Here is a 41,737-nt window from a genome sequence, read left to right as displayed (position 1 = left end):
TCCAGTAGATCCAGTAGGTCCAGTAGGTCCAGTAGATCCAGTAGGTCCAGTAGGTCCAGTAGATCCAGTAGGTCCAGTAGGTCCAGTAGATCCAGTAGACCCAGTAGGTCCAGTAGATCCAGTAGGTCCAGTAGATCCAGTAGGTCCAGTAGGTCCAGTAGGTCCAGTAGGTCCAGTAGATCCAGTAGGTCCAGTAGGTCCAGTAGGTCCAGTAGATCCAGTAGATCCAGTAGGTCCAGTAGATCCGGTTAGTCCAGTTGCCCCAGTAGATCCAGTTGCTCCTGGAATCCCTTGTAATCCTGTTGCTCCCGTAGGTCCTGTAATTCCTTGATCTCCTGGAATAGGAACTGGAAATGCGCAAGGCATATTACAAGGGTTGAAGTGTTTTCTATAATTGGATGACATAAATAAACAACCACCCCCCTTTACTTATCATATTTATTACATATAATGCAAAGTGAGCTTTTTTTCTTGTATGTTTATCCCTACTTATTCAATAAATAGTCAGGACATACACCATATTCATAAAAAGTTAACATGATACCAACACAACTGTGCGAATTCAAGAAAAATTAAACCACCTATCCCCTAAAGAATATAGGGAACAGATGGTTTAGGTGTTGTGATATGCGCCTCGCTTTCGAAGGTCACTTCAAGTTCTATTAGAGGTTTTAAAACGCCTTTATTGCAGAACTTGATTGTTGCCATACTCATCCGATGTTAACTGCCCCAATTGGTATACAAATAGAGATGGGTGCAGCAAATAAAACATTAATAATTTTTGAAGATTGGATAAATTAACTCCATTAAATACTAAAAGACTGATTAACCTAAACATGGATTAATCAGTTTTTTTAATATCCGAATTTGCTTAGCGTGGTTTTTTTCCAAAATGCTGGCGGTACCCCATCGTTATCAAGCTAAGAAAAGCGAATACCCCAGAACGATGGTTTTAATTAAACCGCGCAAACTCTTTATTTTAGCGTAACTCTACATTTTTCCTTAACCGAGACATAATGATATATTAGAAGAAAGAAAAACTCTTACGTGGAATTAAACTTATATAAGCTTAGCTTGATGGGTATTGGGTGGTACCCCTTTTAGCAAAAACGGAGTGGAAATGATGAGTATAAACAGTTTTGTGGGATTGATAAAGGACGAATTATTAAAAGAGGTAAGCATAAGAAGTGAGGATGAATTCGAGCCTGTAGTAGTTAAAGATATTCCTAGACTTTGGAAGTGTTTAGGGCTAGGTAATTATGCTGCAGTATTTATGCATAAAGAATACAAAGATTGGGTAGTGAAAGTTTACGCACGAGAAGGGGAAGGAATTGAAAAAGAGTCAGAAGTATACCGAAGAATCGGAAATCATCCTTCTTATTCAAAGCTTATATATAAAGGAGAAAATTTCATAGTATTGAAACGTTTAAAAGAAATTACCTTATACGATGCTATTCATAAGGGGATTAAAATTCCTAAGCAGGTAATCTTTGATATCAATGAAGCATTAGAGTATGCAAGAGAACAAGGATTAACTCCTTGTGACGTTCACGGGAAAAATGTGATGATGGAAAACGGAAGAGGATATGTAGTCGATGTATCTGATTTCTTAAAAACAAAAGAAGATAGTAAGTGGAGAGACCTAGAAAAGGCATATTTTATATTTTATTTACCTTTCATTTATAAATTTCCTTTCCCTATTAAAATACCGTATTTTATGTTAAACATTGTTAGACATTCGTATAGAAAATATAAGAAGTTTAAAAAGAATTTCAAATGGTAAAAGGATCACATACTTAACTTTAGGTTATATAAGTAAACCACTAGTAAACGAAAGGACCGTACATTTTAGATATGTCTAATATGTACGGTCCTAATTTGATTACTTCATGAAGTAATCAGTAAGCTTTACATTTTCTTTTTCACGCAATTACTTATTTTCTTCCTCAAACCCTTTATTCTTTTTCTTGTTTATTTCGCAAAAATTGATGCGTCCTTTGAGCTCTGTATGGTTATACAGCGGGCTTTACTCACTCAGGCTTCTTTCTGTCACACTCTTGAAGTTAATTATATTTTTCTACGTACGAAATAAAAAGATAAGGACCCCATAATAACAGGTGCAACGAAATCAAAGAAATGGGATGAATTAAAAGGAAAAAGAAAAAGAAATGGTATAAGTGCATAGATAACTGCTTGTCCTATAAATACAGGAATCCCAAATTGAAATTCTCTACATCGTTTGATTTTCCTGTATAACACTTCCCCAATTAGACAAGCTACAAGAGCCGGTATACTACCATAAGTGACGATCGTTTTAATGAATTCTAATACAACGTTCGGGTGAATAAAGCTAGGATGAGAAATATATGAAATCAAGAACCACCCAAAAATAAAAGCAAACAGACTTGCAGCATAACTAATTACAAATTTTATCAACGTAATCATCCTCACAGTTTTCTAATAGTAACTCCATTGTATGACATAACGCATCATTAACAGTAGTCAATGATACATATAATTTTCGTTTTTGTGGAATTTGCTTTTTCTTAACATGATAACGAGGGGGGAGCCATAAATTGTGGAAAATCTCCATACTTCTATTAACTCGTTAGTTGAAGAAGAATTTGTTCCACAACTCTTAAGGTATTATAATATGAAAAAATTAAATTCACATTCTGCAATTCATTCAAATTGGTCAATCTTCGCATCTTTTGAATGGCCTGAAAGTGCTAAATTTAAGCAAAATAATTAACCATCCTATGCAAGAAAGTTTAGATAACTATAAGCATATGTTTTATGGAAGGGATGTGATTGACTATGGAACGGCCGAATTGGGGAATTGGAGGATTAGTATTTGTTGGCTGCATGTTTCTTGGCGGAGGAGTGGGATCTATATTAGGTGACACCCATGCTGGATGGCTAATAGGGATGGGTGCTGGATTTATTGGGATGGCTTTAACGAGACTAATTAGAAAGTAATATAACGGGATTCTGCTTCCAGTAAATAAGGAAATATGTATGTAATTCATGGCATAATAGCTTTATAAATTATAGTTAGAAACTGTTGTTTTCTAAATTTTTCCATACATAGATATGATTTTCAAGTTGGAGGAAGGCACCTTAGGGTGTTTTTTTTATGCCTCTAAAAATGCCTTACCATATAATAGACTTCGTTAGATTCCGATAATCTTTTTTGTAACAGAATAGATTCATTACCGTTTCAGACCTAAGTATTCATTCATAACCTAATAGTAAAAGGGGGGATGATTCAAGGTATGGCGTGTAATGATGAATTAATTTGTCAACAGTTTGCAAGGATTATCGGTGGCCAAGAAGGATTCGCCGGTGGAAAATGTGTGGCAACAATAAATCGGGATGAAATACAAGCAACTATTTTAGGAAAACGTTTTAGAGTAACAACTTCCTTCTCATTCGAATCACGAGATAATAAAACTGGACGAGCATTATGTCTAGGCCGGGTAGCGCTATTGCAAAAAGAAGTCAATGGATTTGTTGCTACAATTATTAAACAAGGAATAATCGTTTCGTCTATACACAATGAGTGGTTATGTGATGATCCGAATTTAATTTACGTTAATATCGAGGACGTTGATGATCCGCTAAGTTTCGCAAGGAAAGTTAGACGTGCGTTATGCAATTAACCAATTTATTTAGTTAAATGAGTGAGTATGTTGGTTAGAATATTTCAGATTGTTGAATGGTTTTATAAAGTGAAAGAAGACGTTCCATATTTGGAATGTCTTTTCTTGATGTTTTTATAATTTGAAAAACGAGGAAACGAACTTGGAGGGAGTATGTTTGAGAAGATTAAAAGGAAATGGTTTTTAATTCTTGGCTATGGATCTATCCTCCCGTTCTAATTAACTAAAAGAAGAACTTCCCCATACCGATTAGACTACTAAGCATTCCGATTCCATTCATGGTGCCTTTTCCTGCTGTCAGTAAGTTTCCAAGCATTCCTGGCTGACCGTTATTCCCCCATCCCATAGGACTTCCTTGTCCGCCCCATCCTGGAGGATTTCCAAAAATACCCCAGTTATTATTGGTATTAAAATGAAAAGGCTTGGCTGGCGACGATAGTAAAGCGGCAAGATGGCCTTGTGCGAACATCCCTGTATGATTGAATGGTTGAGCCCAGGGTAAGGGAGGTTTTTGAAAATTAAAACCTGCATGGCCTTGTAATGGAGTCCAATTAGTGGGATGTCCTTGGGGCATCGTCCCTGCATAATGGATTGGCTGACCTAAAGGGAAGGGAGGGGGATCGGGATTGAAACCTGTATAATTGACTGGTGAATCCCAACCAAATGGATAGACTCGAAAACTCCAATTCTCAGGAATCTTCAAATCATTCATTCCCTCAGCTTTAGCTATTTGGGGATGTAAATATAATGATGACATTGCAATTTGGTTATTATATTGCTCACCGTTGCCCTCTGAATTCAAATACCAACATTGGTGCATAAGCTTATTCCCCTCACTTTAAAAATGTAATGTTAGACTTAGCCTATGAAATATTCCTTTTTATGGATGGTTACATAACTAGATTTACAAGCCTGTATTTAAAGGAATGGGTGTGTGTTCTTGTTGATTTATCCGGCTATTTGTGGGTAACAAAACACCTCTACCTCAAAATTCAGCGAAAGCAAAGAATTTAGATAGGGGGCTGCTTGTAAAAGTCCGACTGATTCAAGTTTCACTTTATTTTAGAAGGGGATTTTCAGTTGCTCCTTTTGTTTAATTCAGCCTAATTTAATTTCGGTTAACAAACTTGTTTATAGGGTTTAAGCAATAAAAAAGATTTAAACATGTTATGTTGAGCAAGTAGAATTGCAAAAAAGAGAATATCCATTCGAAGAGTTTGGCAAAATACTGCAAGGATAATGTATTCTTGTACAGATATGCAAACGATTTAAACGAATTAATGGAATTTATAATGAAGGGGCAAATGAATATATGAGTGAAACATTACATAAAAGAAAACCACCATATTTAATGCTTGTGATCCTTTTTATTGGAGCATTTGTTTCATTTCTAAATAACTCGCTTTTAAATGTAGCCTTGCCATCAATAATGAAGGATTTAGACATTAAAGATTATTCAACGATTCAGTGGCTTTCTACAGGGTATATGCTTGTAAGTGGCGTATTAATTCCGGCGTCAGCATTTTTAATAACCCGCTTCTCCAATAGGAGCTTATTTATTACATCTATGTTAATTTTTATTCTTGGTACGGCCTTAGCGGCTTTAGCACCGAACTTTAGTTTATTACTTACTGGTCGGATGGTTCAAGCAGCAGGTTCTTCAGTCATGGGGCCTTTGTTAATGAATATTATGCTAGTAAGCTTTCCGAGAGAAAAAAGGGGAACAGCGATGGGGATTTTTGGATTAGTTATGATTACAGCCCCAGCAATTGGACCGACACTATCGGGTTATATTGTAGAGTATTATGACTGGCGTTTGCTTTTTGAAATGATTTTACCGTTAGCAATCATTAGCTTATTGTTAGGGATTTGGAAATCGGAGAAAGTCATGAGGCAAAATAAAAATGCAAAACTTGATTATCTCTCATTACTATTATCTTCTGTCGGTTTTGGCGGTTTGTTATATGGATTCAGCTCTGCAAGTTCCGATGGTTGGACGAATAAAATTGTTTTAACAACTTTATTCATAGGCGCTATTGCCTTAATTGCTTTCATTATCCGCCAATTAAAAATGAATGAACCGTTATTGGATTTACGTGTTTATAAGTACCCAATGTTTGCACTTGCTTCTGTAATTGCGATTGTTAACGCAGTGGCCATGTTTTCGGGTATGATTTTAACACCAGCTTATGTACAAAATGTCCGCGGTATTTCGCCGCTGAGCTCAGGACTAATGATGCTTCCAGGTGCGGTAATAATGGGGATTATGTCACCAATTACAGGTAAACTATTCGATAAATATGGCCCTCGTATTCTTGGTATAGTAGGACTTTCCATTACAGCCGTTTCAACTTATATGCTAGCAAATCTGCAACTCGACTCTAGTCACACACATATTATTCTTATTTACACACTGCGGATGTTTGGGATGGCAATGGTGATGATGCCACTTATGACAAATGGCCTTAATCAATTGCCAACTCGCTTAAATCCGCACGGTACAGCTGTTAATAATACAGCTCAACAAGTGTCCGGTTCGATTGGTACTGCTATTCTTGTTACGATTATGAATTCTGTAACAAAAACAAAAGCTGAAAGTCTAATGGCTGATGTAGATCCAACAACCTTCACAGAAGCTACGAAGGTAATAGTAACTCAGAAGGCTTTATTATCCGGAATTCAATATTCATTCTATGTAGCGCTTGGTATGAATGTTGTTGCACTACTATTAGTTTTTTTCGTTAAACGTGTAGATACAAGCGCGGAAGCTGTCGAGAGGTTAAATCGGTAGAGTAAAATAAAACTTTAGATCATGATTCCTATAAGTTTTTACTGTTTAGTTAGACTATGAAGAAATGCAAATTTCTGCTGCTAAGGTGCTGGTATTTAAATCTGGAAAAGAATCAGTGAAATAATTATATATAGTAAAAAGGATCTGATATTCATATCAGATCTTTTTTTATTAGTAACACAGTATACTTGCTTATCGTATTTGTTTGAATTGACATGAGAAACTACTGTTTTTCCCAATACTACAATCTTTTGCTCTCAATTTCGGATTAACATTATAATAATACGCTTCATTTTAATTTAGTATTTTCTCTGCAAGTTATAAAACTAATTGCCAACAAACAAATTAAATTACCAGCCTTATACGCAATATCATAATCAGGAATAGTTAGGGAAAAGATAAAATAAGGTAATCAATTACATATCTTTATCCCAGGCGATTCATTGCTATCTTCTTTTTTATTGAATGGGATATTTTATTTCATGCTTTTTTGAAAGGGTGTTTTTAATGGATAAAAAAGTATCTGCCATTCCTCAACCGAAAACATATGGACCGCTGGGTAATCTCCCATTAATCGATAAAGATAAACCGACCTTATCGTTTATCAAGCTGGCGGAAGAGTATGGTCCCATTTTTCGAATTCAAACTTTAAGTGATACCATCATTGTCGTTTCTGGACACGAATTGGTAGCAGAAGTCTGTGACGAAACAAGATTTGATAAAAGTATAGAGGGTGCTTTAGCGAAAGTTCGCGCCTTTGCTGGAGACGGATTATTTACAAGCGAGACTCACGAGCCTAACTGGAAAAAAGCTCATAATATTTTGATGCCTACATTCAGCCAACGAGCAATGAAAGATTATCATGCTATGATGGTCGATATTGCCGTACAACTCGTTCAAAAATGGGCACGGCTTAATCCGAATGAAAACGTAGATGTTCCGGAGGATATGACTCGCCTTACATTGGATACAATTGGTCTATGTGGTTTTAATTATCGATTTAATAGCTTTTATCGTGAGACCTCTCATCCTTTTATTACTAGCATGAGCCGTGCTCTAGATGAGGCGATGCACCAATTACAGCGGCTGGATATAGAAGATAAACTCATGTGGAGAACGAAACGTCAATTTCAGCATGATATTCAATCTATGTTTTCTTTAGTAGATAATATTATTGCTGAACGTAAAAGTAGTGGAAGTCAGGAAGAAAATGATTTACTTTCCCGTATGTTAAATGTGCAGGATCCGGAAACTGGTGAAAAATTAGATGATGAAAATATTCGTTTCCAAATTATCACTTTTTTAATAGCTGGGCATGAAACAACAAGTGGATTATTATCTTTTGCAATCTATTTTTTATTAAAGAATCCAGATAAATTGAAAAAAGCCTATGAAGAAGTAGATCGGGTTTTAACAGATCCCACTCCAACATACCAACAAGTTATGAAACTAAAGTATATCCGGATGATTTTAAATGAATCGCTACGTCTATGGCCTACTGCTCCAGCATTCAGTCTCTATGCAAAAGAAGATACAGTGATTGGTGGGAAATATCCAATTAAGAAAGGAGAAGATCGTATTTCTGTTCTTATTCCACAGCTACATAGGGATAAAGACGCATGGGGAGACAATGTGGAAGAATTCCAACCTGAACGATTTGAAGAGCTGGATAAGGTTCCTCATCATGCTTATAAGCCATTTGGAAATGGTCAACGGGCTTGTATCGGTATGCAGTTTGCACTTCATGAAGCCACAATCGTAATGGGAATGCTTCTTCAACATTTTGAATTCATTGATTATCAAGACTATCAGCTGGACGTAAAACAAACATTAACGCTAAAGCCTGGTGATTTTAAAATTAGGATTCTACCCCGAAATCAAACTATTAGCCATACTACTGTTCTTGCGCCTATAGAGGAAAAACTGAAAAACCATGAAATTAAGCAGCCAGTTCAGAAGACTCCTTCTATTATTGGAGCCGATAATCTTTCGCTTCTTGTTCTGTATGGATCGGATACAGGGGTAGCAGAAGGTATTGCAAGAGAACTAGCAGATACAGCTAGTTTAGAAGGTGTTCAAACGGAAGTGGTTGCTCTTAACGATCGAATTGGAAGTCTGCCAAAAGAAGGGGCGGTTCTTATTGTAACTTCTTCTTATAATGGAAAACCACCAAGTAATGCAGGGCAGTTTGTGCAATGGTTGGAGGAATTAAAACCGGACGAGCTAAAAGGTGTTCAATACGCAGTTTTTGGTTGTGGAGATCATAATTGGGCTAGTACTTATCAGCGAATTCCAAGATACATTGATGAGCAAATGGCTCAAAAAGGAGCAACAAGATTTTCTACACGTGGAGAAGCGGATGCAAGTGGTGATTTCGAGGAACAGCTCGAGCAATGGAAACAAAGTATGTGGTCTGATGCGATGAAGGCATTTGGATTGGAACTTAACAAAAACATTGAGAAAGAACGCAGTACATTAAGTTTACAATTTGTTAGTCGTCTTGGAGGATCTCCTCTTGCGCGAACATATGAAGCAGTTTATGCATCTATACTAGAAAATCGTGAACTTCAATCATCTAGCAGTGAAAGAAGCACGCGACATATTGAGATATCCTTGCCAGAAGGCGCTACGTATCAAGAAGGTGACCACCTTGGGGTGCTACCAATTAATAGTGAGAAAAATGTCAACCGAATTTTAAAACGCTTTGGATTAAATGGGAAGGATCAAGTCATATTGAGTGCAAGTGGACGAAGTGTAAATCACATACCTTTAGACAGTCCTGTTAGTTTATTTGACCTTCTTAGTTATAGTGTAGAAGTTCAAGAAGCGGCCACTCGAGCACAAATACGGGAAATGGTGACATTTACAGCATGCCCTCCTCATAAAAAGGAATTGGAATCATTATTGGAAGAGGGAGTTTATCATGAACAAATATTAAAGAAACGTATGTCAATGTTGGATCTTCTTGAAAAGTATGAGGCTTGTGAACTCCGATTTGAACGTTTTTTAGAACTTCTTCCTGCGCTCAAACCGCGTTACTATTCTATTTCAAGCTCTCCACTCGTTGCACAGGATCGTCTGAGCATTACGGTTGGTGTTGTTCATGCACCTGCATGGAGTGGGGTAGGGACATATGAAGGAGTCGCTTCTAATTATTTAGCTCAGCGTCATAATAAAGATGAGATTATTTGTTTCATTCGAACGCCACAATCAAACTTTCAATTACCTGAAAATCCAGAAACACCAATTATCATGGTTGGACCAGGTACTGGAATTGCACCATTCCGTGGATTCTTGCAAGCGCGTCGTGTTCAAAAACAAAAAGGTATGAACTTAGGACAAGCACATCTATATTTTGGTTGTCGTCATCCTGAAAAGGATTATCTCTATCGTACAGAACTAGAAAATGATGAAAGAGATGGATTAATCTCTTTACACACAGCTTTTTCTCGCCTAGAAGGATATCCTAAAACATATGTACAGCATTTAATAAAACAAGATAGAATCAATTTAATTTCGTTATTAGATAATGGGGCTCATCTTTATATATGTGGTGATGGAAGTAAAATGGCTCCTGACGTAGAAGACACCCTTTGTCAAGCATATCAAGAAATTCATGAAGTCAGTGAACAAGAAGCAAGGAATTGGTTGGATCGTGTGCAAGATGAAGGGCGATATGGAAAAGATGTTTGGGCTGGAATCTAAATTCTTCTTAATTAGATAAGTAATATTTAATTCACGAACTTCTTTCGACTAAGTATAACTTTAAACAAAATAAACTGCTTTATAAAAACCCTGTATTTTTTATCGAATATGGGGTTTTCTTATTTTTAAATAAAAGGGGCGTATATGTTGATTCAAAATCCAATAATCTTTATGCTTTATATACACAACATGGTAGATTTGACTTAATAAAAAGGGGAAACATCAGGGAGAAGTAGACTTTAATTTAAACTCAACAAAATGCGTAATTGTTGTTACTCATTCACGAGAAGTTGCAAAAATAATCAAATCAAGCATTTTATTTAAGTAAAATGAATTTAGTAGTAAACGAAATTAAGAATAGTTAAGAAAAAGCTATTTTCGCCCTCAATTAACATAATTTTCAAAAATATAAAAATGTTAATATTTGTTATATGATATATTTATCAAAGTACTATTCCTGTAGTTTCTATGATGAATCTGTAAGATAGTTTGTTTGTCCCATATATTCAACTTACACTAAAAAGAACTTGCAGAGATTCCTACAAGTTCTTTTTAGTGTAAGGGTTGAATGTGGATTTGAAATAAAGAAACGATTTTTTGAGAGGAGAAAAGTAAATGTTTATAAGAGCAGAAAGATTATTAATACGAAATTTTGAGTTCAAAGATTGGCAAGCTGTCCATGAGTATACATCAGATAGCAATGTTATGAAATACATACCCGAAGGGGTTTGTACTGAAGAAGATACAAGAAACTTTGTAAATAGAAATATGGGTGGAAATGCAGAGAACTTTCCTGTGATACTGGTAGATGAAAATATTCTGATTGGTCATATTGTTTTTCATAAATATTTTGGTGAGCATACTTACGAGATTGGGTGGGTATTCAACCCTAAATATTTCAATAAAGGATATGCTTCTGAAGCAGCACAAGCTACATTAAAATATGGATTTAAGGAAATGAAATTACATAGAATTATAGCTACATGTCAGCCACAAAATACTCCATCATATCGATTGATGGAGAAAATTGGAATGAGAAGAGAAGGATATTTCAGGAAGTGTATACCCCATGGAAATGAATGGTGGGATGAATATTATTACGCTATTTTAGAAGAAGAGTAGTGTCTCAGAACGCATTGTTTAAATCAAAATCATAATTTAAATTGTGCTATCCTTTTTTGAGAATTGCTTGGTCTATAAAATAATTAAAATGTGGGCGGTGCTCTATGCCCATCAATCTTACATTACATAAGTTTAATTTCATGTAAGATTTTTTCTTTTAATTAAAATAAAGGTTAATTTTCTTAATACGGTATAGTATCTACAGCAGATTATTCAGCAAACGGGCAGGAGTGTGAACGTATTGAGTTTGAGATATCTTCCTAAAAAACATTACTATAATAAAAGGATGATAAAATTTTTATGGTTAGTATGATGATTTGGAAACAGAAGTCAGCTTAATCTATGAACACCTTGTCAGAGGAGTGATGTAAGTGAAACAAAATGTTTACGATAATCCGAATTTCTTCAAAAACTATACAGCGTTGCGTGAAAGTGGAATAAACGCTAATGACTTCATAGAACAGCCAGCAATCAAATCATTAATTCTATGTTTGAAAGGGAAATCGGTATTAGACTTGGGTTGCGGTGATGGTCATTTTTCAAAGTATTGTATAGAAAATGGTGCAAAAAACGTAATAGGTGTAGATATATCCAAAAATATGATTGAACGTGCTAAAAAGTTAAATCAGGATGATAACATAGAATTTATGTGTCTTCCTATGGAGGATATGGGACTAACCAATCAAAAGTTCGACCTGATTATAAGTTCCCTCTCTATACATTACATTGAAGATTACTCGGCAATGATTCAAAAGATTAATGAATTATTAAAAAGCGGTGGTGAATTTATCTTTTCAACCGAACACCCAATAGCAACAGCTCGCAAAGGAAGCAACCATTGGATAAAAACTGAGGATGGTAATAAATCACACTGGGCATTAGATGATTATCAAGAAGAAGGAATTAGAGTACACAACTGGTTTGTTGACGATAGTGTGGTTATTTTTCATAGAACTGTTGCCACATTAATAAATACTTTAATTGAACACGGGCTTTCGCTGGATAAAATAATCGAACCACAATCAACTTTGGCAGGGATAGAGAAAATGCCAGATTTAATAAACGAATCGCGAAGTCCATCTTTTATTATAATCAAGTCAAAAAAACAAGATAATATTTAAAAATATCTACCGCAATCTGGGAGCCTTTATTGAATTACGAAAACAGCCGTTCCACTAAGGAATGGCTGTTTTTTTTTAACATAACCTAAAGCCGTTAAACTGTATGCGTTCAAGTCACTATCATTTTGTAATTATTTTATCCCGCATTAACGGGCAGTAAGATTCCTACCTCAAAATTCGGCGAATGCGAGGGAGTTAGGTGGGAAATAAACTGCCCGTAAAAGCCCGATTGGTGAAAGCTAATAATCAGTGGGGGGTGTAAAAATACAGGTGAAATTTCAAATGAATGCAGGAATAATAGCAGCAATCATTTAAGGTATTACCTGCATTCGAATTGAAAAATATTGAAAATAGGGGTGAGTGAAAAATGGCATATTTATTACAAGTTGATTTCCCGTTTGAAGGTCCTTTTGGTGAAGAAATGGAAAAAGTATTTTGGGATTTAGCAAAAAGTATTAATGACGAAGAAGGATTCCATTGGAAAATATGGACGGAGAATCAAGAAACGAAAGAAGCTGGAGGCATCTATGTATTTGAAGAAAAACAAGATGCTGAAAAGTATGGAGAAATGCACAAAAACAGACTTCAAGCATTTGGTGTTAAAGATATTAGAGTAAGAATTTTTCACATTAATGAAAAGTTAACGAAACTGAATCGTGGTTATAGTAAATAATAAGGGACACGTAATTCAAAAAAAGAAGGGGATAATCCCTTCTTTTTTTTGAATTGATGCTATAGAAAGAATAGCGTATTTTTTTATTTTAGGGACATCTACAATTCAACTTATGTATGCTCCATTCATATGAAGTTAACATAACGTCCTATTAGCAGTAGCAAGGACAAGGAGGAATCTTCCCCTTACAAGGGAATCTCCTTTCTTTTTCTATCGACCTATGCATTTTTTATACATTCCTATCCTGGTACGGTTTTAGGTTTCTTTTTTTGTTGAATCAACAAAAAACTTTATTAAATCTTGCATGCTCCTAGGGATCACTATATATGAACACTACGTATTTGACTTTCTCAATGACCAACATTACTTAACGTGGTAAAATAGTATTAGGATGGGAATCCAATGTTATTAAAATTAAAGTGGTTATCAAGTCGGAGGAAGGCACCTTAGGGTGTCTTTTCTTTTTAAAATATATAAGCACACCATTCCTTTCCTAATAGAGGCCTTCCCTCATGCCTCCTGACAGGGAGAATGATAAGGCTTTTTTACTTATCCAATTATCGAGCTCTCAAATGTTTTAAAAGTTACAATACATGTATTGCTTCAATAACATATGATCATTCTTAAGAATGTCATTGAAATGTACCAATAGATGTTAGTGCAGCAAAATAAATTGTGTTATGATGTGAGCAAATATAAAGCTATCTAACGGAGGGATTCACATGCCGCATGTTGTGTTTCGTGGAATTACTACTGAACAATTAAAACACATAAGCAAGCCATTAGTAGAAGAGCTCGCAGATATCTGTGAGTGTGGTACGGATAATTTCACCTTGGAACTACCAAGTTCTACGTTTGTATTCAATGGAGAAGAAATAGAAGCGTTTCCTCTTATTGAAGTGAAATGGTTCGAGCGTGGACAGGAAATTCGCGATCGATTTGCCAAGGCCATTACTACATATGTAATGGATTTTGGACTTCCAGAAGTAGAGGTTGTATTTACGGTTTTCACAGAATCAGCGTATTATATTAACGGGAAGCATTGTGCAAGTTAGAGCTATTTGAAAGATTTTTATAACCTTTATAAGGGGTAGAACCACAGTGCAATCAAGCTAAGTAAAGCAAATATCCAAAAACAAAAAAATGAACTCAATTCTCATAGACAACTAACTTTGAAGAGATAAAATTTTTGTTTTTGGGGACATCAAAATATTAGCTTGATGGGTATGGGGTACCGCCACATACCCATCAACTTAAGAATGGAAACAAAGTGTACTTTTATTTTGTGGGGTAAAGCATTCCTAAAATAGAAGCATACTCTTAATAATACGCATACCAAATAAACCCTATCGTTTTATTAAAAGTCAAGGCAATAGTAATGAAATCCTATATTTATACGATTGAATATAATGTCACACATTTTATAAGGTAAAAAGGAAAGGATAGATGAACAGGGGAGTATACCTGTTTACATCTATCCTTTTTTACAACAATATGACCACATTTACTACTATAACAAGGATTTTTACCACAACAAATTTTCATATAGTTATTGAACTATTTTTTGAATAACTAAATTAACCTCTTCGTTAACTTTAATTACGAATAAATGGTCCCCTTCACCTTCAATTGGATCAATTATATCTTCATTAAAAGATTTAGCATGTTGTCTACCATATCTAAGGTACCCAAAAGTCCACTGGATTCCCGAGGCTACCATCCATATTTGTGTCTCTGAAAAGACATTTTGTGCCAATAGACGTAACTGTAGATTCCTGAACAAGCCAAATCATGAAAATACACACAAAGATAGATTATCATCCATTACATTACTGTTTTGCTTCGTTTGAATAGAAAAACTCGGAAGAACGCCACTTGTTCGATATCTCCTCAATGTGATAAGGGGTCGTTTTGCAGCATCCACCTATTAAACGTGCACCTGCTTGGTACCATTTTTCAGATTGAATATCCAACGCGTTACATTGTTCATGACCATGCCATGTTTTTGTTTCTGGATTATAAGTTTCACCAGAGTTTGGATAAATAATAATCGGTTTTTTGGTGTTTTCCCTCAACGCTTGGATTGCACCAGTCACAACGGTTACTGGCGCACAATTGATGCCTATCGCTACAATTTGTTCACTTTTCTCAAAAGCTCGTGCACACTCCACGAGTTTCATACCTTCACTAATCTCTTTCTCATTTTTTAGCGAAAAGGAAAGCCACGCATATGTTTCTGGAAACTCACGCAATAATCTATCTAATACTCTTGCTTCTTGCAGGGAAGGGATTGTTTCAAATGCCAATAGATCTGCACCTGCTTCGATTAACGCTGACATTCTCGAACGGTGAAAGTCTGCTAATGTTTTATCTGTCACACCATAGTTGCCTACATACTCTGAACCATCTGCAAGATAAGCCCCGTACGGCCCAACTGATGCAACAACCAATGGTTTAGGCCTATTCGTTTGCGTATTTTCCTTCCAAAAATCATCTCTTGCCCTTCTTGCAAGTAACACCGTTTTCTTAATTAATTCCAAAGCTTCCTGTTCTTGTATTCCACGCGCGGAAAAACCACTAATAGTAGCTTGATAGCTTGCTGTTATGGCACAGTCTGCTCCAGCACGAAAATAGTCCGAATGAACCTGATAAATTAGTTCCGGATTTTCTAGTAACACACGTGCCGACCAAAGGGGATCGTCCAAATTACATCCATGCGCCTCCAATTCTGTAGCTAATGCTCCGTCAAGAAGCATAATGGAATGTTGGGATAAAATAGCATCAATTGGGTTGATTTTGTTCGACATAATCTACGCCCCTCTTTTTTAGATTTTTTGTTAGATAATAACTTCCATAGCAAAACAAAATAAACGGTATGCCGCAATATAAGGCAATTCTCTGTGTTGGATCGAATGCAATTCCAATACACGATGCCAGACAAAGGATAAAAGAAGCAATTGGTACTAATGGATATAGTGGTGTACGATAAATCAGGTCCTTTTCAGAATTTCCTTCTTTCAAAAATTGTCTGCGAAATAGGAACTGGGAAGCACTAATACTCATCCAAACTACAACTACTGCTAGACCAGAAATGGAAACAAGTACGATATAGACAGTATCTGGTGCCACAATACTTGAGAGCAAAGCCAAAGCTCCACCCGCCATGCTGAAAATGACGGCGTTGATTGGAACACCTTGCTTTGTCATTTTTCCAAAAATCGGGGATATCGTATTCTTATTAGCAAGCGACCAAAGCATTCTAGAAGAGGCATAAAGGCCTGAGTTTGCTGCAGATAAAATGGCTGTTAAGATAACGAAATTCATTATGTCAGCTGAATATGGCACCCCAATTCGTTCTAGAACTGCAACAAAAGGGCTCTCTAATACCCCTGCATCGGAAATAGGCAATAACGCAGATAACACAACAATCGTTCCTACAAAAAAGATGATCAATCTCCACAGAGTAATTCGAATGGCCTTCGGTATCATTTTTTCCGGGTTCGCTGTTTCTCCAGCTGCAATGCCTATTAATTCTGTTCCCGAAAAAGCAAAATTAACCGCAAGCATGGTCATTATAATGGCGGTAGCACCATGAGGAAATAAATCTCCACTTGTAAAATTAGAAAAGAATGGTGCTGCTTTTGAATGAGTCATCGGAAGAAAACCTAGCATTGCCGCTACTCCTAAAACAATAAAAATCACAATAGCTATAACCTTTATCGATGAAAACCAAAATTCGGATTCGGCGAAAAATTTAACAGTCAGGACATTTAATAAAAAGATCAAAATGGCAAAAAGAGCACTCCATACCCAAACATTAATCGATGGAAACCATCGCTTCATAAGTAATCCTGCGGCTGTAAATTCAGAACCTAAAGCAACAGTCCAAGTTAACCAATACAACCAGGCTACTGTATACCCTGTACCCGGTCCAATGTATTTAACTGCATAACTATGAAATGCGCCCGTTTCAGGCATATGTACGGAAAGCTCTCCTAAACATAGCATAACTAGATAAACCACTAGCGCACCAATTAGATAGGATAGAATTGTTCCAAACGGGCCAGCTTGTTGAATAGTGTAACCCGAGCTTAAGAATAAGCCAGTTCCAATCACCCCACCAAGTGATAGCATGACTAAATGACGTGCTTGCATTTTCCTTTGAAATTCTTGCCCATTTTTGTTCTCCATTTCTACTCTCCTTTAGTTACTATCCAGAAAAAACAAAAACGCACTCTAAAAAAGAGGGCGCTACTGACAAATAAAAACGGAAGCTCTCATCTATCAGGATTATCACCCGCTGGAATTAGCACAGTGTCTACTTAAGCAGACCTGTTGCTGAGGTTTCATAAGGCCAGTCCCTCCACCTCTCTGGATAAGAAATATTTTTTTATAACCTTATCAATCCATTCAATAACTGTCAAGATAATTCTGTTTTTTTTTAAAAATTATCTATTATAGAAATACAAAAAATAGAGTATTTCTATAACTGCAACCCACTCCTTCTTGGGTATTATTTAAAAATCGAACATATAAAACTTCATTTATTTATGATACGGTTCACAAGCACTTCCTCAAAATTTTATGCACTTCTAAATATCTTCTTATTTCTTTGGCTATGGGGTCACCATACATAACCAGCAACTCAGGAGATTTTAATACCCTCAAATATCAAAAAACGTTATCTTTTCTAAACAAGCTAAATTAGAAAGGATGATGTTTTCTTATGAATCTCTCGATTCAAGATGAATTACTACCATTTGCAGAAGAATTACAACGATATGTTAAACCTGTATTCTTAGAAGAACTTGCAAGAGAAATAGGATTTATAAAGTGAAAACGTAAGTTTTCTGGATCAGACTTAGCTGCTATTTGCATTTGGATTAGTCAACGGGTGGCAGTGATTCCTTGGTTCGATTATGTAGTAGGCTTCATGCAGCGATAGGCACTTTATTTAGCCCTGAGGGCTTAATATACGTTTAAATGCTATAGCAGTTTTGTTTTTAAAACATATTTTTTTACTGTTAGAACAAAAGATATGTGAACAAACACAAATTTCTAACCACCTTTTCTCTTATTTTCAACGAGTCCGTATCCTAGATGCCACCGTATTTCAAGTGCCAAATGCTTTAGAGAATGTATATCTAGGCTCAGGAGGGTGTGCCCAAACAGCTGGAATCAAAATTCAATTAGAATATGATCTGCACAGTGGAGAATTTCTTAACTTTCAAGTTGGACCAGGGAAAAAAATAAAAGAGCCTACATCTCCAATTACTTAGTAATTGGAGATGTAGGCTTTATTTTTCAATGTCTATTTATAGTTATTTATATTTAACGTTCCGGGTAAAGTTATGGTTTAAATTGTGGCAGATGTATGCTACAAATCACATTTATAGAAAGACGTGAAAATAGTAATTAATTTTATAGTGTTAGGGGTCTTGTCACACATCCTTAAGTTGATGGATATGTGACAAGACCCCATGACCATCAAGATAAGTTCCTATAATACCCTAAAAACGAAAAATTTATCTCTCCACAGTCATTCTTCTTTTTTTCAACGCTAATTAATTATTGAAAATTATACTTAAAGTGTGGATGTTAAAAAATTTAATGACTATCAATACTTCATAAAAGTAATTGTAAATTTTGTAAATGAATGTTTTTGGCTTTCTACTTTAATAAATCCGTGATGAGCTTCGATAATTGATTTTGCTAGTGCTAAGCCAATTCCAATAGATCCTTCTTTTTTAGAATTTTTTGCTTTGTAAAATCTATCGAATATATATGGCAAATCTTCTGATGCAATACCTTCACCAAAATCTCGAATTATAATTTCAGTATGAATAGGAGAGTTTGTGACTTCAATATAAATAGAACTATTATCATTTGAATGTTCAATGGAATTCTTTAAAATATTTAATAAAGCTTCTTGCATCCAAATACTGTCATGGAAAAGTGATATTTTTTCATTGGTTTTTAAATGTATGTTCATATTTTTTTTATTTAATTTACTGTTCAAACTAGCAATGACCTCATAAATTGTATCAATAATATCAGAATTTTCTTTTTCAAATAGTATTGCCCTAGCATCTATTTTTGAAACTTTTAATAAATTATGTATTAAAAAGCTGATTCTTGAAATTTGAACTTCATTATTGTGTAAAAAATGATATTGCTGTTCATTTAATTTACCTTGTAATAAGATATCGTTGTTCACTGTTAGTGTTGAGAGTGGTGTTTTTAGTTGATGAGAAATATCTTGTAAAGTTTGAATTAAAAATTGTTTCTCTTCCAATAAATTATGCATACTTTTTCTAATAACATTTTTCAGTTTAAGAAAAGAATTAGCGAGTTTTGCTAGATCTCCTTCTCTATTTTCCTTTATATCAATGGTGTAATCACCTTCAATAATTTTATTCGCTGCAGCTGTTACATTTCTAATTTTTAAGAAAAAAGATTTATATTGTAAGTAATTTAGAAAAATTAGGATTAAGCTGAACCCTATTGCTCCAAGGAACATGTATATATTGTTTTGGGATATATGTTTATTTAGATAAGGAAAAAGTCTTGAATCCAATTCAGCAGATAGACCATATTGATTTAATAGCATTTCTCCATCGCTGGCATAATCTTTTTTATTCGCTGTATCATTTGTAAGTGCTTGTATTATTTCGTATTCATTTTCTGGGTTTTGTGTAATTAGTTTTCCGGTAATTTCACTCCAAATAGTAATATAATCATTTTTTAAATGGTCATATAGAATATGAACTGTGATAACTTGATATATAATAAATAAAAAAGAGATTAATGCTAATGTAAGTATATTAATTTTTATTTCTCTATTTATCATTAAATTACTCCTTACTGACGTCTTTATTCCAGAAATATCCGACACCTCTTTGTGTAATTATACAGTTAGGATTTTGTGGAGTATCCTCAATTTTACTTCTTAATCTTTTTACATAAACAGAAAGAGTATTTTCATCGAAAAACACTTCACTTTCATCTACTATTTTTTTCAATATCTCATTTCTTTGTAACACTTTATGAGGATTAAGCATTAGCGTTAATAAAAGTTTGTATTCTAAATGTGTTAAATTTATACTTTTCTCATGCTTAAAAGCTCTGGCCGCCTCAACTTCAAGCTGTATATTTCCAGACCTCAATATAGTATTAGAAGCTGTTTTAATTTTTTTTCTTAATTGTACCTTTACTCTAGATAATAGCTCTTTTACCCTAAAGGGTTTTGTTATATAATCATCTCCACCAATTTCAAGGCCCATTACTACATTTGCCTCCTCATCTAGTGCTGTGAGAAAAATAATAGGTATATCACCTTTTCTTTTAAGATAGGTACATAAATCATACCCATTTCCATCTGGGAGTCCAACATCTAATATGGCTAAGTCAAATTTATTATTTTCGTATTGGTCTTTTGCATCTTGTACAGTAGAAACTCTTATAACCTCAAGTCCTTCTCCTTTTAGAGTAAACTCAATAGCCATTCCTAGATCGTTATCGTCTTCAACGAATAATACTCTATCCACAGTATCTCTCCTCATTTGTCTTTGATTATGGCAGTATTTTAGATTATGACAGTTATTTTACACGTTGATTGGCTAATTTAAAATAGTTTAGTATGGAAATGGACTTTTAGAGGCTTTTCTGAGTATAAGCATAATACCCAAATCGGCTTTCAGCTTTTCAACACATAATGAGATACAACAATTATTTAAAGCGGAATATTTACATAATTCATACATGTTCTTGCTTATATTATGAAAAACCTTGTAATAGAATCTTGTTGAAATTGTCCGTTTTTATAAAATCAGTAATGTTTTATTTAAGTTAACTTAACTTATACAAAAATGTTAAATGAAAATTGGATTCGCATTAATTATGTAAATGAATTTTAAAAACATCTCATTGAGAATAAGAGCTGAATGGGAGCGGATTTTCGAGAATTTGAAAAGTATGTGTGTACTTAAATAAGTGCATAAAAGCCATTTAAGTGTACAATTTTAAAATATATCTTGAGCAGAGTTACGAGTATATAAAAAGTTAGATTTAGTAATCTTACTAAACTGTAAGATTAAAGTATATATAGTAAGACAAGAGTTATTCAATTAGCAATTAAAGACGTCTATACTGGAGGTAATCATTCTTTATTAAGACTTGTAGCATTTTAGTCACTGTTTTATTTAAAGAAGAAAACCACTGTTTTAATCCCAAATTAAACATAGTATATGAGGAGGAAGAAAATGAAAAAGGTAATAGGATTTCTAGCAGTAACAGCAATTTTTATAGGTATAGGGTTTGCTGTAAATCGTTATATAAATGGTCCCTCACAACCGGTAAACGGTATCATGGTATCTGGAACGAAAGAAAATATATCTGCTGTTAAAAATCTGTATAAAGATCAAAACGTACGAACAGCAGATTATAGTTATAAATTGGTCACAGAAATAATAAAACAAGAACTCACTACCGAACAGAAAGAAGATATTAAGAAAGAATGGAAAGAAAAAGGAGAAAATATGACTGAAGAAGAGATGGACAAAGAACTTGATAAATCATCTCTTAGAAAGAAACAATACGCGGTTATTACAAAATCTACAGCAGAAAAATTCTTGAAAAAAGGAATTGTAAGAACACCCTTATCTAAAGAAGATAGTTCAATAACTTCAACCCCGGTAAAAGAAATAAAAGAATTAGCGAGTGAAAAAAATTTATTTTATAGAAAAAAAGCGGAAGATGAGGAAGTTAAGGATGGAAATTTAAATTTAAATGGACAAATGATACCTGTTCAACATATTGAACAAAATAATTGGATTGGCTATTTTTCATCACCGATAGTAATTGTTAATGAGGACACATATAAACAATTAAAAGAAAAAGAAGTAAACCTTTCGTTAATTCAGTTTGCAAAAGAAAATTTTGATTATAAAAATAAAAACAAGGTAAATAAGGTGATCGAAAACATTTCAAAAGTGTATGAAGTGAAAGACGAGAATAGTGAATACGATAGGGATAAAATCTATTTTGTAGAGATTCAAAATTAATCTGTGAAAAGGATGAGTTGTATGGAGGTTGTTAGATTAGAAAATGTAGAAAAAACATATGGAGAGGGAGAAACGCGAGTACAGGCGTTAAAAGGAATTAATCTTTCCATTCATAGGGGAGAATTCGTCACCATAGTTGGAGCGTCAGGTTCTGGTAAAAGTACGTTATTACATATTTTAGGAGGGTTGGATCGTCCGAGTTCAGGAAATGTGTTTATAGGTGGTGAAAATATCTATAATTATAAAGATAATGAACTTTCTATTTTTCGCCGAAGAAAAGTTGGCTTTATATTTCAGTTTTTTAATTTGATACCTGTCTTGAATGTACAAGAAAATATTGCTTTGCCAGCTCTACTGGACGAGGAACAGGTAGATGATCATTACCTGGATGAAATTATACGAACTCTAGGGTTAAATGAAAGACGAGATCATTTGCCTTCTGAATTATCGGGTGGTCAACAACAAAGGGTATCTATTGGTAGATCTCTTATAAATAAACCCGATATTATCTTAGCAGATGAACCAACCGGAAATCTAGATACAAAAAATACAAAAGAAGTTCTGAATTTATTAAAAGTAACAGCTAAAAAATATAATCAGACGGTGATTTTAATTACCCATGACCCTGCTATCGCATCAAACTCTGATCGAATTATAACCATTGCAGATGGCATGATTATTTCAGATAAACAATTAGTGCAAAATCAAGCAAAATGTGGAGGGGAGGAGTATTGATTCGTAGTTACAAACAGTTAAGTCAAAAATATCTCAGAAGTAATATAAAACGTACTCTGCTAACATTAACAGGCATTATTTTAGCATTGGCGCTAATAACAACGATTGGTTTGTTTTTTAATAGCGGATACACTTCGGGAATTGAAAATGCTAAAAAAGGTTCTATGGGTTCCGCAAATATTTCAGTTGAAAATTATAATCAAAAGCTTTTCAATATGATAAAAAGTAATCCGAATATATCTTCTTATGGCATCATAGCTCCAGGAGAGACGCTCAATGTTGATGAAATAGCTGTCTCTTATATGTATGCAGACCAACAAGCATTAAAGCTGTTAAATTCTAGTATACCTGTACAAGGTAAGCTACCTTCAAATGAAAACGAGGCTGTTTTGGAAAAATGGATGCTACCTTACTTCGGACCCAATCTTAAATTAGGCGGTATGTTTACTATTCATGATAAAAAATATAAACTTGTTGGTTTGCTAAATAAGTCTAATAGTACTCAGGAAAATAAAAAAGGTCAATTATTGACATATAAAAATAAGTTTAAAGTTGGAGAAGGTAGCGTATTGATTGAATTGCATAAGTACGCAAACTTTGATGAAGTTGAAAATCAATTTAAATTATTAACGAATAAAGAAAATATAAGAGTGAATGACGGATTAAAGAGAGCCTTAAAGCCTAGTGTGGAGATAATGATGGCAGCAGCTATTAGTATTGGGATTGTTGTGATTTCTACGATTGTTATTATTTACAATGCATTTCAAATTAGTATAGTAGAGCGAATGAAACAGTTTGGGCTATTGAGGAGTATAGGAGCTACAAAAAAACAAATCAGAAAAATTGTGATAAGGGAAGCAACATTTCTTTCAATTATTGCTATCTTTTTTGGGATTATGTGCAGTATATTAGTAGTCTTTTTACTTAATCAAGTACTGATAAACGTACTTAAAAATTCTATGGGATATACAATTAAATTAGATTGGTTAATTATATGTGTAAGTTCTCTAATTACATTGATAACTGTCTATATTTCAAGCTATTTTCCTGCTTTTTTTGCAGGTAGAATTTCACCGTTACTGGCCGTAAGTAGCCGATTAGCTATAAAAAAAGAAAAAATAAAGAAAAAAAAGAGAACAAAGTTAAAGAAACCACTATCTTTTCCCTTAAGTATGGCATTAAAAAATATCCAAAGGAATCCCAATAGATATACAGTTACAATCTTGTCTATTATTATAAGTAGTGTACTGTATATTACGTTTACGTTTCTCATAGATACTGTCATTCAGCGTAAACAACCGGAAATTCAAGCTCTAAAATCGGACATATCAGTTACGCTTAATTCAAATTTAGACAAGCCTAGCATAGATCGTATGAGTCGAAATATTTATAAAGTCAATAATGTAGAGAAGCTGTACAAGCAATATCAGGCAAATGATTTTTATACGAAAGTACCAAAAAATAAACAAATTAAAGAATTACAAGGAAATGAATCGCTGTATCAAAAAGTAAAATATAATAATCAAACTGTAGAAATTATGAAAACACAAATAAAAGCATACGATGAGAATAGTTTAAAGAAACTAGCTGAAAATGTAACTAGTGGAAGAATTGATATTTCAAAATTAAATCGTGAAAAAGAGGTTATTTTAGTAAAACAAGCTGCAACGAATGATATGAATACAAGTAAAAAATATATAGGTTCTCTAAGCACTTTTCAGGTAGGGGATGAAATCCAAATAACAAGTCAGCAGGAAAGAAAATCTACAGAGGAAATCTCCTACAATGAAGAAAAACTGGAAACTTTAAAAATAGCTGCAATTGTAGAATTGGATATTTTTAATATGAGCAGAGTGATGGATACCATAACTTTTATTACTAGTGAACAAATAGCTGAATATATTACACCATCTCCACAAAAATTATCAGGTTTTGAAATTGATTTAGAGAATCAATCTCAGGCTGATGCTACAATTTTAGATATACAAAAGAAACTGGGTGGAGATGCATCTATAGATGTACAAAATAATATTGTTCAAAGTAATTTTCATACAGACAATGTACTTTATATAAAAATATTAGGGTACGGATTTATAGCTGTTATTACACTGATTGGTTGTGTGAATATTTTAAATACCATTACAGTCAGCATCATTATGAGAAGAAAAGAACTAGCTGCTTTAAAATCGATTGGTATGTCGCAAAAGGATTTAAAAAAGATGATTACTTATGAAGGGCTCCTGTACGGTCTCTTTGGAAGTATACAAGGAATCTTTTTCGGCTGTATGCTTTCATATATTCTTTATATAGCGCTTTCGAATATGGTGTCTTTTGAATTGATTATTCCTTATCAATCTATCTTTACCACATTTATAACTGCACTGTTGATTAGTTATGTAGCGGTACTAATACCACTTGGGAAAATTCAAAAGGATAATGTTATAGATGTAATTAGAGAAGAATAACAGTAGTCATAACAATATATTGTTCGTGAAATACAATGCCTGTAATTTTTAGAGTGGAATATAAAGGGTTTGTAAAAGAAGGTTAGACAAAGTTAAAGCTTTATCAAGGGAAGGTAATTTCTTCTTTTGGTAAGCTTTTTTTTGAGATAAGGGATAGTTTTAAAATGTATAAAATAGAAAAAGCTTCAGAAAAAGATAAAGAATAGTTAAATGAAATCAAAAGAATTAGAACTAAATGAAAGGTGAAAGTGGACACATTGTTAATGTTAGTTCATAAAAGGGTATCACCACATGTTTATCAAGCTAATATTTTAAAGAGTCTCCGAAAGAAATAGAACAGTATCTTGTAAAATAAATGCTCCTTTCAAGTGGCTTTTTTTATAGGGGAAATATAAAATTTCACGTATCATAATGTTTAATAAAAAACTAAATACCTAATTAATAGTCTACATATAATCTTATGTTGAATTAATCCGCTAAATAGATACTGTATTGTTTGTTTTGAGAAGATTAGCAAATAATTTAGTACGAGATGCTGAATTATAGGGTAAAAAAGAAAAAGGACGCTTAGCTTTAAAGGTCTAAACGCCAAAATGAATAGATAAAATATAAGTACATAGAGGGGAGAGTGATTCCCCGACTCATTATGAGTATATCATAGAAATAGATTATAAAGAAAAATAAATAATAATTAGACTTGTTAAGTGGTGGGGGGATTTTGAAGAAACTTACAAATGAAAAAATTGTACTGCTAAAGGTAAATATAGGGGTACTGCCAAGATACATGTAATTTTGAGTCATAGGCTTACTTTTATTTTGAAACATAATCAAATCGGGGTTTTTTCTATAATTTTTAAACTTATTATAATACACCCTAATCATACAATTAAAACAAAGTATTTTCAGTAGCTAACTAATGAATGATTAAGGTTGCTTGTGCTTTATTTGGATAGATACTAAATTTATATGCTTTATTGATCATCATTCCTTTCACACCCATTTTGATATGTACCTATTATACAACAAACGTACATTCGAATGATATTGAAGTAACAATGTAAGTATGTCGAACAATTAAGATGACTTCCTGCCATCCCTTGTCCGAAGCCAATTCATCTCCCACCTACTCATTTCACGTTCCTTGAGGAAGGAGTCTTCTTGGCTAAAATGATAAAAACTACGATACCTTTTCTGTGGAATCCTAGGAAAAGATGACGCTATTATCTCCCAATAACTTAAAAACTTAAGCTATAAGAGAAAAAAGAATGAAGTATTCTGATGGTAGTAAATGACTTAGCGGTGTCAATGTATATATGACAAATCCGCCTATAGCTATTTACTTTCTTGAATTTTACATAATATTAATTTTTTGTGAATTATTACTCTGTAATTAATTAGATTTAATGTATTATTCACACGAAATGACAACCTTTGTGTAATTTATTTGATTTGTAAGACAGTTAGGAATACTAGATTAAAACATAAATACACGTTTTTGATAGATATTTTATAAAGTTGTATTTATATGTGTCATAAAATAACATCTAAATATAATTATAAACAGAGTAAAGGGAGGGCTATGTAAAAAGTAATAAATACAAGTTCATGAACTATTTTTGCACGTAAACACATGCTAAAGAAATGAAAACTTTTAAATTTATCAAGGAAATGAGAGGGAGATACTATGGGGAATAAATCAAAGCATAAAACCAAAAGAATACTTGTAGCTACTGCAACATTAACTATACTTGCTTCTGGAATGGCTTCTTCACCAGATGTCTTTGCAGAGGAAATGCAGCAACCAAAAAAATTATCAGCATCACTGCAAGGTGAGAATTCAGTTAAATCAGAAAATAGAACGTATACAGTCCCAGGGAAAGGGGATGTCGAGGGACTGAAACAACAGGAAAGAAAAAATATGGCATTTAGCCCATATGAACCCACTGGTTTATATGCAAAACCAAATGAACAAATAACGATTAATGTAGAAGGTAATCAAGATATTCAGGTATATATTGGAACGTATTCGTATGATGCTTCCTGGAGAGAAGATTCTAAAATAAAATCATTTACATTAAAACCTGGTATAAACACGATTCAATCTCCAAATGGGGGGATGATTTATTTTTATAATAAACAACAAGGTGGCACCATTCGAACAACAGTCACAACAGGTGGAACGACTATGCCTTTCTTTGAATTAGGAAAGCATACGAAACAAGATCTAATAAACATGCTGGACCAATATCCTAATGCACATGCAGTGGAGTTAAAAGGAGAACGTGTATTAATTACAGCCAGTCCTGCACGTGTTAAGAAATATTTGTTGGGTTCTAATACAGATCCTGTACAACTCTTAAAAAAGATGGATGAAGCTACTCGAATTCAAGACAAAGTAGATGGATTATCCGAAGAACAAGTAGATAAACATTATGTTCATTACGTAGAGGAAAATCATTCTCCGGATTATTATATGTATGCAACTTCTTATCGAACTGCATATGTAGAAGATGCAATTCAATACGTGTTAGATATTGATAAATTTGTAAAAGATGGCTGGGGTCCATGGCACGAGGCAGGACATTTGAGACAACAATCGCCCTGGAAGTTTTATAATATGACAGAAGTACAAAATAATATATACAGCCTTTCTGTAGAAAAAGCATTTAATCAACCATCCAATTTAGAGAAAAGTGGAATTTATCCAAAAGCGTTTCAATATCTAGAACAAACGAATAAAAATTATGATGAAATTAGTGATGTTTTTGTTAAGCTTGTTATGCTTTGGCAACTACAGTTAGCATATGGAGAGGATTTCTATCCTAAATTGCATCAATTGTATAGAGACATGCCTTCAAATGAAATTCCACAAACTGATGAAAATAAAAAACAATTATTTATGATTTCAGCATCAAAAGTAGCCAAACAAAATTTGATTCCTTTCTTTGAGAAGTGGGGATTACGTCCAAATAATGATACCATCCAAAAAGTGGCTGCATTAGGATATCCAATTTTAACAACAGAAATTTGGAAGGGTACGGATTCTAATCCAATTAAACCAGATATGCCTAATGGAAATAATATTTTAGAAGGAAAACAGTTTGCATGGTCACTAAAAGGAATTAGCGATTTTGAGTTTGCTAAAATCAATTTCAATAAGTCGACAGAAGAAATGCAAATCGACTTAAAAGCAGGCATACCGCATCATTATTTTAATGAAACATACTCGAGTATTAAAGTACAAAATGCATCAGGAAAAGTAGTATATAAGAAAGATATTTATGGAAACAAACAGCAAAATGCTGAATCACAAACGGTACCAGTCAAAATAGGAGGTTATATCGAGTTAACACATTTAGAAGGTGTGCATAGAGCTACTTTTATGAATGTCGATAATAGTAAACAAGAGAGCTTTGGGAAAAAAGCCATATACGAAGTTACAAAGGATGGCCTGAAGAAAGTAAACCAAATTGTTAATCCGAAACCAGATACAGAAGCTCCCACACAGCCACAAGGATTATCCGCAAGCAATGTAACTGCTAACAGTGTAGAGCTAAAATGGAATCCTTCTACAGATAATGTAGGTGTAAAAGAATATCAGGTATTACGTGATGGACAACTAATTCAGACGGTACAAGGAACGACGTTTACTGATCAAAACTTAACAGTTAATAAGGAATATAAATATGCAGTGAAGGCTGTAGATGCAGCTGGAAATACATCAATTCAAAGTAACATTCTGCCGGTAAAAACAAAAGATCAAAATGCATCTTATGAGAAATGGGATCCAAAGAAGGCGTATACAAAGGGAGACAAAGTAGAACATCAAGGGAAAGTATATGAAGCTGTTCAAAATCATCAAGGAAATGGTGACCAAAATTGGATATTTGCATTATCGTTATGGAAACCACTTACAATCAAGTAATATGTAAGAATCAGATGTGAAGATAGAACAACATAAATTGGGGCAGTATTTTAAAGAATTACTGGATGTTGCTTGAATTTTGATAGATTTATCTACTAAGTTATTATTCAATAATAAAAATTAGAAAAGGAAGTAGATTAGTGTGATTAGTCAGAAAACTAAGGGAAGTTTTAATAAAGTTATTATAATTACCGCAGCATGTAGCATGTTTTCTATGTTTGGAACGTCTATTTCGCACTCTAGAGCCGAAACACATTCAGCTGCTCCAGCAGTTTATGTGAGTCCCCAAAATATACCTGCCTCAGATATTATTAGTATAGACTGGTCACCAGTTCAGACTGCACCTTATACGTATTGGGCTGTACACAACTGGAATGCAGGTGGTGAAGCTGGAGGATATGCTGGTTTTCAACAACAAAGTGGGTATGATGAAAATGGAAAACGTACATTACATTTTGCCTTATGGGATCCAATTTCCTCTAAAGAAGCAATAAAGGCCGAATACTTATCTCCGAATTCACAAGCTGGACCCTTTGAAGGAGAAGGAACAGGAATGAAGATTCAAACAACTTATGGTTGGAAAGACTACAATTGGTACAGAATGACAATGCGTTCATGGCAAGAAGATGGTCATACTAAATTTGGACAATGGATGAAAGATGTAACAAAGAATAAATGGCACCTAATTGCAATTATGGACTTTCCGGTTGCTAATGTTGCATTTAATCATGGATTAGGAATGTTTCAGGAAGACTGGGCTGATAGTGGACAGAATGTTCGAGAAGCGCGCCTAAAAAATGGTTATAGCCGAAAGTTAGTAGATAGACAATGGAGTTCTTGGAATAATCAAAGTATTTCTGGAACGCATGATAATGCTTATCAATATGATGGAGGAGCTACTTCAGAATATGTATGGGTCAAAGCAGGAGGTAATACGCAGTCTACCATTGGATCAGGAAAAACATTCACGCTAAATCAACCTACTCAACCTGAAATAGGAAAAATAGATTTTGATATCCAATCTATATATTATGAAAATGAAAAATTAAATGTATCTTGGAAACTAAAAGAAAATAGTACACCGCAATTTAAGGGGAAAATTGAAATTTATAACAATGAAAATATGACGGGCCAACCTATTAACGTAATTGATGATATTAAATCTTATCAAAATGGAATCAATCAATCTATATTATTACCAACAAATGCTTATGCAAAAATTGTATTAACGGATTTATTTGATCAAACTGTTGAGAAAAAGGTACAAATCAAAAATGAATCTCCAAACATTTTTGAAGGTAACGAATTTGCATGGTCGCTGAAAGGGATTGGAGATTTTGAATTTGCGAAAGTAAATTTAAATAAATCAACAGAAGAAATGCAAGTGGACTTAAAAGCAGGTATACCACATAACTACTTTGATAGTACATACGCAAGTATTAAAGTGCAAAACACATCAGGTAAAGTGACCTATAACAAAGAGATTTATGGAAATAAGCAACAAAATGCTGAATCACAAAAGGTACCAGTCAAAGTAGGAGATTATATCGAGCTAACACATTTAGAAGGTGTGCATAGAGCTAATTTTACGAATGTCGATAATAGTAAACAAGAAAGCTTTGGAAAAAAAGCCATATACGAAGTTACCAAAGAAGGTCTGAAGAAAGTAGAAAAAATGCCGGAAGCAACAATTTTAGATGGAAATCAATTTGCATGGTCATTAAAAGGATATAGTGATAGAGAAATTGCAAAAGTAGATTATGATAAAACGGCAGAACAGATGAAGGTAAAACTAGAAGCAGGTATACCACATTCCTACTTTGCTAGTACGTATGCGAGTATTAAGGTCCAGAATTCTTCTGGCAACGTTCTGTACAATAAAGAAATTGTAGGAAATAAACAACAAAATGCTGAAAGCCAAACTGTGCCCGTTAAAATAGGGGATTACATTGAACTAACTCATATAGAAGGGGAAGCAATAAAGGAAAAAACGCGAGCGACTTTAATTAACCTTGAAAATAACAAAAATGAAACCATTGGAAAAACAGCAAGGTATCAAGTTACAAAAGAAGGCCTGAAGAAAGTAGAGAAAATGCCAGAAACAACGGTTTTAGATGGAAATCAATTCGCATGGTCATTAAAGGGATATAATGATCGAGAAATCGCGAAAATAGAATATAACAAAACAACAGAGAAAATGCAGATTAAATTAGAAGCGGGTATACCCCATTCCTATTTTACTAGTACGTATGCAAGCATTAAAGTTCAAAACTCATGGGGCAATATCTTGTACAATAAAGAAATTGTAGGAAATAGACAACAAGCTTCTGAAAGCCAAACCGTTTCAGTCAAAGTAGGGGATTATATTGAATTTACTCATATAGAGGGAGAAGCACAAAAGGAAAAGACACGTGCCACACTTACTAATCTTGAGAATAGTAAACAGGAATTTGTGGGTAAGAAAAAAACATATCAAGTTACTCCTACGGGATTATTAATAAAATAGATTAAAAGGATGTCTAAAAAAATAGAATTTTTTTGGACATCCTTTTTTATTATTAAAAAGTGTTAATTATTGATGGAAAGACCGCATTTTGTATTGTTTTTGTTGAGGAAAGAGTACAGGTAGTATGAAGAGAAAATAGATTTTCCCAATTAAAAGAATATGTTATTAAAAGTAAAAACTCCTCTTTAATTTGAATAAATAGATATATTATAATAATATATCCATTCGGTTTAAAAGATGTAAAGGGGGGAAACGGTATGCTATTAATTAGGTACGGGAATCGGAAACGGATATTTTAAACGTGCATGAAGTAAGAGCAGATTTTGAATTAACGGAAATGGATAGATGACAAGTGGGAGGTTTAGTACATAAAGTCAAAAATGACTTTCCACCAGATTTTATATGGGCAAGTACATTAAAGAGGGCGCGAGAAACTGATGAAACATTTATAAAAGTTTAAAGGGCAATGGATGTACTTGTAACGTATTTTTGATTCGAAAGGCAACACAATCGATTTTTGTCTAAACAAAACAAGAAATCAAAAGGCTGCAAAGCGCTTTTTTAGGAAAGCTTTGCGGCCTTTTTATGTTTCAAAGCCACGTGTAATAACAGTCGATAAGAATCCGGCTTATTCTATAGCAATTGAGCAGTTGAAAAAAGAAAGAGCATACCTGATGGTATGCAACTTAGACAACAAAAGTACTTGAATAATATAGTAGATGGACTTGTAGCATAAAAATACGATTCCGTTAGGAATATATATTTTATTCTCTTTTACTTTGTTTTTGCACCAGAAACAAAATACAAAGGGAGCAAGAAGAGCTACGTAACCGTCAAGAAAAAATAAAGAAAGAGGAAGAAGAACGACAACGTATTCAAATACAGAAAGAGCAGTTATATAGAAAAAAGAGCTATGGAACAAATGAGACTTGTATCATGTCTATCTATTGAAACCATATTAAAAGTGAGGGTAGTTTTATGTTTATTCAAATAAGTTTGAGGTGTGGAAATGGAACAGAAGTTTATTGAAAAATGTAATCATGATGAGCTTGACTATGTTATTAAAGACTATTGGCAAGATGTATGGAATTATTCATTTATTATTACGAAAGATCCACACTTATCAGATGACATCACGCAAGATGTCTTTATAAAGGTTTTTAAACATTGGCACTTGTTTCGAAAGGAGTCATCTATTAAAACGTGGATATTAAAAATCACAAGAAATACGGCAATAAACTATTTGAAATCCTCTTATTTTAAAAGGATATCTTTAGTGGGTTTTTTTAGTGACGACAAGCAGTCTTCCTCGGCAGAACAAGAGTTTTTTAAGCAAGAGGAACTAAATGAAGTGTGGGATGTTGTATTAAAACTACCTAAAAAACACCGTGAAATACTAATATTGGACGCGAAATATGAATTATCTTATGAAGAAATGGCTGAAACATTAGGTGTATCAATTGGAACAGTCAAATCTAGATTAAGTCGAGCGAGAAGTAAAGTTTCAAAACTAATAGGGGAGGGTAGAAGTGATGAATAGTAAAAAAAATCCTGACTGGTATAGTAAATTGAAAAAAGGCCCAATGGAGCATCGGAAAGATGAAGAAGAATTTATTTATAAAATAAAGCAATCGGTATATCAAAATAGTGAAGTAGATTCTGTAATAAATAAGAGACCATTTCGTAAAAAAGCATTGCCTGTTGCAGTTGTTTTGGTTTGTACAATGTTATTTTTTATTGTTCAACAACCTGGGCTTGATAATAATAAATCACCGGTACAAAGTAGTACACAAATTAAGCCGAATACAAAAGATGAGTCTGCTCAAGATCCATCATTAAAACAATTTATGAATGATTTATATCAAAGCACAAATTCAAAAAATGAAAATGATTTGTATAGAGCATTAAATGATGAAATTCTATTTAAAGGGAAGAGTTATAAGAAGGATGAATTGAAGTTTGATGAAGACATTTTTCATGAGTTGCAAGTTGCTCTTACGATGGGGGGAGAATTTGCAAATGATACAAAGAAAGTATATAAAGTACCAAGTGGAATGACAGAAAGTAACCAATCAAAGCGAGAACATTTTATATATGTAACTGTTACTGGAAATAAAACGAAAATTTTAGCTGAACCAAGACGAGAATCACAAGTTTTATATGAAGTATCTAATGAAATGGTAAAAGCTTGGATTCCAGAAAAAGAGCAGAATGATGGATATATAAAAATATCGACATTTAAAGGTAATACCGGGTATGTACAAAAAGAGTATGTTTTAACTGATATTAAATATTCATTCGTGTTCGAAAAGGATCATGAAGGCATGTGGAAAATAATAGATATAGATTCTTTATGGTAAAAGGGGAAGGTTCACTTTAATGAACCTTCCTCTTTGTTTTTATTTTCTTATTGAAGTGTATGCCAGAACTCTAAAACTTCTGCTGTAACGAGAGCAGCGATGTTTTTTTCTGAATTACTACCAGGAATAACGACAGAAATGGCGATTTGTGGATCTTCGGTAGGAGCATATGAAATGAAAAGTGAATGATTTATCATTCTTTCTTGCTCATTCGGAGAACCGGTATTACCCGTTTTACCTGCGACATGAAAGGGTAAATTTTTAATCTCCTCTATATTTTGACTCATTCCACCTTGCACGACACTCCAAAATTCCATAGGATAACGATTTGAACTTTCTAAAATTGGTTTAAACTTTTTTGTTTCCTTACCATCCTGACTTATAATAGCACTTACGATTTGAGGTTTATACTTATCACCTTTACTTGCCAAAGTTGCTGCATATTGAGCCAGTTGAAGAGGGGTATGCACTTCATTTCCTCCCCAAGAGGCATTTAATAAAGCGGAGATTCCCTTTTCAAACTTATTAGATGGATGGAATTCATATTGTCCGTCTTCTTCAAAGGGTAAATCAATCCCGGTTTTAGAACGTAGGCCGAATTGCATTAAATAATCTGTCCATATATGTGCCACTTTTTCTATATTCCCATTATTTTGGTTGAATAAGGGCAGAGCTACTTTTGCTGTCATAAATGTGTTAGATGAATTAATGATAGCCTGCCTTGGTGTAATCTCACCTGTTGGCGTTCCAGGTGCATTCGTAATGTTATTTTGATTATCATACTGAAAAGTACCCTTATCTAAATAAGTATCTTCAGGTTGAAAAAGCTTTTCGTTTAATCCAATTAGAATAGTAAGTGGCTTTATAGTAGAGGCCATATTTACATAAGATTCACCATACTTTAATTTTTGAATTGCTTTATTTTGCGAAAGTGATTTAAAGTTTTCATCTTTAGATGATACATGTGTATGTAATGTATTTGGATTAAATACTGCCGAGTTGGCCATAGTTAAAATTGCGCCAGTTTTTACATCAGTTACTACAACATAACCAGCTTTAGCATCAGGTATTTTCTTAATTTGAGATCTTAATGCTTCCTCGGTTTTTTGCTGCAATTTCGAGTCTAAAGCTAGCCGGATATCTTTTCCTCTTTGTACTTTTTGAATGTTCCATGAGAATTTTTTATTATTCATTTTAAAAATTAGAGTTTTTCCGGGTTTTCCTTTTAAATCATTTTCATATTGAAGCTCAACCCCACTTTTTCCAACAGGTCCATACTTAGAATTAAGGTCATTTTCTACATATCCAATTAGCTGTGAACCAATTTCTTGTTTTGGATAATATCGAATCCATTCATCTTTAATTATTACATTATTGGGTTTATTCTTGTTTATGAATGTAAGTTCACTCTCATTTATGTCAGAGTATAATGGTATATCATTCATAGTCTGCTTTTTACAAGATTGTTGTAATTGTGATTTTATGTCCTCTGCAGAAATGTCATGTTGAAACTCGTTTGAAAATTGATTGAAAAAAGCTAATGTGTCTGAGGTATCTTGATTCGATAGCTTTTCATCATTAGAAGTGCAATATAGAGACTTCACTTTCTTATTTGTAGCTAGTATGACCCCATTTTGATCGGAAATTTTTCCTCTTTCAGCTGAAGAAGTTGCGATAGTAATTGAAATGAAGTTGATTTTTATTAAAAGTAGTAAAATCAAACCTACAATAGAAAGAATCGCAAAAAATTTCCATCTTTTTATATGTAACATATAACCCTCCCTTATGTAGTCTATTTCATCTTATAGTTAATTATTTTTTTTGTAAATGTGGAACAATTTTATTATTTAGGTTATCTATTAAGTATTACAGCATGAAGAAAGGAATAGTTAGTATGAAAAATTACTAGCAAGTCTATTGATAAGTTTAATATGAGTCATTATACAATTTAGCATTTCTAATGTAAGCAAAAAAAATAGAGAGAAAAACAAGATAGGAGATTTATCAATTACTAGGCTGTACCCCATGCCCATCAAGCTAATATTTTAAAGTACCCCCTAAACAAAAATTTGTGTTTTTTGTAGTATCAAAGTTCATTTTTATCGTTTTAGGGGTAACCTGTTCTGTTAAGTTGATGGATGTGTGACGCTACTCCAATTAGTTCTTTAAAATCATTCATGTTTTTACTTTTGTTTAATATTTTTATCTAATTTGTCTTTTATTACCATCATGGAAACACGAATTTCATTAATCTCACTATCACTTAGTCCATTAAACAATTGATTTATTTGTTCATCTGACTGAATATGAATTATATCTAGTAGTTCCTCTCCTTTTTTTGTCAAAAAGAGCAAGTTTTTTCTGCTGTCTTTTATTGAACTTCTTTTTTCTATTAATTCTTCCTTCTCAAATCTACGTAAAATTCTGCTCATATAGCTTCTATCAATATTAAGCTCTTGTACTAGATTATTCGCAATACACTCTGTTCTTTCGCTTATTTCAAATAGTATTCGTGTTTCGGTTAATGAGTAATCTGTATCTAGAATCTGGTTATTAAATAAATCAAGTACCTTTGTATAAAATCGGTTGAATTGTCTGATTTCATAAATAATTTTTTTATCCATAGATCCTCCTTTTGTTGACTAAGTCCACATTTAATATTAATATAACTGTACCCTTGAAATATGGACTTAGTCAACATTTTAGGGTTGCCATTTTCAAAAATCTATCGCAATCTTTATTAAAACCTAATTGAAGGAGATCGTATATGATTATTCGAGAAATGAAAAAAGAAGACAATGTAAAAGTAAAAGAAATTATACAAGATTCATTAAAATCACTTGGATTAGCGCTTCCTGGAACAGCTTATTTTGACCCTCAGCTTAACGACCTACACCAATATTATAATAATCTAAAACATGCGAACTATTGGGTAGTAGAAATGGAAGGAGAAGTTGTTGGTGGAATTGGTATAGCACCGTTTAACGAACATGAAAAAGTTTGCGAATTACAAAAGTTATACTTAAGTCCAAAAGCACAAGGTTTAGGGATTTCCAAGAAACTAATGGAAACAGCTTTGTCATTTGCCTCTAAACATTATGAAAAGTGTTATTTAGAAACAATGCATGAATTAAAAACTGCATGTCTATTATATGAAAAATTTGGATTTATACTTTTAAATGAACCACTACCAGGTTCTGAACACTCCACTATGAATGCATGGTATATAAAAGCTTTTTAAAATGAGGTGTAGTAAACGCATCTATTAAAAGAAAAGTATTGAAGGAACTGTATTTTGACACAAATACAAACATGAATTTCAACTAGGCAATAAGCAATCAATTGTTTCTCTTAAATTGGCTATTTAAAAGTGATGAAAAAAAAGTTCAAATGTAGCGATAAAAGTTTCGATAAGTCTACAAAATGTAGTGATAAAACGAAGGGAAAACCATAAAAAATAGGCGTATCAAGCACAGTGTTGATACGCCTAGCATCTAAAAATAAATTCTATGATTAGAAGAGTTTGAAGGGTATGGAAATCTTGAAAATGATAAAAAACTAGTTAATTATTTTCCGAAAAAAATATATGATTAATCTAAAAAAGAATGGAGATAAAAATCTCCATTCTTTTTTAGATAGATAATTTAAGCCTTATTTAACAGCATCTTTCAAAGCCTTTCTAGCTTTAAATGCAGGTGCTTTTCCTCCTGGGATATGCATTTCTTCGCCTGTTTGGGGATTGCGCCCAGTACGTGCAGAACGCTCACTTACTTCAAATGTACCAAATCCAATTAACTGTACGGATTCCTCTTTTTGAAGAGATTGTGTAATTTGATCTAGGACAGCTTGTACAGATGCGGTAGCATCTTTTTTAGTAAGTGATGTTTTCTCCGATACTTGGTTAATTAGTTCTGTTTTATTCATTATGAACCTCCATTAAATGATATTTATTAATTTAATTTTATAGTATGTTTTCAAGAAAGGAGCGAATTCTATATAAATATAATATTAAAAAGTTGAAGATACCCTTCCAGTTTTGTAAAAGGGGATTAGGTATTTTTACTGTAAAATCTATACTATATAGATAGTTAAATAAAGGGAATTGTATTGTAGAGAAGTTACAAGTTACCTGGCAAAGAAAAAGCGAAGAATATACATAACTATTTAAAGTAAAATGATTTACTTTAAACATATGGAGATGTTGTATTAGGGGGATATTAAATGAGATTGACAAATCGAGACTACAAATGTAATCTAAACATAAGATTACATTTGTAGTCTTATGTTAATTTAATGATATCCCTATTTCAAGTAATTTATTCCGATATTAAAATAGGGATTGCAAATTTAAGATTACAAATGTAGTATAAACTTTAGGATTACATTTGTAATCAAAGGGAGGAGGAAATTGGAAACGTGAAAAAAATACCTAAGATATCTGAAGCTGAGTTAGAAGTAATGAAAGTCCTTTGGTCAAAATCTCCACAAACAGCAAATGAAGTAATTCAAGCTCTTGAAGGACAAATGGATTGGAATCCAAAAACAGTTAGAACATTAATCAATAGGTTAGTTCAAAAACAAGTTGTTTTTTCTCAGCAGAAAATAGGAAGAACGTACATGTACGGTCCTTTAATCTCACAAGATGAATATTTACAAGTAGAAACTAAATCTTTTATTAAGCGTTTTTACGGTGCTGCTTTGAAACCGTTGCTTGTTAATTTTTTACAAGATGAAAAGCTATCTTCAAAAGAGATCGATGAGCTCAAACGTATTCTAGATGATAAAAGTAATCAAAAAGAGGGATCATAATTATGATAAATGTTTTAATACAAACGTATCTCTCTATTTTTTTTGATTGGCTGTTAGAAACTACTATTATGGCTAGTATATTGGTAGGTTTTATCTTATGTATCAAAGTTTTACTAAGGAATCAATTAACGGCAAGGTGGCATTACGCACTGTGGTTAATTCTGATTGTAAGATTACTTTTACCTTGGTCACCGGATAGTTCTTATAGCCTATACTCCATACTTTCGCATGGATATGTAACTTCTACTTCTCTAATTCAGAAGGAAGCAAATGTTTCTGGTTTAAAAGTGATGAATGAACCTGCGAAGTATACTGTTAATTCAAGTGATTACAATAAATCACCAGTTGAATCGGGTTCCAAACACATATCAATATATGAAATCTGTTTATATGTATGGATGCTAGGTGTTTTTTGTTTAGGGACTTTAACACTAATTGCAAATAGACGTTTATACTTATACATACAAAAGCAACCAATTATAACAGATGAAAGAATTTTAAATATTTTCAAAGGTTGTAAAGAAACGATGTCTATAAAAGAGGATATTCCTTTGCAATTAGCCGGCAAGATTGCTAGTCCGACACTCCTTGGATTTAGAAAACCTAGAATATTATTATGTGAACAGCATATACAACGATTAAATGATAATCAGCTACGGTTTATTTTCTATCATGAATTAGCTCATTTTAAACGTAAAGATGTTGGGGTTAATTGGCTTATGCATCATTTGCTTATACTAAATTGGTTTAATCCAATCCTTTGGTATGCCTATTATTCAATGCGCGAGGATCAAGAAATCGCATGTGATGCATTGGCTCTTACTTTTATTGACTCGGAAGAAAAAATCGAATATGGGCATACAATTATTACATTATTAGAACACTATTCAAATTATTATCAAATGCCTAGTTTAGCAAATCTAAGTAAAAATAAAAAAGCATTGAAAAGGAGAATTGTTATGATTAAAAAATTCAATAAAAAATCGTATCGTTGGTCAGCTTTAGGATTGACAGCTGTATTAGGTATATCTACTTTTTCTTTAATGAATGCAAGTGCTGAGGAGCTTAAAAGTGAATCACAGGCTACAAAAAATAAAATTGAACAAGCCGCTAAACCAGAAGAAATGAATAATCTTGAAAAAAGTAAGGCAGAAGAAGTCGCAAAACAATTAGAAATGGACAAGCTTGAGCAAAGTAAAAAGAACACAGATATTTCAGAAGCAGCAGTACTTAAACTTACCGAGAAACAAAAGCAATATCTTAAATCTAAAGGTCTTCCATTGAAGCAAACTTCTAAAGAATCTGAAGTTACAGGGCTTATGCTAGTTTCTCTAGTGAAACCTATTGATAATGGAGATGGAACAGGATTTCAGCCAGACCATGTTGGAGAAGTTGATATAATTCACGCAGGTGAATATCAAAATAAATATGGAAAAGAAGATTATGTAGCATTTGCTGCATGGGAATAAGTCTAGTTATATTACCAACAATCTAAGATGAATTTATGCTTATAATTAATAGAAAGCGTCATTCTTTTTATAGAAATCTATAGAAAGGATGGCGTTTTTATTTAAAAATGAGTTTCATTTGTTTGCTAAAAAATTTCGGTGAGATATATTTATCCATCAAGAATTATTTGGCAAGCGTATCAAAATATTAATTCTATAGGCAAAAGTTCATAGAACACCAAGACTTGGCTTGAAGGGGATAGTAAGGCAGGTTCTACTTTCATTTGTTAGATACCTCATAGAATTTTATACTAAGAGGCTGTTTTTCTGTACCCTATTAGGGGTCACCATACATACCCATCAACTTAAGAGCGGAAACAAGATAAACTTTCGTTCAAATAAACTACAACACTCTTGAAACACTTTTTATTCTTAAAAATGAGCATGCCAAATAAACCTAGGTAGGTATCATTTTTAGAGATTATGCAGCTTTCTTTTGTTTTCTAAGTCCACTATACTCATAGACAACACCCATAATATCAAAGACTGTTTTCTTCTCATATCGATGAGATTTCCGCCCATTTTTCTGTAGTAGGTGGAATAGACGGATTAGAATCTTTGTTATTTCTTGGGTGTCTTTCTGTATAGCTTGATACAAAAGATATAGATAATCTTGGACCATTCCTATCGCTTTATATTCGCTTAATTCTCTTTTCTTCTTTTGCAAAAGAAGTTGGCGCATTTTAAACATAGTAGAGGAGCAAAGGAAAATAGCGATTAGCTTTCCATATAATTGGCACTCTAATCGTTCCTGTTTTACATTACGATAATGGTCTATTTTGAAGAGTGATTTCCACGTTTTAAAGACAATCTCTATTTGCCAACGCAAAGTATATAACTCATGTACCTGTTCCATCGGAACCCATTCCCAAGGTGTATTCGTCACGTTCACGTTTAATCCCGCTACCATTTTACTTTTCTCCGAGTACGATCTATTTTGGGATTTTTCTTTTTCCGAAATTTTCGCTCGTCGTTTTTGAAGTTGTTTTTCTGTTAATCGATTAAAAATAACACGTGCGAACAGTTGTTGTTTATCACCAATATAAGCATTTTTTAATTCCAATGTTTTTCCAGGTTGTAGTTGGTTTAAAATTTGTTTCACATCGATTTGTATGTATTCCGATTGTTTCTTCATTGCACCATTTTTAAAGTATTCTGGGTCTGGATTTTTCACTTATACATTTGTATTTAATTTCAAACGAGAAATATAGTATGTACCGCGTTGATCCATTTGATCTAAGTCTTCCAATGAAAAATAACCCAAATCACGAATACATAAATCTCCTGGTTGTA

30 protein-coding genes, 4 pseudogenes and 1 riboswitch (1 of these 35 cut by a window edge) are annotated in these 41,737 nt (G+C 33.3%); of the genes and pseudogenes, 23 read left to right on the top strand and 11 right to left on the bottom strand.

What is annotated here, in order from left to right; genetic code table 11:
• Positions 1 to 331 (top strand): hypothetical protein (locus tag F8162_RS29310; protein ID WP_318836124.1); only part of this gene is annotated, 331 nt, incomplete at its 5' end.
• Positions 332 to 1,123: 792 nt separating this feature from the next.
• Positions 1,124 to 1,783, top strand: a complete 660-nt coding sequence (locus F8162_RS04075) for a serine/threonine protein kinase (protein ID WP_151634741.1) — start codon at positions 1,124 to 1,126, stop codon at positions 1,781 to 1,783.
• A gap of 284 nt (positions 1,784 to 2,067) precedes the next feature.
• Here F8162_RS04075 and F8162_RS04070 read toward each other — a convergent pair whose 3' ends face one another.
• A complete protein-coding gene (locus F8162_RS04070) occupies positions 2,068 to 2,445 on the bottom strand; it encodes a hypothetical protein (protein ID WP_151634743.1) in 378 nt (125 codons plus the stop codon).
• A gap of 133 nt (positions 2,446 to 2,578) precedes the next feature.
• Between F8162_RS04070 and F8162_RS28665 the strand changes: the two genes are divergently transcribed.
• The 3 genes from F8162_RS28665 to F8162_RS04065 all read left to right on the top strand — a co-directional run bounded on the left by F8162_RS28665 (position 2,579) and on the right by F8162_RS04065 (position 3,662).
• Positions 2,579 to 2,752: a hypothetical protein gene (locus tag F8162_RS28665; RefSeq protein ID WP_192797600.1), complete on the top strand. Its 174-nt coding sequence runs from the start codon at positions 2,579 to 2,581 to the stop codon at positions 2,750 to 2,752.
• 65 nt (positions 2,753 to 2,817) lie between these two features.
• Positions 2,818 to 2,979, top strand: coding sequence for a hypothetical protein (locus tag F8162_RS28660; RefSeq protein ID WP_000441003.1), 162 nt, complete (start codon positions 2,818 to 2,820; stop codon positions 2,977 to 2,979).
• 284 nt (positions 2,980 to 3,263) lie between these two features.
• Positions 3,264 to 3,662, top strand: a complete 399-nt coding sequence (locus F8162_RS04065) for a DUF1259 domain-containing protein (protein ID WP_151634745.1) — start codon at positions 3,264 to 3,266, stop codon at positions 3,660 to 3,662.
• A gap of 223 nt (positions 3,663 to 3,885) precedes the next feature.
• On the opposite strand, the gene F8162_RS04060 is transcribed toward F8162_RS04065, so the two are convergent.
• Complete coding sequence (locus F8162_RS04060; RefSeq protein WP_151634747.1) at positions 3,886 to 4,482, bottom strand: hypothetical protein; 597 nt, start codon at positions 4,480 to 4,482, stop codon at positions 3,886 to 3,888.
• Positions 4,483 to 4,974: 492 nt separating this feature from the next.
• On the opposite strand from F8162_RS04060, the gene F8162_RS04055 reads away from it, so the two are divergent.
• The 6 genes from F8162_RS04055 to F8162_RS04030 all read left to right on the top strand — a co-directional run bounded on the left by F8162_RS04055 (position 4,975) and on the right by F8162_RS04030 (position 14,129).
• Positions 4,975 to 6,453, top strand: coding sequence for a DHA2 family efflux MFS transporter permease subunit (locus F8162_RS04055; protein WP_151634749.1), 1,479 nt, complete (start codon positions 4,975 to 4,977; stop codon positions 6,451 to 6,453).
• Between the two features lie 507 nt (positions 6,454 to 6,960).
• Entirely contained in the window at positions 6,961 to 10,158 is a 3,198-nt protein-coding gene (cypD, locus tag F8162_RS04050) for a bifunctional P-450/NADPH--P450 reductase (protein ID WP_151634751.1), read from the top strand.
• A 615-nt stretch (positions 10,159 to 10,773) separates the two neighbouring features.
• The gene (locus F8162_RS04045) at positions 10,774 to 11,280 is read left to right on the top strand and encodes a GNAT family N-acetyltransferase (RefSeq protein ID WP_151634753.1); all 507 of its coding nucleotides are present in this window, start codon (positions 10,774 to 10,776) and stop codon (positions 11,278 to 11,280) included.
• Positions 11,281 to 11,651: 371 nt separating this feature from the next.
• Complete coding sequence (locus tag F8162_RS04040; RefSeq protein WP_151634755.1) at positions 11,652 to 12,401, top strand: class I SAM-dependent methyltransferase; 750 nt, start codon at positions 11,652 to 11,654, stop codon at positions 12,399 to 12,401.
• A gap of 367 nt (positions 12,402 to 12,768) precedes the next feature.
• Positions 12,769 to 13,074, top strand: a complete 306-nt coding sequence (locus tag F8162_RS04035; protein WP_151634757.1) for a monooxygenase — start codon at positions 12,769 to 12,771, stop codon at positions 13,072 to 13,074.
• Between the two features lie 722 nt (positions 13,075 to 13,796).
• Positions 13,797 to 14,129, top strand: a complete 333-nt coding sequence (locus tag F8162_RS04030) for a DUF1904 family protein (protein WP_151634759.1) — start codon at positions 13,797 to 13,799, stop codon at positions 14,127 to 14,129.
• Between the two features lie 774 nt (positions 14,130 to 14,903).
• On the opposite strand, the gene mmuM is transcribed toward F8162_RS04030, so the two are convergent.
• Complete coding sequence (gene mmuM / locus F8162_RS04020; RefSeq protein ID WP_151634761.1) at positions 14,904 to 15,881, bottom strand: homocysteine S-methyltransferase; 978 nt, start codon at positions 15,879 to 15,881, stop codon at positions 14,904 to 14,906.
• Positions 15,856 to 17,265, bottom strand: coding sequence for an S-methylmethionine permease (gene mmuP / locus F8162_RS04015; RefSeq protein WP_151634763.1), 1,410 nt, complete (start codon positions 17,263 to 17,265; stop codon positions 15,856 to 15,858). The genes mmuM and mmuP overlap by 26 nt, the downstream gene beginning before the upstream one ends.
• 83 nt (positions 17,266 to 17,348) lie before the next feature.
• A riboswitch (SAM riboswitch) is annotated at positions 17,349 to 17,456 on the bottom strand.
• Positions 17,457 to 17,800: 344 nt separating this feature from the next.
• Between mmuP and F8162_RS04010 the strand changes: the two are divergent.
• Positions 17,801 to 18,320, top strand: a pseudogene (locus tag F8162_RS04010) (IS4 family transposase); the annotation flags it as partial.
• Positions 18,321 to 18,691: 371 nt separating this feature from the next.
• Here the strand turns inward: F8162_RS04010 and F8162_RS04005 are convergent.
• Positions 18,692 to 19,924: a sensor histidine kinase gene (locus tag F8162_RS04005; protein ID WP_151634765.1), complete on the bottom strand. Its 1,233-nt coding sequence runs from the start codon at positions 19,922 to 19,924 to the stop codon at positions 18,692 to 18,694.
• Between the two features lie 4 nt (positions 19,925 to 19,928).
• Entirely contained in the window at positions 19,929 to 20,621 is a 693-nt protein-coding gene (locus F8162_RS04000; RefSeq protein ID WP_151634767.1) for a response regulator transcription factor, read from the bottom strand.
• Positions 20,622 to 21,335: 714 nt separating this feature from the next.
• Here F8162_RS04000 and F8162_RS03995 point away from each other — a divergent pair.
• From F8162_RS03995 to F8162_RS03985, 3 genes are read left to right on the top strand one after another with little or no spacing between them, the layout of a single operon-like run.
• Entirely contained in the window at positions 21,336 to 22,136 is an 801-nt protein-coding gene (locus F8162_RS03995; RefSeq protein ID WP_151634769.1) for a lipoprotein BA_5634 family protein, read from the top strand.
• A 21-nt stretch (positions 22,137 to 22,157) separates the two neighbouring features.
• Complete coding sequence (locus F8162_RS03990) at positions 22,158 to 22,871, top strand: ABC transporter ATP-binding protein (RefSeq protein WP_098626472.1); 714 nt, start codon at positions 22,158 to 22,160, stop codon at positions 22,869 to 22,871.
• Positions 22,868 to 25,336 (top strand): ABC transporter permease, encoded by a 2,469-nt coding sequence (locus F8162_RS03985; RefSeq protein ID WP_151634771.1) that lies wholly within the window; start codon positions 22,868 to 22,870, stop codon positions 25,334 to 25,336. The genes F8162_RS03990 and F8162_RS03985 overlap by 4 nt, the downstream gene beginning before the upstream one ends.
• 922 nt (positions 25,337 to 26,258) lie before the next feature.
• Here F8162_RS03985 and F8162_RS03980 read toward each other — a convergent pair.
• A pseudogene (locus F8162_RS03980) lies at positions 26,259 to 26,321 on the bottom strand (helix-turn-helix domain-containing protein); the annotation flags it as partial.
• Between the two features lie 699 nt (positions 26,322 to 27,020).
• On the opposite strand from F8162_RS03980, the gene F8162_RS03975 reads away from it, so the two are divergent.
• The 5 genes and pseudogenes from F8162_RS03975 (at position 27,021) to F8162_RS03955 (ending at position 34,127) form a co-directional block, all read left to right on the top strand.
• A complete protein-coding gene (locus F8162_RS03975; RefSeq protein ID WP_151634773.1) occupies positions 27,021 to 29,261 on the top strand; it encodes a M60 family metallopeptidase in 2,241 nt (746 codons plus the stop codon).
• A 142-nt stretch (positions 29,262 to 29,403) separates the two neighbouring features.
• Entirely contained in the window at positions 29,404 to 31,767 is a 2,364-nt protein-coding gene (locus tag F8162_RS03970) for a putative mucin/carbohydrate-binding domain-containing protein (protein WP_151869320.1), read from the top strand.
• 292 nt (positions 31,768 to 32,059) lie between these two features.
• A pseudogene (locus F8162_RS29415) lies at positions 32,060 to 32,488 on the top strand (DDE-type integrase/transposase/recombinase); the annotation flags it as partial.
• Positions 32,489 to 32,776: 288 nt separating this feature from the next.
• Positions 32,777 to 33,307 (top strand): RNA polymerase sigma factor, encoded by a 531-nt coding sequence (locus F8162_RS03960; protein WP_142335538.1) that lies wholly within the window; start codon positions 32,777 to 32,779, stop codon positions 33,305 to 33,307.
• Positions 33,300 to 34,127, top strand: a complete 828-nt coding sequence (locus F8162_RS03955; protein WP_151634777.1) for an SH3 domain-containing protein — start codon at positions 33,300 to 33,302, stop codon at positions 34,125 to 34,127. The genes F8162_RS03960 and F8162_RS03955 overlap by 8 nt, the downstream gene beginning before the upstream one ends.
• A 47-nt stretch (positions 34,128 to 34,174) precedes the next feature.
• Here F8162_RS03955 and F8162_RS03950 read toward each other — a convergent pair whose 3' ends face one another.
• Positions 34,175 to 35,899: a peptidoglycan D,D-transpeptidase FtsI family protein gene (locus tag F8162_RS03950; RefSeq protein WP_151634779.1), complete on the bottom strand. Its 1,725-nt coding sequence runs from the start codon at positions 35,897 to 35,899 to the stop codon at positions 34,175 to 34,177.
• Positions 35,900 to 36,310: 411 nt separating this feature from the next.
• Positions 36,311 to 36,751 (bottom strand): MarR family winged helix-turn-helix transcriptional regulator, encoded by a 441-nt coding sequence (locus tag F8162_RS03945; RefSeq protein WP_151634781.1) that lies wholly within the window; start codon positions 36,749 to 36,751, stop codon positions 36,311 to 36,313.
• A gap of 143 nt (positions 36,752 to 36,894) precedes the next feature.
• On the opposite strand from F8162_RS03945, the gene F8162_RS03940 reads away from it, so the two are divergent.
• On the top strand, positions 36,895 to 37,368 hold the full coding sequence (locus F8162_RS03940; RefSeq protein WP_151634783.1) for a GNAT family N-acetyltransferase: 474 nt from the start codon (positions 36,895 to 36,897) through the stop codon (positions 37,366 to 37,368).
• Positions 37,369 to 37,778: 410 nt separating this feature from the next.
• Here the strand turns inward: F8162_RS03940 and F8162_RS03935 are convergent, their stop codons facing one another.
• Positions 37,779 to 38,051, bottom strand: a complete 273-nt coding sequence (locus F8162_RS03935; protein WP_151634785.1) for an HU family DNA-binding protein — start codon at positions 38,049 to 38,051, stop codon at positions 37,779 to 37,781.
• A gap of 534 nt (positions 38,052 to 38,585) precedes the next feature.
• On the opposite strand from F8162_RS03935, the gene F8162_RS03930 reads away from it, so the two are divergent.
• A complete protein-coding gene (locus F8162_RS03930) occupies positions 38,586 to 38,936 on the top strand; it encodes a BlaI/MecI/CopY family transcriptional regulator (RefSeq protein WP_371399362.1) in 351 nt (116 codons plus the stop codon).
• 2 nt (positions 38,937 to 38,938) lie between these two features.
• A complete protein-coding gene (locus F8162_RS03925) occupies positions 38,939 to 40,405 on the top strand; it encodes a M56 family metallopeptidase (RefSeq protein ID WP_151634787.1) in 1,467 nt (488 codons plus the stop codon).
• A 460-nt stretch (positions 40,406 to 40,865) separates the two neighbouring features.
• Here the strand turns inward: F8162_RS03925 and F8162_RS03920 are convergent.
• A pseudogene (locus F8162_RS03920) lies at positions 40,866 to 41,737 on the bottom strand (IS4 family transposase); it runs 565 nt beyond the window's last position.

Origin of the sequence: Bacillus sp. CH140a_4T, assembly GCF_008923725.1 — a bacterium.
Classification (GTDB): domain Bacteria; phylum Bacillota; class Bacilli; order Bacillales; family Bacillaceae_G; genus Bacillus_A.
This window is presented reverse-complemented; position numbering and strand designations above follow the sequence as displayed.

Bases quoted from the DNA above. Each gene is read 5' to 3' on its own strand.
- F8162_RS03950 (WP_151634779.1), bottom strand. From the start codon at position 35,899: ATGTTACATATAAAAAGATGGAAATTTTTTGCGATTCTTTCTATTGTA.
- F8162_RS04075 (WP_151634741.1), top strand. From the start codon at position 1,124: ATGAGTATAAACAGTTTTGTGGGATTGATAAAGGACGAATTATTAAAA.
- F8162_RS04045 (WP_151634753.1), top strand. From the start codon at position 10,774: ATGTTTATAAGAGCAGAAAGATTATTAATACGAAATTTTGAGTTCAAA.
- F8162_RS04055 (WP_151634749.1), top strand. From the start codon at position 4,975: ATGAGTGAAACATTACATAAAAGAAAACCACCATATTTAATGCTTGTG.
- F8162_RS03960 (WP_142335538.1), top strand. From the start codon at position 32,777: ATGGAACAGAAGTTTATTGAAAAATGTAATCATGATGAGCTTGACTAT.
- F8162_RS04005 (WP_151634765.1), bottom strand. From the start codon at position 19,924: ATGATAAATAGAGAAATAAAAATTAATATACTTACATTAGCATTAATC.
- F8162_RS04035 (WP_151634757.1), top strand. From the start codon at position 12,769: ATGGCATATTTATTACAAGTTGATTTCCCGTTTGAAGGTCCTTTTGGT.
- F8162_RS03940 (WP_151634783.1), top strand. From the start codon at position 36,895: ATGATTATTCGAGAAATGAAAAAAGAAGACAATGTAAAAGTAAAAGAA.
- F8162_RS04065 (WP_151634745.1), top strand. From the start codon at position 3,264: ATGATTCAAGGTATGGCGTGTAATGATGAATTAATTTGTCAACAGTTT.
- cypD (WP_151634751.1), top strand. From the start codon at position 6,961: ATGGATAAAAAAGTATCTGCCATTCCTCAACCGAAAACATATGGACCG.
- mmuP (WP_151634763.1), bottom strand. From the start codon at position 17,265: ATGGAGAACAAAAATGGGCAAGAATTTCAAAGGAAAATGCAAGCACGT.
- F8162_RS03925 (WP_151634787.1), top strand. From the start codon at position 38,939: ATGATAAATGTTTTAATACAAACGTATCTCTCTATTTTTTTTGATTGG.
- F8162_RS04030 (WP_151634759.1), top strand. From the start codon at position 13,797: ATGCCGCATGTTGTGTTTCGTGGAATTACTACTGAACAATTAAAACAC.
- F8162_RS03945 (WP_151634781.1), bottom strand. From the start codon at position 36,751: ATGGATAAAAAAATTATTTATGAAATCAGACAATTCAACCGATTTTAT.
- F8162_RS28660 (WP_000441003.1), top strand. From the start codon at position 2,818: ATGGAACGGCCGAATTGGGGAATTGGAGGATTAGTATTTGTTGGCTGC.
- F8162_RS03935 (WP_151634785.1), bottom strand. From the start codon at position 38,051: ATGAATAAAACAGAACTAATTAACCAAGTATCGGAGAAAACATCACTT.
- F8162_RS04070 (WP_151634743.1), bottom strand. From the start codon at position 2,445: ATGATTACGTTGATAAAATTTGTAATTAGTTATGCTGCAAGTCTGTTT.
- mmuM (WP_151634761.1), bottom strand. From the start codon at position 15,881: ATGTCGAACAAAATCAACCCAATTGATGCTATTTTATCCCAACATTCC.
- F8162_RS03990 (WP_098626472.1), top strand. From the start codon at position 22,158: ATGGAGGTTGTTAGATTAGAAAATGTAGAAAAAACATATGGAGAGGGA.
- F8162_RS04060 (WP_151634747.1), bottom strand. From the start codon at position 4,482: ATGCACCAATGTTGGTATTTGAATTCAGAGGGCAACGGTGAGCAATAT.
- F8162_RS03955 (WP_151634777.1), top strand. From the start codon at position 33,300: ATGAATAGTAAAAAAAATCCTGACTGGTATAGTAAATTGAAAAAAGGC.
- F8162_RS03930 (WP_371399362.1), top strand. From the start codon at position 38,586: ATGAAAGTCCTTTGGTCAAAATCTCCACAAACAGCAAATGAAGTAATT.
- F8162_RS03975 (WP_151634773.1), top strand. From the start codon at position 27,021: ATGGGGAATAAATCAAAGCATAAAACCAAAAGAATACTTGTAGCTACT.
- F8162_RS03995 (WP_151634769.1), top strand. From the start codon at position 21,336: ATGAAAAAGGTAATAGGATTTCTAGCAGTAACAGCAATTTTTATAGGT.